Here is a 57,671-nt window from a genome sequence, read left to right on the forward strand (position 1 = left end):
GAGAACTCCCATCCTTTGTTAAACATTCTTCCAATATTGGTAGTGATCTGATTACCCGGAATACCTTTTGAAGGCGATTGAGGAGCTGCCTGAATTAACTGATCGATATCGTTATAAAAGTAGTCGGCATCAAACTCGATACGACCATTTAAGAACGCCATGTTAATACCAATATCCGTTTTTGTACTTGTTTCCCATCTTAAATCTGCGTTACCCGCCTGGCTGTATCCAAGACTTGGAACAGCACCATAAAGACCGGTACCATACAATGACAATGCAGGGAAATCACCAATATTGATATTGCCAACCACACCATAACTGCCTCTTAATTTAAACTGAGACATGATATCAGCTAGCTTTGAATTCTGGAAGAAATTCTCCTGAGATATATCCCATCCAACAGATGCACCTCCAAAGTTACCCCACTTCTGTCCGGCAGCTAAACCCGAATAACCATCCCGTCTGAAACTACCGGCAAGGAAATACTTCTTTTTAAAATCATAGTTCGCACTTCCAAAAACCGACCTGAATGCATTTATCCCACGTCCATTACCTGCAGGTATGATCGTGCCAAACCCTCCCTGATATACTTCAATGAACGGATCTGAAACATTCTGCCTTGTAGCACCCCAGGATGAGCCAATTGAGCTTTGCTCTTCATAACCTCCGAGGGCAGATACATTATGTGAAGAGGCTATTGTTGTATTGTAACTAAGTGTATTAACCCAGTTCCATCTGTTATTTCTTGAATAGGTATTTGTTGCACTACCATTTGGCGAAAAACCATCACCCTGGTACTTGTTCGCAAAAGCAATGTTTTCTGTAAGCAAATTATCCATACCATAACTGGTTTTCAGAACCATTCCCTTTATAAGATCAACTGAGGCATAAACATTTCCTATTAGCCTGTTATTCTCAGAAGTGAATTTATCTTCTTTTAGCAGTACTTCGGCATTCGGATAATTAGAAGCTACCGCCGAATTGTTGGCACCAAAACCAATTGCTCCGCCATTCATATGATAGGTTCCATCCGGATTATAAGCAGGTACGTTAGGAGGCAATACAATTGCCAAACGGCCTAAACCTACAGTAGAGAAAGCCTGACCTGGTAATGAGCCGGTATTTGGCGCTTTATTGTAAGTATTAGTAAATGAGAAATTAGAACCAACTTTGATCCTGTTTGTCAATTTATGATCCAGGTTAACCCTTCCTATTTTACGCTGAAAATCATTGTTTCTGATAAACCCTTCCTGATCACTGAAACCAACAGAAACATAGTGTGATGTTTTATCAGTTGCACCTGAAAAATTCAATGCATGATTTTGTGAAACTCCGGTACGATATGCTACTTTATACCAATCTGTGTTTACTGTACTGCCATCTGCCAGTGTTTGCAAAAAGAATCTGGCAGGTGTACCTATATTAGCCAGGGCCTCGTTTTTCATGGTTACATAACCCTGAGCATCCAGCAATTCAGGCAAATTACTGGCTTCATTAAAGCCTGCCCAGGCTTCATAATTTACTTTAGTCGAACCTTGTTTACCTTTTTTTGTAGTGATAACCACTACTCCGTTTGATGCTCTCGAACCATAGATAGCTGATGCGGCAGCATCTTTTAAAATATCTATTGACTCAATGTCGGAAGGGTTGATATCACCTAAAGCATTTCCCGCAGCATTTGTACCGGATGCATCCCCGGTGTAAACAGGAATACCATCAACTACGATCAAAGGATAAGAACTCAAAGAAATTGAATTAAACCCTCGAATGCGGAATACCGGAGGATTGTTCAGAACCCCATTGGGCATCACAATATTTACACCTGCAGCCTTGCCAGCAAGGGCCTGCTCAAAACTTTGAACCGGCTGATTTTTAAGTTTGTCGCCGCTTACACTCACAACTGAGCCGGTTACATCCTTTCTGGATTGTGTACCGTAACCCATAACAACAACTTCGCCCAGTTGCTGCTGGTCAGAAGTTAATGTAACATTAATTGTTTTCGAAGAACCAATGTTTATAGTTTGCCTGACATAACCCACAAACGCAAATTCGAGCTGAGTTCTGCCTTCGGGAACATTAATAGAATACGTGCCATTGGCAGAAGTTTGTGTACCAAGGTTAGAACCTTTTACTATAACACTAACTCCAGGCAATGGTAAACCATCCGTTTTGTCAGTTACTGTTCCTGTCACAGTACGTTCCTGTGCTACAGCCTGAAAAGCTATAAATAGCAGCAGGAACAAACTTTGTAGAAGTTTTTTCATACTTAATTGATTTTGAAATGTTTAAAAAGAGGGTTGAATTATTTGGTTACTTTAATATCAAAGTTGGGCAACATAAATGTTACGACAAAATATATTTATTATTATTTTAACATAAACCATATAACTAACTGAAGATCAGTATTTTAATTTATACTGCGGCATAGCAGATAAAAATATTATGCATGCATTGTGAAATGTTGCATCTGACCCTTAAAAAGGAAGAGAGGAGGTAAAAATAATTTCTCTGATTCTTTATGAAAACACCAATCTGTCTGTCTCTGGATTCAAGACCATTTTCTGATTTTCGACCTTAAGCAGGGCTTTGAATGAAAATTCAACTTCCATCTACTTTTGAGAGGTTCCCTGTGACCATCCGGCGTATTTACGAATATGCAGCTATGCCCCTGTCATAATGCTGAAGTCCATCCGCCTTTCCTTCTTCCTCAGTCTCTCCCTTTTACAGGATCTTTCATATCTGGCTGAAATAGCAGGATCCAATACTTTGCATACCTCCTGAGCAAATACAAGTACAATAAAGAATATTACAAGCAGGCAGGTATAAAACTAATTTCAAAAATTTCGCTTTCATATCCATTTTATTACAATGTGCCGAAAATTTGTTTCTTAAAATAAGATGAAAACAAAAGAGACCGCATTGATTAAGTATCAGATACGGTCTCTTTTAATAGAAACTTAAAAAATAAAGTATTATTTATCCCACCAGATTCTGGTAGTCAGATTATCTGCACCCTGACGAGTTACCGCCTCTGCGTAACTCTTTCCATTAATAGAACCTTCGTTGGTAGGGTAACCCTGCCTGCGCGGAATGGTTGGCTGGTTACCATTTGGAGCTGCTGCCAGTACCGGGAATCCGGTCCTCCTCCAATCGGCCCATGATTCATATCCATTCAGATAAAGATGAACCCATTTTTGGGTCATAATCTGCTCCAAACCTTTGGCTGTATCATAAGCAACAGCTGTCTGTGCCATATAAGCAGCATAGGTACCCGCATTATAAACACCGTAGGTTTCCATTGAAGCCTTAATAGCATTTGCATAATGGGTAGCTGCTAACACTTCTCCACCTGCAATCCAGCCTTGTTTAGCTGCTTCTGCCTGGGTAAATAATACCTGAGCATAGGAATAAATTAATGCAGGGGATCCGGCACCGCGGAATTTATCACCTATTCGACTGTATGCACCCGGAATATTAACGGCTGTGTTCGATCCATAAGGCAAGCCTATAACCTTACCGGCCAATACTTCACCATAAACAGGTAAACGCGGATCATTCTTGGGCTCCATATAGTCTGTCATCACCTTACTGATAGCATAATCATTACGTAAACTTGTGGTATAGTTATCAAACCATGGGTTAAAATTGTTGGGATCACCGGACAGGAATTTATAGAACATGTTTTCGGAATTGTTGCTAATTACACCACTTGCGATGGCATCAGCCATTTCAGCTTTACCTTTTGCATTATCTACCTTCATTAAACGCAACGACATGAAAAGTCGCGTTGTATTAGCAAATTTTTTCCATGCAGCCATATCCCCTTCAAATAACTGGTCACCCCTTACTCCTGTCTCAGCAGTTTTAATCTGGGCTGCAGCCTCCTTAAGTTCTTTAAAAAGATCAGTATAAATACTTTGTTGAGTATCATACTTCGGACTAAAATTACCATCACCTTTTAAAGCTTCTGAATAAGGAATATCTCCAAACCGATCTGTTAACCACCAATAATAATAAGCTTTCAAAATTCTTGCAACTGCGATCTGATTGTCTTTTGATCCATTCACACCGACTTCTGCCAATGGGCTTCCTGAGTTGGCATTATTAATGATGCTCTTCAGGTTATACAAAGGTCCGGTATAATGTGGAGCCCATTCAAAATTGCGGACAGAGTACAACGAAGCACCAGGGTACGGGCCTTCAGAAATGTGCTGTATGTACATATTTGCCGAATGGCGACTTCCTGCAGTTCCGGGAAAAGCAGTTCCAGGCAATGACTGCAAAGCATTAGTCAGCAGTGCTTTATTCGGAACAGTACTTACGGCCGTCGGGTTAATATTGGTATCTCCGAAGTCGCTTGGATCACATGCTGTTAACAGCATGACGGATCCTATGATTAAACTAAATATTTTTTTCATTTTCTTTTTCTACTAAATTAAAATCCAACTCTCAAATTCAAACCAATCGACCTGGTTGAAGCCAACTGGCCACCTTCCTTACCGAAGCCTTCCAGCTCTGATGGATCCAATCCGAATTCTTTTGCAGGGGCTGAGATCAACCATGCATTATTCACAATTGCCCCTAAAGTAACCCTGCTAACAGGAATATTCCCCAGGTATTTTTTGGGTATAGTATATCCTAAACGAACTTCACGAAGTTTCATATAAGAAGCACTTAAAAGATAGTTTCTGGTATCACGCTGATTGTTCGTATAGAAATGTCTCCTTGCTGCAATATAGGTATCAAGTGGTGCACCTGCTGAGGTTACACCAGTGATGTGAACACCGCCACCTAAAGAAGGAAATGTACGAACATTATTTCCTTTATCATTTAATCCAACAGTAGCTTCTGTTAAACCTGTTCCGTCGCCATACATTTTAGTCAGTGAATAAAACTGACCACCTTTCTGGAAATCTAAAGAGAATGAAAGATCTACTCCTTTGTACTTTAAACTGTTGTAAAAACCACCTGTAAAATCAGGCATCATTGAACCCAGGTTATTATTGATCGTATAATCAACAGTACCTGCAGAACTTGTATAAACAGTCTTTCCATTAGCATCCAGCTTATGCATCCGGCCAACCATTTGTCCCCATGGTTTGCCAACCTGGTTTTCTATGCGGAAGTCGTTACGCTGAGTATCATATAAGTAAGTGTTCAGACCTTCAGCAAGTTCTTTAACAATAGATTTAGCTTTTGCAAAATTCAAAGCCGCAGTCCAGGTAAAATTGTTCTTGGTAACAGGTGTTCCGCTAATACTTAATTCCCAACCTTTACGCTGGATATTACCTGCATTGATTTGGGCTGTTGTAAATCCGGATGCAGGAGCTACGTTTAGTCCGAGGATCTGATTAGTATTATTATCTAGATAATAAGTCAGATCAAAACCTATTCTGTCTTTTAAGAAACGCATCTCTGTACCTAATTCAAATGATTTGGTTAAAGATGGCAATACCTTTCCTGTCCTGAATTGGTCACCAATTGAAGCAGATGGGTTACTGCCATAAATTGAACCGTTATTAATCGCAACATCAACCTGGTATGGATCTAAATCAGAACCAACCTGGGCAAAACCCCCTCTTATTTTACCGAATGATAAAACATTTGAAATTCCGCCTTTCAGCAGTTCACTGAAAACTATGCTTGTTGATACAGATGGGTACAGGTATGAATTATTTGCAGCCGGTAATGCAGAAGACCAGTCGTTTCTTAAGGTAGCATCTAAATAGAAAAATGCTTTATAACCAAATGAAGCCTTACCATAAATACTTCTTACTTCTTTTGCAGAATATCTAGTAATAGTATTGGGACGTGTAACTGATGCTGCAATATCAAAATAGTTAGGGAATGTTAATCCACCGGTAGTTTGATTATCCAGACGATCATTTTTATTGGTACGAATATTTCCCCCAACAAATCCATCAACTGTGATGTTGCCAAATCCTTTTCTGAAATTCAGATTAGTTTCATAGTTCATTTCATTATTAACCAACTGATAGGTTGAATAGCCCGGCTGCTGCAAACCGCCTGAAGCAATTCTAAAATTGCCCTTGCCATTGTCATAATCCATACGAACAAAAGAGGTGACATTGAAAATATCATTGATCTTATATTTGAAACCCATGTTACCAACAATCCTGTTTCCGATATCAGTTCCATAATTCTCTTTTACAATAAAATATGGGCTGTCCCAATATTGAGGCTGCAGATATAATGTTGGATCACCTGTTGAGTTAGGATCACCTATATTCCAGGAATTCAGTGTACCATCTGCATTCCTGTAATTTTTCAGGCGCTTCATATCCAATTGCCTTTGAAACCACTGGTTGAAATTCTGTGTAACGTTCAAGCCATCTAAGGTATAACCTTCTTTAGGCTGTCCTTTGGTATTACGGGTGGTATAGTTAATATCTGTAGAAATGGTTAGTCTCTTACTGATATCCATAGAAGTATTCAATGCCAACTGATGCTGGTCGCGTTTAGCTCCCGGAATGGTTAAGGCTCTGCTTAAATTATTATAGGACAGTCGATATACCATGGCATCAGAACCACCTGAAAAAGCGACACTGCTGTTATAGGTTTTGCCGGTATCATAGAAATCTGTTATATTATTTGGCTGAGGAGTCATAGGAGACAGTTTTCCAAAGTCTGCGCCCGGATACCAGGAATAATATGGACGATAATCCTGGCCGTTCATAAGCGGCCCCCAGCTTTCATCAGCTCCATAATCTATAATCCGCTGATTATTGAAAGCCGACCAACTGGTTGGATGAACTCCCGGCTTATATTTAAATAAATAAAATCCCTCATTATCATATGTTGAACCCGGAGAAACCGAATTGGATGAATAACCACCGGCATATGAATTTTGATATTTAGGCATTATATACAGATTTTCAAGAGAAGAACTAAGGTTCACATCTACACTGGGTTTACCTGTACGGCTACCTTTTTTAGATGTGATTACAATCACACCTGCACCGGCTCTGTTTCCATATAGTGCAGTTGCAGCAGGTCCTTTCAGAACAGAAATAGATTCCACATTATCCATGATCACATTTTCCTGAAGAGTTGGAGTTCCATCAACTACATATAGCGGATTGGCAACACCAAGACCACTGATACCACGTATAATAACGTTGGCATTATCAAATGTGGAACTTGGTGAGCCCTGAAGCTGCACACCCGCAACCTTACCGGCCAAAGATGAACTGATGTCCATCGATTTTGCAACAGTCAGGCTTTCCCCTTTTACTTCCTGAACAGAATATCCTAATGATTTCTTTTCACGGCTTTCTCCAAGGGCAGTTACTATTACCTCAGAAATAAGGGTCGCATCTGTCGCTAAGCTCACATTCAAAACATTGGATGATGGAATTGTACCTTCAGCAGTTTTGAAACCGATATAGGTAAATATCAGAGTTGCAGCATTCGATGGAACTCTTAAACTGAATTTTCCATCGGCACCGGTTGAAGTACCTGCAGTACCTCCTTTTACTTTAATGCTTACCCCCGGCAGAGGCAGGCCATCTTCTTTAGCTGTTACTGTCCCAGTAACAGTACGTTCTTGTGCCATCGCCTGAAAGGCAATAAATAGCATCAATAACAAAACTTGTAATTGTTTTTTCATTCGGGTTTAATAATTGACTTGTGAAAGATTTGGTTAATTATAGTCTTAGTCAAATATTGTTAACAATTCTGTTACACGGAAATATTTTGTCATGTTTTTGTAAAATTTATACGCAATTATCTGTTATTCAGCATTTTAATATTTATAATAAATTTTAAAATAATCAGAAAAAACTACTAAAAACCAAACCTTCCAGCCACATCTGGATTTATTCAATAATTGATACACTATAAAAATTATAGTGATAATACCTCAAAAGCATGGCCGATAAGTTTTCAAATACAGAAAAATAGTCCAAGCCATTTTCATTAAAGATTCTTAGAATTGTAACAATTACATATACATTGGCGATGCACCAACTACTATGTATTGCATATTACTAAACAAAACACATATCTTTGTTATATGATAGTAGAGAATACCCAAACCCAGATGAGGAAAGGAATACTTGAATACTGTATTCTTTCAATTATTTCCCGAGGGGAGATTTATGCCTCAGACATCATTAATGAGCTTACAAAGGCAAAACTGCTGGTAGTGGAAGGAACGCTGTACCCATTATTGACAAGACTTAAAAATAATGGTCTCCTGTCATACAACTGGAAGGAATCCACGTCAGGACCACCCAGAAAATATTACGTTCTCTCTCCCGCCGGACTTGAAGTTCTTAGAAGACTCGACAGCACATGGGAGGAACTTTCTTATGCAGTTAAAGTGTCTCTGGAAGACAGAGTAATTGAAAAGACAAGTCAGAAACAGGAATAAATAATAAGCCAGGAAAAATGAATAAAACCATCATAATAAACATTAACGGCATTGTCTTTCACATTGAGGAGGATGCCTACGAGGTTCTTAGAACCTATATGACTGAGGTCAAAAGACATTTTGCTTATTCACCAGACAGTGATGAAATTGTAACGGACATCGAGAACAGGCTTGCTGAGATGTTCAGTGAAAGGCTTAATGCAGATAACAGACAAGTAATTATTACTGCCGATGTAGAATCAATAACCGAAAGAATGGGTAATGTCAGTGATTTTGATATCGACGATGATGATCAACCTGTCAGGCTTACCGACCCCATTTATAAGGCGGAGAAGAAACTTTTCAGGGATACTGATGACCGGATAATCAGCGGAGCATGTGCTGGTATTGCACATTATTTGGGTATCGAGCCCCGCTGGATAAGGTTATTGGCGATCATATCACTATTCCTTGGTATCGGCATACCCGTTTACCTGATATTATGGCTGGTAATTCCGAAAGCTGTAACAAGGGCAGATAAAATGGCCATGAAAGGAGAGCCGATAAATATTCAATCCTTCAAAAAGAATTTTGATGAAGAACTTGCGGGTCTGAAACACGGACTAAAGAATGCACATCATGAGGCAAAACCCGCCATTAACCAGCTGGCCAGATTTATTGGGAATGCAGGTATGCTTGTTATTAAAATTATTGGTGGAATTATTGTTTTCTCAGGAATTATTGCATTGATTGTCCTTAGCATCGGACTAATCACATTTCTGGGATACTGGAACAGCAACCAGCTGAATGCGTTCCCCTTCAATATGGTGAATCCGGGTTATAAATCGATTTTCACAATCAGTGCTTTCATCCTGATCTTTATTCCGCTTGCCGCTCTGGTGGTATTTGCAGTGCGGGTAATCTTTACAAGATTCGCTGTTTCAAAAACTGTATACTTTGGAATGCTGATTCTCTGGCTCACCGCGCTGGTTGTGGGAGTATATCATGTATCAAAGGTTGGAGCTGAATTTAATGAAGAAGCAAAATTCAGCATCACAGCTGTTTTAAAACCATCATCAGAATATTATCTTAAGCTGAATCCGGTTCGATTTCTGACAAAGGAGGATAGTCTTGAGTATAATATTAATCCAAGTGATTTTAAAGGAAGAATTATCATTAACAGCAGAAGGGGGGATTTTAACCTTCCAAGAAACGTGAGTTTAAAGATTCTTAAAGCTGATGTTTCCAAACCGGTATTAATACAGGAATTCAGCGCCAAAGGCCCTGATTTTGAAACTGCACTTGCAAATGCCAGAGGAGCCAGATACCGCTTTATTCAAACTGATTCCCTATTACTGCTTGATGGAAATACACATGTTAAAAGAGGTGAACTTTGGCGCGATCAGCGTGTTCAACTCACACTGAAACTTCCTGAAAACACCACGCTGCATATAGAAGGTACCTTAAACCGTTATCTGGAAGATTATAGTCTCTGGGAATGCCAGCCGCAGAACGCAAAAAATGATTTCCTTTCAGAGTGGATTATGACAGCAGAAGGATTAAAATGCAAGAATGACAGTCTGTTTAACAGAAACAAAGATTAACTGATTCTGCACAATAAAAAAAGCCCTGACACATCAATCAGGGCTTTTTTTATTGCCCTACCATAAATACCGCATTACTGAAGAAAAGCTTCCCGTTTTCCCAGAAACTTCTGAACAGCGGATTATCCGATAAATAAACTACCGATCCGTTTCCCATTTCCTGAACACCAAAGATGAGTCCGTCAGCTAATTTTTTCTTTACCTGTGCTCCCACAAAGCCGGTAACATAATTATCCTTTTTGATAACACCAACATTCCACCCTTTACTGAGATACTGATATATTTTATCATCCAACTTTAGTGTATAGTAAAAATCAGGGAATCCGAAACCAAGAGGGTGGGTATTATCAAGATTTACCTTATAAATAGCACCGGGAATATTTGTTCGAACACTTTCCCTCTCTCTGTTTTCATACGCTCTGATATCCTCATAAGGATTCCCGGCTTTATCCTCTTTCTTAACTTCCTCTTTAATTTTAATATCAAATCCCTTGATTTCAGAAAGCCTGGATACAGCACCTTCCATAGCAATCAATTTACCCCCTGCGCGTACCCATTGCTGCATTCTATCATTTCCGATATCATTATAATTACCATCTGGTAAAATCATTATATCAAACTCATCCCAATTGATCCGCATAAGATCCTGCGCCCTGATTACAGTAAGCGGATAATTGATCTGCTGCTCAAAAAAATGCCAGATCTCACCAAAAGCCAGAGATGAAACAGATTCACCTCCAACAAGTAATATTTTAGGCTTCTTAATATACCTGATCTTATCTGAACCCAGATCTGCTCCCTTATCAACAAATGCTGATGGTATTGCCTGAAGTGTTATTCCTGATTTTTTGGCCAGTTCATTCACTTTCTTCTCAAAATCAGCTCCCAGATGGGCATTCCCACTCCTCGCTATAATAAGAGAACCGGCGTTAAACCGTTTCCCCCCGGTTTCAAACGGTATTTCAGAATATCTGACCCTGATATTACTGTTCAGCAAATCTGCCAGAAATCTGACATCGGAAAGCGAATTCCAGTTAGCAATAAAAGCAACGGGGTTTATTATGTTTGAATTCACCGGAACCTGTTCTGATATACCTTTAAATTCAGGCTTTAAAGCATCTTTGGAAGCGTAAGCCTGCAATCCAAAAGCATAGGGAAGCGACCATGCCGTAATATCATAGGTTGCTGAGTCTGAAACAAATGTGTTCGGCTCAAAAAGCACTTTCAACAGCACTGATTTAGATTGATAGGCACTGATTACCATGTCATTCCGCTCAACTTTAAAATTCTCGTTTCGGCCGGTATAATAATTCAGACCCTGACCTCCCTTTGCTGATCCATATCCAAAATCAATTCCGTTCCGGCGCAGAAGTACAGCCAGCGTCTTTAGCTTCTCTGTATTTTCTCCTCTGATTATGTAGGATTTATATTCTCCCGAAGGACTGGATCGGCTATTTAAAAAATAGGATTTAAACTCAAAGAGAGCCTTTTCTGAATGATTTGAAGCCGCTTCAACAGTTGAAAGACCCGTTGTAAAATGATGCTCTATTCTGTCTTTCAGCGTTAAAGTATCGCCCTCGGCATTGATTACTGCAAGCCCGGCTCTCCCTGAGCCTCCCTGCTCGTAAGTCATCCCAACTGAGCCATTGTACACCGGATAAGTGTCGCCATAAGAAGGATATAACAAATCAAAACGTTCTCTTGTGAAGTACATCCACCCGTTCTGATCAAAATACTTTGCATTGTTCTTTCCGATAATTGTTTGAAAATCCCGCTGCCATTTACTGATATCCTGATGATATGGCTCAGCAGCAGGAGCAAAATAATAAGGCGCATCAATGCCCTGCTCATGAAAATCGACATGAACCTGAGGCAGCCATTTATTAAAGACTGCAAGCCTCTGCTGCGATTCAACCTGACTTTGCCATGCCCAGTCTCTGTTCAGATCAAAATAATAATGGTTTGCTCTGCCCCCCGGCCATGGCTCTACATGCTCGCGTGAAAAAGGATGCGGATCAGGATTAAGATTTTTTACAGAATTGTAAAAATTAACATAACGCTCCCTTCCATCCGGATTTAAACAGGGGTCAATAATCACCATAGTATTTTTAAGCCATGTTTTACTGCGCTGCTCCAGGGGATTAAGCAAAGCATAAGCTGTATGCATGGATGCCTCGGTAGAAACAGATTCATTACCGTGAACATTATAACTTAACCAGACTAATACGGGCTGCGATGCAGGGATATCGGCATTTTTATGACCAGATACGCCATCCATTATCCCGGCAAGAGCAAGATTATTTTTTCGGATATCTTCCAGCCTGCCAATATTTTGATCAGAAGCTATAAAAACAAGAAAAAGTGGTCTGCCTTCATAAGATTTACCATACTCCTGAATAAGTATGTTTTTTGATGCAGAAGCAAGATATTTATAGTATTCAAGCACCCGGTAATGCGGAGTAAACTGCTCTCCTGCCCTGTATCCCAGAAACTCTTCAGGCGACTGAATTTTTTGTGCCAGCAGATTCGATATGCTGAAAATAAAAAATAAGAAAAGCAGCTTTAGTATTTTCATGTAGAATAAATTATGCTGATTAGTCTGCAGCAAATAACTGTTAGTTTATTACTAATCTACATATCAAATGTCCTAATTACCAAATTACTCTATGGTAAGACACAAAAGTCTTAATATTGTATCAATTCAAAAGCGATGAATATTGAACAACTTTATACGATTTATCTCAGGAATCCGGAAATCTGTACAGATACCAGAAAAATAAGCCCCGCCTGTCTGTTCTTTGCTCTCAAAGGAGATAATTTTGACGGCAATAAATTTGCTATGCAGGCCATTGAACAGGGTGCAGCATTTGCCATTGTCGATAATCCGGAATTTGCTGAAGATAACCGTTTTATACTGGTTAATGATGTACTTCAGACTTTACAGGATCTGGCACGTTTTCACAGAAAAAAACTGAATATTCCTGTTATTGGAATCACAGGTACAAACGGTAAAACCACCACCAAAGAATTGATCAGGTCTGTACTTTCAGAGCAATTCAACACCTTTGCCACTGAAGGAAATCTTAATAATCATATCGGTGTTCCGATCAGCATTCTTTCAATTAAGAACGATTGCGAAATAGCCATTATAGAAATGGGAGCCAATCATCAGAAAGAGATTGAATTTCTCTGCAGCATTTCTTTACCAACCCATGGACTCATTACCAATGTTGGCAAAGCTCATCTGGAAGGGTTTGGTGGGGTTGAAGGGGTAAGAAAAGGAAAAGGTGAATTATATGAATTTCTGGCTGCTTCAGGCGGACAGGTATTTATCAATGCAAACAATCAAACCCTCCTGGAAATGGCTCGTGAAAGGGGATTGAAAAATATGATAACTTATGGAGAGGCAAAAGAAAACTATATCTCTGCCAGACTGAAAGAAGCCAATCCATTTTTAATTGTTGAATGGAATAAAAACGGAGAAGAAAGCCGCTTAGCTGTATCAAATTTACCAGGAACTTATAATCTGGATAATATTTGTGCAGCTATTTGTACAGGCAGTTTTTTCGGAATAAATCCAATCAGGGTAAATGCAGGAATTAATGCCTATAAACCTCTAAACAATCGCTCCCAGATTGTAAAAACAGCATCAAATACCATTATTTGCGACTATTATAATGCCAATCCAAGCAGTATGATTGTCGCACTTGACAATCTTGAATCCACAAAAGCTGATAACAAAGTATTGGTTCTTGGTGATATGTTCGAACTGGGTGAAGAAGCCGGAAAGGAACATCAGCTGATCCTTGAAAAAGCAATGAAAATAAATGCCTCACGCAGAATTCTGATCGGAAAAGAATTCTTCAAATCAGATGGGGTTTCAGGTGCAGAATTTTATAAGAACACTACAGATGCATCTGATTCAATGAAACAAAATCCCATTAGAAATGCAACTATACTTTTAAAGGGATCTCGCGGGATGAAGCTTGAAAGTCTGTTAGATTTACTTTAATCCATTATCAGATCTAATAATTAAGGGTTATTTTGCTCCTGAAATATGATAAAACATATAGGCCCGGAGGAACAATATTGTACAGATTGCATTATTCAGTCGCCGGATATTTAAAAAATAACGGATGAGAAAATTTATATCTCTGACATTCTTATTTCTAATTTCATACAGTGTCCTTGCATCCGATATCTATATCCTGGAAGACAAAACCCTCAGGTTAAACCCCACACAGGTTCAGCAATTATTCAATGATGGTAAATTCAGGATTCTCCCAGAAAATCATTTCAATCCGGGATTTACAAAATCAGCTTTCTGGCTTGCAATCAAAGCAGATACCAATAACCTCAACCAGAAACTCCTTATTGGAAATGCCCATATTAACCTGCTCCATTTTTTTATTTCAAATAGTTCGGGCTCTGTTCTCAAGTATACCACAGGTGATTACTTTCCTTTTAAGCAAAGACCGGCTAATCATCATCTCTTCGTTTTTCCTCTGGATGGAAAAACAGGAGACACCTACCTTCTGAGGGTTGATAAACATGGTGAATCACTTCAGTTATATGCTGAAGTTCTTCCTGATGAGCTTTTCCACCGGAAAGCCATGAATGAAAACCTTATTACCGGATTATTGTGGGGAATAATTGCCCTGGTACTTGTTTTTGGATGTTTCCTTTTTATCACGGTCAGAGAAAAACTATATCTCTATTATGTTCTTTACATATTAACCGGAAGTTTATGGATCATTGCAGATAAAGGCTATGGTTACCAATACCTCTGGCCTGATCTTCCCTACTTTGCAAGCCGGGCCAGACCGGTTTTCAACACACTGGCAACCATCATGCTTTTACAATTTATGCAGGTGTTTATCGGACAGACTAAAGAAAGTCGCTTTTACAAACCAATATGGGTGGTAAAAGCTGTATCCCTGATTTTATCAATTATATTCTTCTTACTCCCGGGTAATCTGCAGCCAAAATTTTTTATACTTCTGGAAATGCTGATTATTATAGGCCTCAGCACTCATATACTAATTGCATTGAGCCTGGCAGAAAAAATCCGTCAGAAAAACCCCCAGGCCTGGTATTATTTATTTTCAATATTTGCTTTGATTATCTTTTCGGTTGCTGAAATATTAGTTCATAGCGGAGGCAACGGATCTGTGCTTAAGTATTTATCAAATTACGGAATACAAACAGGTCTGATCATTGAAGTTATCATTCTGAATTTCGGACTTGCAAACAGATTTAATAATTACAAAAAGGAAAAGGAAATACTATTACTGGAGGTAAATAGAAAACAAAAAGAGTTAACTGAGCGTATAATAGAAACTCAGGAGCTGGAAAGAAAAAAAATTGCTGATCAGCTTCATGATGATATCGGTTCGATGCTTTCACTTGCCAGCTTGCAGGTGTCGTCGGTAATAGACAATATCAATAATGAATTATCTGTTTTTAAATTAAAAAAGGCCGGAGAAGTTCTGGATTCTGTATCTCAGACGGTGAGGAATATCAGCCATACGCTTACGCCTTTAGCTATAGAAAAATATGGTTTTAAGAATTCAATAACCGATCTGATCAAAGGAATTAATTCAACGGATAAAATAAAAGTTGAATATATAATTATTGGGTTCGATGCTATTGAAAAATCATTTTCGCCGATGCAAAATGACCTTTACAGAATAATAAAAGAATTACTCAATAACATAATAAAACACTCCGGAGCCAGTCATTGCCTTTTACAGCTGGTTGAGGATGAAGATAGAATTTCAATAATAGTGGAAGATAATGGAATTGGAATGCCTGAGGAAGCAGGGATAAAAAATGGCATAGGACTGGCAAACATCACTGCTAAAATTAACTATTTTCAGGGCTTTATTGAGATCTCCAAAAAGAAAGAGGGTGGTCTTATGATCATCATAGAAATACCTGTAAAAACTAAATAAAAATGCCGAAGCTGATTATTGCCGATGATCATCAATTATTGATTGAGGGTTTAATTTCAATACTATCTGAGCTTAATGATCTGGAAATCCTTGATCCGGTAAACAATGGTATTCAGTTAATCAACAGTTTGACCTTAACTCCGGCAAACATTGTTTTACTCGACCTGAACATGCCAAAGCTTGACGGCATTAAAACCCTTGCTGTATTAAGAAGGGATTTCCCGAATCTGAAAGTTGTTATCTTAACAAATTATGATCAGCCGCAGCTGATTGAAGAGATTAAAAAACTTGGAGCTCATGGTTACCTGTTAAAAAACAGCCCATCCTACATTTTAAAAGATGCAATTGCCAAAGTACTGAAGGGAGAGCTTTATTTCGATGACAGTGTTCTATCTGAAAAAGATAACAGCCCATATTTTATCGATGATTTTATGAAAAAATACCAGCTTACCAAGCGTGAGGTGGAAATCATAAAAATGATCGCTAAAGAACTTACGAGTAAAGAAATTGGTGAAAGCCTGTTTATAAGTGAGTTTACTGTGAGCACTCACAGGAGAAATATCATGAAAAAACTGAACTCGAAAAATGTTGCAGGCCTCCTTAAATTTGCCCGTCAGCATGGTCTCGCAGATGCCTGAACTATTCAGTCTTTCCTTTCAGGGTTTTCCTGTAACGCTGCAATAAAAACAGAAGCGGAGCACAAATCATTGAAAAAATGTAGAGCGGATGATCCGGCTTCAGTAATATCACAGAAGAGAGGCAAAAAACAATCAAAAATATCGTCAGCCAGATAAAATAGATACTGAGTAGAAATCGCTTAAACACAGTCATTATTTAATGGCTTTTTCGACACGAATTCCGGCATCTGTTACATGATTCAGAGGATTATCACGCATATTTTGTTCCAGTTCGATCATGTACTTACCCTTTACCGGGAATTTGTAGTTCTCTTTAATCATCAGCTGATAACTGTACATATTCCCCGAACCACTTCCCAGCCATTCGCCATCAGGTAAGGCCAGCTTAAACTCCTTACGTTCAGTAGTTTTTTTCCCATTCGGTTCAGTAATATGAATCAGCAGGAAAATATTTGAGTACTTATAGTCTGAGGTATGCCGAAGGTTCAGATAAATATTATACGGAATTCCGGCTTCCTCAATATTCAATGGTACACGCACTTTCTCTGTATAACTCCAGTTACGCTTATCGAGTTCAAAGTTAGAATCAACAAGCGTCACAGAATCTCCGCAGGAAGTAAGAATACCTGCCAGAAATACTATTAACAAAAGGGGCCTTTTTAAAAGTTCCATTTAAACTATTCTGCCGATGGCTTTTCGCGGTTGTTGTTATTACGGTTGTTTTTCTTTCGTCTGTTATTATTGCGGTTAGCCCCGGCCGGTTTTTCAGAACGCTCAACAGCAGGGGCTCCCGGGTTTACGGCAGGCTTATTTACCGGTGCAGGTTTGGGTCTGTTTTCAGCATTTATCTGAGTATTTCCACCTGCAGCTGCCTGAGGCCGGGCATTACCCTGTCCCTTTGGTTTATTACGGTTCTTACGATTATTCTTCTTATTCCTTCCCCCTTTATTATCCAGGCGTGTTAAACTATCCTGGCCTACAACATTCTCATAATCAAATACCTTAGGCGCCACCACCTTATCTGTTTCAGCAACTTCCTCTTTAAGATATTCAGGCTTGATACCCTCTTTATTAAGCTTTTGAACCTCTTTTACACGTGCAATATCCACGGCAATCCAGTTCTCATCATTCGGATAGCTGAACCACATTAATTTCTTGAAAATATCTGTTTTCTGATGCCTTACAGTTCCGGTTGCAGTTTCTAAACGCTCTACATTATCCGGAATGTCCTTCAATGCATCCATATAGGTATCGAGCTCGTAATTCAGGCAGCATTTTAGTTTACCGCATTGTCCGGCAAGCTTCAGTGTATTCAATGAAAGATTCTGATATCTTGCGGCTGAAGTTGAAACCGTTTTGAAGTCTGTAAGCCAGGTTGAGCAGCAAAGTTCGCGCCCACAGGAACCAATTCCGCCTAAACGACTGGCTTCCTGACGCATACCAATCTGACGCATTTCGATGCGGATACGGAACGTTTCGGCCATTTTTTTGATCAGCTCCCTGAAATCAACGCGCCCTTCTGCAGTATAATAAAAGGTAGCCTTCGTTCTGTCGCCCTGATAATCCACATCACTCAGCTTCATAGCCAGCCCCAGTTCTTTGGCAAGAACCCTGGCTTTGTGCATTGTCTCAAATTCAAGCTCTTTGGCAAGCTTCCATTTATCAACATCTGCTGGTGTAGCTTTACGATAGATCTTCTTAACAACATCATCGGTTCGTACGTGTCTTTTATTAAGCTGCATACGAACAAGCTCTCCGGTTAGGGAAACATGACCAATGTCATAGCCTCCGGTAGTGGTTTCAACCGCAACAAGCTCTCCGGCCTCGAGGTAAAGGTTTTCTGTATTGAGAAAGAATTCCTTTCTGGAACCCTTGAATTTTATTTCAATGATATTAAACGGCTTATAATTGGATGGCATATCCATATGCGACAGCCAATCATACACATCTAACTTGCTGCAGCCATTGGTAAGGCAAGAACCATTACTTTTGCAGCCGGCAGGCGCACATCCGCCTGTTGAACAACTTCCACAACCCATATCTAATTCAGTATATATTGAGTCCCCGCAGGGAGCGTATTAAACTTTAAAATTTTCACGAATTGTAAAGATACATCTAAAAATAAAATTTTAGGGTTCGCATTACGCTCAATATGATAATGCGCCTTTTCCAATTCATTTACTATGGCCTCGGCTTTGGCCAGATCCATGTACCGGCTGAAGTTTTTGACAAAATCGAGTTCAGCCGACTGCAAATGTACCAGCGACTCCATTCCTGAAAGTACCATAATGCATTCGCGGATAAGGTGAATCCCGTATCTGAGCAGGTTTTTCTGGTTTTCACGACCTAACTTTGAAGCTTCATCCACAAAAGTTACGATTTGCGCTCCTTTATCAGCAAAAGTCATTCTCATCCATGATGAAAAATGATGAAAATTATCGCTTTGTTCTTCTTTAAGAAAATTAAGTGCCGTTTGCAGGTTACCTTCACTAAGATAGGCAATTCTGGAAGCCTGAGTTTCAGGAAGATCTTTGGTATTCATCAGATAATCAATAATATCCTGATTAGTCAGTGCCGGTATTTTAATCAGCTGAGTTCTTGACAAGATCGTATTCAATATCTGATCCTGATGGTTTGCAACAAGCAAAATCAGTGTCTTTTCAGCCGGCTCTTCAAGAGTTTTGAGCAATCTGTTCCCTTCATTTTTTAAATATTCAGGAAGCCAGATAATCATCGTTTTATACTCAGACTCAAATGCTTTTAACGATAATCTATGCAAAATATTCAGGCATTCGGCCTTATTGATATTAGGCTGTTTATTCTGGGCATCCAGGCGCGAACGCCATTCTTCCATATCAAAATAAGGATTGCTGATCACCAGATCACGCCACTCTTCAAGATCCGGCATAGAATCTTCTTTCTCGCCACCTCTGAAAAAAGGATATGAAAAATGAAGATCGGGATGAATCAGTTTATTGTATTTTCTGCAGGAGGCACACACACCACAGCTATCTGTTGTTTGGCGGTCAGTGCAGGAGATAAATTGAGCATAAGCAAGGGCAAGGGCAAAATTTCCGGAGCCTTCCGGACCAAGAAATAATTGTGCATGACTTACCCTGTTCTCAAAAACCGATTGTATCAATTGTTCTTTGATGGCTCTCTGACCTATAATCTCACGAAACAGCATGGTGCAAAATAAGAAAAAAGATGCTTACCCGGAATGTGTAATTATGGAGATGCCCGGAATATCCCGGATGTTCAGCTGATATAAAGCCGGCTATTGTTATTAAGGTTTAAAAAAACCTAATTTTGGGATAACCAATTATATATCCCTTGAAATCTCTTATTACGTCACCATTAAATCTTTCCAAAAAGGAAATGCAGGACTTTGGGTATAAAGTCGTAGATGCAATTGTAGAACATTTTGATAATCAGGACCGAAAGCTTCCGGTATCGAATATTGCCAACCGAAAGGAAATCGATAGCTTGTTCTCAGAAGAAGCCCCCGAAAACCCAATGCCGGCAAATGAAGTTCTGAAATTTGTGCTGGACAATGTCATGCCACACAGTAATATCATGAGTCATCCCAAAACCTATGCTTTCGTTCCGGGGCCCAGCAACTATATCAGCGTGATGTCTGATGCACTGGCAACCGGTTTCAATATTTTTGCCGGGGGCTGGATAGGATCTTCTGCAGCGGCAGGAATTGAGATCAGTACCCTGAACTGGCTGCTGAAACTTTTTGGTTTCCCTGTAAAAAAGGGAGGCGGAATATTTACCAGTGGTGGCTCTATGGCAAATCTAACTGCCCTGGCTACAGCAAGAAAAGTAAAATGTGGTGAGGATTTTTCCAGATCAGTGATCTATCTGTCAGATCAGGCACATTCATCAAATATCAAAGCAATCAATATTCTTGGTTTCAGAAAAGAACAGGTAAGAATTATTCCTACCGATATGGAATTTAAGCTCTCCATCAATAAACTCAAGAATGCCATCGCCAAAGACAAACTGGAAGGACTGCAGCCCTTTTGTCTGATTGCATCATCAGGCACAACCAATACAGGAACGGTAGATCCTCTGGAAGACCTGGCTGCGATCTGCAAAAAAGAAAATATCTGGCTGCATGTTGACGGTGCGTTCGGCGCTGCTGTAATCTTATCCAAACAGGGTAAGAAACTTCTTAAAGGCATTGAAAAAGCAGATTCAATAACAGTTGACCCTCATAAATGGTTATTCCAGCCTTACGAGATCGGCTGTTTGCTGGTACAAAATCATAAATGGTTAAGCGGAACATTTACCGAAAAACCGGTTTACCTGAGAGATATTGAGGGTAATGAATCAGAGATCAATTTTTATGACCACGGAATTGAGCTGACCAGACATTTCAGAGCTTTGAAGTTTTACATGTCTGTAAAGACCTTTGGGCTTCAGGCTTTCAGAAAAGCAATTGATTACAACCTTGAGCTTGCCGAACAGGTTGAAGCCGAACTCAGAAAAAGTAAAAAATGGGAGGTTATCTCGCCGGCCACATTAGCCATCATAAACTTTAGGTATAATCCGGTAAACGAAAGTTTTACTGAAAACCAGCTGGATCAGATCAACCAGAAAATATCTGCCAGAATGATGGATTCGAGGGAAGCACTTTTAGTTACTACAATACTTCAGGGTCAGGTAGTGCTGAGAATGTGTTTGATAAATCCACGAACTACCCTTGAGGATGTAAAAAGCACTCTGAACCTGTGTGAGAAATTCGCAGCAGAGTAAATTGCTATGTTGAATTAAGCTTAATCATATATTTGCTGAATTAACCGAACGAAACATGCGTATTCTTGCTTTTGATTACGGAACGAAACGCATAGGCATTGCGGTAACCGACCCCCTGCAAATTATTGCAACCGGACTGGATACAATTCATCCCAAAGACATTATTGATTATCTGAAAAAATATCTTTTAAAAGAGCAGGTTGAACTTTTTGTGGTAGGCGAACCGAAACAAATGGATGGAACTGAGTCTCAGTCTGCTCCGCATATTAAGGGTTTCATCACCACATTAAAAAAGAACTTCCCTGAAATTCCGGTAGAGAGAATTGATGAGCGCTTTACTTCAAAAATGGCATCAGCGGTTGTAGCTCAAAGCGGTTTAAAAAAATCTGACCGCCGGGATAAAGCAAGACTGGATACAATCTCTGCCACAATCATTCTTCAGACCTATCTCGAAAAGAAAAGCCTGGGCTTGTAGTTAATTGAGGATAATACAGAGAAAAATAATCCAAAAACTCTAAATACCTATCTTTGTTCCATGGACCTACTAAGCCAAGAACTGACAAACTACCTTGAAAATTCCTGTGAACCGGAAAACGATCTGCTAAAGCATATCAACCGGGAAACTCACCTGAAGGTTTCTATGCCCCGCATGCTTTCAGGTCATTATCAGGGCAGGGTCCTGAGCATGATCAGTAAAATGATCGGTCCGGAAAGAATACTCGAGATCGGAACATTTACCGGTTATGCAACACTTTGTCTGGCTGAAGGCCTGAGAGAAAATGGCCTGATTTATACTATCGACATTAATGAAGAGCTGGAGGATATGGTCAGGACCTCATTCAGGAAATCAGGAATTGAAGATAAGATCATATACAGCATAGGTGATGCCGGGAAAATCATCCCCGGATTGGCCGAAACCTTCGACCTTGTTTTTATAGATGCCGACAAAAAAAACAATGAGACTTATTACAATATGATCATTGATCAGGTAAGGCCGGGCGGAATTATCCTCGTAGATAATGTATTATGGAGCGGAAAAGTGCTTGATGATCAGAAAACCGATCAAAAAACATCATTTATTAATACATTCAATCAGTTTGTAAGTGCTGACCAAAGAGTTGAAAAACTAATCCTTCCTGTCAGGGATGGCTTATTTTTAATCAGAAAGAAATAATTTTAATGAAAAGGAAACCTTGTCCAGTGAAATATATTCTCCTTTTTGTCACTTTGAGCATTTTTACAAGCTCATGCAGCCTGTTAAAAAAGGAGCGTTCAGCACCGCTTACCCAGACAGCTCCAAAGTCTCCGGTATCCAAACCTGCTGAAGGAGTAAAAACTGAGAGTGGAACATTGGGCAGTAGTCCGGCAGAAAATTACATTAACCGTTTCAAGAATATTGCCATCAGTGAAATGAACAGCGCCGGGATTCCGGCAAGTATTACACTGGCTCAGGGTATACTTGAATCAGGAAGCGGCAACAGTCGCCTGGCTCTGGAAGCCAATAATCATTTCGGAATAAAATGTACCCCTGACTGGAAAGGTGAGTCGATCAAACATGACGATGATCAGAAAGATGACTGTTTCAGAGTTTACAAATCGCCCGAAGAATCGTTCAGAGACCATTCAGAATTTTTAAAACGCAAACGTTATGCTGCGTTATTTGAACTTGATAAAAATGATTACAAAGGATGGGCAGCAGGGCTTAAAGAGGCGGGATATGCAACCAATCCGCGTTATGCCGAATTACTGATCAATCTGATAGAGCGATATGGCCTTAACCATTTTGACCGGAAAGAAAACGAAAGAGAAAAAATCAAACGGGAGGATAAGGTTCTGACCGAAATAGCAGCTAACATTCCTCAGGAACAAAAACAGGAGATTGTAAAAAATCCGGTAGCTATGAAAATCTATGAAGCCAGATCAGGCGATACTCTGAGTTCGGTATCCAGACAATTCTCAATCAGTATAGATGATCTGAAAAAGATAAACGGACTTGCAAGCACGAATCTTATGCCCGGACAACTACTGATCGTTTCGAAATAAGTTAAAATTGTTAAAATTTATTTTTCTTCTGCGCGAAACGCTTAGTTTTAAGAATTGAAAAAGATCATTTACATATTTCTCTTTTTAAGCGTTCAGCTGGTCGGACTAATGGCTCAGGATCGTCCGATACAAGGAATTGTTTTCGACAAGGATTCCAAACAACGGCTTACCAGAGTTTATATATTTAATACCCGAACGGGCGATGGGTTCTATAACACAACCAAGGGCGAGTTCAAAACAAATGCCCGGGAAGGAGACATTCTGCTTGCAGCCCTGCAGGGTTACGGGGTTGATACCATAAGCATAAATAAAGAAAATACCATACTCTTTTACCTTCGCAGAAACAGCATACAATTACAGGAAGTTATTGTAAAAGATACCCTCAAAACCCCGAATCAGCAGCTTCAGGCTACGAAGCAGGAATACAACACGGCTTACTCAAAGGGTTCTACAGGTAATGTACTGACAACCGGAGGCAGCAACGGAGGAGGTGGTGCCGGATTAAGTATCAATGCACTTTACAGTTTACTAAGTAAAGAAGGCAGGAATGCACGATTACTGCAAAAAATCATTGAACGCGACTACAGAGATGCAATGATTGAATACCGGTTTACAAAAACGCTGATCAACAGAGTTACCGGATTAAACGGAGAAAAACTAACAGACTTCAAGCAGCAATATAAACCCGGATATTATTTTATTATTGAAGCAAATGATTATGAGCTGATTGAATACATTCAAAGATCATACAGAAGTTATCTTGAAAATCCTGATGCATACCGCCTGCAACCTTTGAAAGAAAATTAATATCTCAAAACATATACTCAATAATTCCGTATGCCGTTTTATAGCCGGTAGAAAAGCTAAAAAACATATCAAAAAAGAGTTCATTTTTGTTTTTATTTGTTGAATGATAAATCGGTTTCTGACAGTTATTTTCATTTTGCTTGGATGCGCGTATCCATCTTTTTCACAAAACACTGTAAGTCAGTCTGATAGCATTATTCTCCAGAATCTTAAACAATTCCCCCGCAAAAACACACTGCCTGTCAGAAGACCCGTATTATTTCCTGAAATCGTAAAATTAAGCGATGCTTCTTCACTTGATCTGAAGGTTAACTACTGGAGAAGTCTCACCGCTTTTGGTCTTAATGTGAATCAGGCCTCATTCAGTGATAACTGGGGTGCAGGCGGGGTAAACTCTCTTGCTCTTGGCGGACAAATCTCTTACAAAACTGATTACACCAAAGAAGACAAAAACTTTGTATCCGAATTGATTCTGCAATACGGAAAACTTAAGAATAGAAATCAAATGGCCAGAAAAACAGCTGACCGTATATTCTGGGATAATAAAGTTGCGTTAAAATTATCTCAAAGCTGGTATTTCTTCGGTTCTGTAAACTTTGAATCACAGTTTGATATGGGTTATTCCTTTTCCAAGGATGCCCAGGGCAATGAAAAAAGAACTCTTTTATCGAGATTCATGGCACCGGGATACTTAACAGAATCGTTCGGATTTGAGTATAAACCTGTAAAATACTTCTTCCTGCGTATCGGTACCGGAACAGCACGTCAGACATTTGTACTGGACAAAGAACTCTACAAAACGAATCCTAAAAATTTCGGGGTAACACACGGAAATACATTCAGAAATGAGCTGGCATTTCAGGTGGTAAGCTCTTTTGATAAGGAGATCGCAAAAAACCTGACTCTAAAAAGCCGCTATTCTATGTTTGCGAATTATGAAAAATTATCAAGTATTGATAACAGGCTTGATGTGACCCTTAGCGCCAGTGTGAATAAAATGGTCAATGTTTCTTTGTCGGGTATTATTCTTTATGATGATGATACAGCAAATAAAATACAGGCCAGCCAGGCAATGGCCTTTGGTCTGATCTATAAATTGGCAAAATAAACTAAGACTTATCTTCTTTTTAACTGCAGATAATCAACATAATACAAGATCTTAAGCGATAGATTATTGTTCTGAGGCTGACTCATGATATGATCAAAATTTTGCAAATAACCCATCCTGTTATCGGATTCCATATCTTCTGAAAGATTCTTATAAGCAAGACTCAGCTCACTTCCCGGAGCAAAGCGCCACGAATAAACCAGATCTATATTGAATACATTATAATTGGTGTGGGTGCCTTTAAATTCAGCACCATCATGGCTTTGTAGTTCCCCGTCGTCCCTGAGAAAGTAAAAAGCCAGATTATTACGGTTAGACCAGTAATGCCTTCCTCTAGCCATGATAGCCATATTGCTGTTAAAAGTATAAGTAGCATCAAACATGCTCTCTATCGTATTTCTGTCAAACCGGGAAAAGATAATCTCCTTAGCCTTACTTATACCCAGCCATGCTGAGTAATCGTACTGTGGCTGAGTGTTGAAATCTACACCCAGCGAAAGCCTGTTCTTTACCCTGAAATTCTGATAAAATCCGGCAACATATCCAACTCCGTGAAACTGTTCCCTGAGTCGTGCAGAAAAAAACACGCCGGCATTATATTTTCTGATCGGGTTTGATCGAAGTCTGAAATTAGCATAAGTGCTGGCAGGGGTATTATACTCTTTACCTGCAACCCTCGGCTCATAAAAATCCTTACCCATAAACTGCCTGTAAAAATCAAGATTGAGGGTCCAGAAATTTTTAAACTCAAAGAATCCTCCCAAGGATGCCCTTGACGACTGATAGGCTCGCGGTTTAAACCTCTGAGTTTGGAAAATTCCCATATAGGTATTAAAACGATTAAATACCATGCCGGGAGTATAGCTGTTAAAGCCTAAATTGAGGGAATTGTTAATGAAGTTGTTATTATTGAAATACCCAAGATCGGTAGGGTCAAACTTATTGTCTGTCAGCTCAAACCCGTAACCCCAGGTAAAATTACCGCTTTTCTTACCGGCATCAAGCTCATAATTAAACCCGGTATTGCTTGAACTACCTGGAGTTTCTGCACCCACATAGCTAATTTTTCCTGCTCCTGAGATATAATACCTGTTATTCCGGTCGTTCAGGTTTGTTAAAAATGAACTTACATTTGCATCATATGCTGAACCCTGACGTAATACATTGGTATTCAAAAAAGTAACTGAACTGTTATTTTTAAGCGACTGATCAAGCACCAGGATATTATAATTGGTAAGCGGATGAGTTTCGATAAGCCGTTCTTCCCCCAGACTGTTTTGAACTCTGGAAAAACCTCTTTTGGTAACCGCATTAAAGAAGCCTAAACCCAAACCATTTTGAGAGCGTCCGGAAATTTTGGTAGCATTGAGCAATTTACTTTGAGACGGATGCTCTTTTACTGTTTCGCCGGGCAGTAGCCGCGAGTTAATGTTTGCAATATATGCCGGATTAGAACCGATCCTTCTGGAATAAAACAGATTCCCTTTATTGAATAATTCAGTTCCTTCAGTAAAAAACTGCCTGTTCTCATTAAATCTAACTTCAAATGGACTAAGGTTAAGCACCCGATTATCAGAACGGATCTGGCCAAAATCAGGAACAAGTGTCATATCCAGCGTGAAACTCTGATTTATGCCATATTTGATATCCATTCCCCCGTTAAAACTACTGCTTGTATTTTGCAGCTCGGGCTGGTTATGAGGATAATGATTAACTGTGGAAGAAAGATATGGCGAGAAAGATAATCTGACCGGTGATTTTATCCCTTTTATTCCCTGTAACTCACCTGACTGATTAATAAATCCGCTGACCTTAGGATCAATGGCATTCCAGCTGCTTTGACGGTTGCTCATATGACGACGACGTGTCATATTTAAACCCCATTCCTGAATGTCATTTGAACTGAACCTCAGAGCAGAATAAGGAATCTTCAATTCAGCAGTCCAGCCCAGACTATCAATTTTTACCTGACTATCCCATACTGCATTCCAGTTATTATCTTCACTTCCCGAATTAGAATATTTGGCATCAAACTGGGTACCGGTTGAGCTTACATAAAAACCAAAAGCATTGATGCGATCAAGGTAAGTATCGAAAACGATCCCGATAAAGTCAGAATTTGCCAGATTATCTCTTGGCATAACTTCCCGGAAAATGCTGTCTGGCTCATCATACATCCTTGCACCGATGTAAATAGCCGTATTATCATAAACTATTCTTACCTCTGTTCTTTTATCTTCAGTCTCGACACGACCGGGTACCGGCTTAAATTCAGTAAATCTGCTGGCAGGCATGGTCTCTTTCCAGGCCCTGTCATCTAATTCACCATCAATTTTGGGAGAGTGTTCTGTTCTTATTGCACTGAATGTCTTACTCTCCTGTGCCTCAGAGAAACAGACAAATACCAGAAAAAAACTAAAAAAGATTAAACTAAACTTCATTCAAAAATTTCAACGATGCAAAGGAATTAAAATGTCAGGAACTTTAAGATTAAGCAATGGGAATGTTACTCATTCTTAACATTTTTTTTGCTTTGAGCCGCATCTTAGCTGATGTAAACAATTATTTTAGTCCTATGGCCGAGAAATCATACCTTTGCACAAGCTAAAAGCTGATTTATAACATGTTTGAAAATTTACAGGATAAACTCGACAGAGCGTTTAAGGTTCTAAAGGGACAGGGAAGCATAACTGAAATAAACGTGGCTGAAACCATGAAGGAGATACGTAAAGCCCTTCTGGACGCCGATGTTAACTACAAAACAGCTAAAGCCTTTACTGATGATGTAAAGGAAAAAGCACTTGGACAGAATGTACTGACAGCAATTTCACCCGGACAATTGCTGACCAAGCTCATGAATGATGAGCTGGCTGCCTTGATGGGCGGAACAGTTGAGGAGCTGAACATATCGGCTAATCCAACAATAATTCTTATCGCCGGACTGAACGGTGCGGGTAAAACTACCTTCTCGGGAAAGCTTGCAAACTATCTTGTTACTAAAAAGAATAAAAAGCCATTACTGGTAGCAGGCGACGTTTATCGTCCTGCAGCGATTGACCAGCTTGAGGTACTTGGCGCACAGGTGGGAGTTCCTGTTTATACAGACCGCGAATCAAAAGACCCGGTTGGAATTGCAAAAGCGGCTATCGCCGAAGCTAAAAAGAACGGTCAGAATGTAGTGATCATTGATACCGCCGGACGTCTGGCAATTGATGAGGGACTGATGAAGGAGATCGCCGAGGTTAAAGCAAGTACCAATCCACATGAAATCCTTTTTGTGGTGGATTCCATGACCGGACAGGATGCGGTCAATACGGCCAAAGCATTCAACGATCGTCTGGATTTTACCGGGGTGGTATTAACCAAATTAGATGGTGATACCCGTGGTGGTGCGGCACTTTCAATCAAATCGGTTGTAAACAAACCCATCAAATTCATCGGTACCGGCGAGAAAATGGAGGCGCTGGATGTTTTCTATCCCGACAGGATGGCCAGCCGTATTCTCGGAATGGGTGATGTGGTTTCATTGGTTGAACGCGCGCAGATGCAGTTCGACGAGAAAGAAGCAGCAGAACTTCAGAAAAAAATCCGTAAGAATAAATTTGATTTCAACGACTTCCTGAGTCAGATTCAGCAAATCAAGAAGATGGGTAATATGAAGGATCTGATGGGCATGATACCGGGTGTAGGAAAAGCCATCAAGGATGTTGAGATTGATGACAATGCCTTCACTCCAATTGAATCTATCATCCGCTCAATGACTCCTTTCGAGCGTGAAAATCCGGATGCAATTAATCAGAGCAGAAGAACCCGCATCGCAAAGGGTTCTGGTACCAATATTACTGAGGTAAATAAGCTGATCAAACAGTTCGAGGATATGCGTAAAGTAATGAAGCAGTTCTCAAACCCTGCCGCAGCTGCCAAAATGATGAAGGGCATGCCTAAAATGCCGTTTGGGAAGTAAAATATTAAGGTTGGCGTTGCCATCAACCTCAGGGAACATTAAAAAGGCTTTTTCCCCGGGGGTAGGAAGCCTTTTTTCATTCATTCTCTCCGGCTGGTGTTTTTCCATACCGGTATAATTAGAGAAAATTATACCGTTCATTCATTCCTTTGCACCTTTTACTCAGGCAATCACATCATCATTGTTTTGGTTATTATCTTTTGTGAGAAGTTAAGCATCAGACATACGGAAAATAAAGCTGTTATGATTTGGACATTAAATCTTTCCCCCAATTAAAATAGAGGAAAGGCCCGTTCATATAGGGCAATTAACTGTTGGTACAAGAATTTAAAATCGTGCATTTTTTTCACTCCATTTGAGTAATAATATCTGAAAACCAATAATCATCTAAACCTTAAAATCATGAAAAAAATCAAAAAACAGTTACTGACTGCGTTTGTATTGGGCATTGTGATGGCGATCCTCTTCGTCGGAGGATGTAAAAAAGAAATTTCATCATCGGGGGCTGTCCCTAAACCCGATATCACTATGAGTACAGAAGGGGCTCCAGGCAAAATTGAAGCGCTTCGCGTAAGTCCGAGCGGTGATCTTATTCTTACTATGAAAAGCCCATCCGTAAAACGGATATTTCCAGACCTCCAGGCGAAAGAAAAGATAAACGCCGAAGTACGGGAATCTAAAAAGAAGAAAAAAGCCGAAGGCATGACGACATCTAACGTGTCCTTCACGGCAACCGACCAAGGCACATATTACACCTGTTATGGAGAAGTTCCTTCGACTGGACTCCCACATGATTGGTATTTGATCGATTGGTATACAAACGTCTATACTTATATTGGTACAACCGGCGATAATACCATTAATTTCAATGTTCAAAAACCGTCTCTTTACGGGCAATACCGTCTGTGGGCTGAGGGTCCAGGGGGTGCGAGTTTTACTGGCTATCAATATCTAGGGGATCCTTACAGTGGTGTAACGATTAACAGCGGAATTTTATCGCTTACAGATGTGGCAGCTTATGATGCTTTGAAAACTAGACTCAAAACAGCTTATGATAATCACCAAACTCATTTGGACTCATATAGTTCCATGTCTAGTGATAATGCCGAAGCACAAGCAATTTCCGATGGATTCGATGAATTCTTGCCATTCAAAAGGTTCGAAGCCCACTTTGGGTTAAGCTCGCTTCGGGCAAAAATCCGTGGTGAGGTAGAATATTGGCAAACTCAAAGCAATGAATTTGGGACTGGTTACCCGGAAGACAATTACATCCCATATTCTTACGAACAGCAAACGTTGATGACCATTGCAGGACAGATTGAAGTATTAGGTGTAGGAGAAGGACCACTGACTCTTCCAACAGTTGCAGGAGGGAAAACTCCAGGCAGCCCAGGCCCCAACACCTGTATGAGTGAAGCAGACATGGCTGAAGGTAGACCTGTGAGCTCTGTGAGAAAGCTAAAAATGTACGTTTATATTGATCCAGTAACAACCAAGGGGAATACTTCAACAGTATTTGCAGGGAGAACCAGAACAATGAAAAGGCAAGCAGGTTTCCTTTGGAAGGACAAATTAGAAAAACAGCAAGTTAAAGTGTCGGGTACCTATTATAATGGATGTACCTATGAAAATACCTTTGATTCGGGATATACAAATCCTTCAAATAATTTTAGGTATAAGCAATATGTAGAATATCCGGTAGGAGCAGGCAGGACGACTAAATCAGGTGAAATTACGACATCCGCACTCCTTAGTGAACACGCGGGTAGCACGCCATACACTTTAACTTACACCCATTAATTGAGTATACTTGTGTGCGAAAAACATGCCTAATTTTATTAAATACTTTCTAGCAGTGACATTAACTACCATTATGGTGGTTAATGTCACTTTTTTATATGGCCAAGGCACATCCTTCGGCGTTCGTTTTACACCATCTCTGGTCCCAACCGTAGCTGTGGAAAACTCATCCCCTTCCAATGTTTTTGGTTGGAGCCATTTTAATCTTAATGCTGGCGTCTATGCATTAAAATATTTTAAATCTAGTCGCTGGGGTATAAAAGCTGGATTAGATTTTGGTGCTATACCAAACCTCGTTGGGTTCGACGCGCCGAGGAATGCTTTTGGAAAAGGGGGTAATACTGATGAACAGATCAACACATGGTTGCGAACAAGTAAAGATTCTTATAAGGCTTTGACTGTGACGGCGGCATTCAAAGTTCCGATTAAAGGACGATATTTTGAATTCAATGTGGGCCCGAGCGTAAGATTCTATGACTATTATCGTAAAAATGGTTATAGCGAAGTTGGACTCACATTTAACCGCGCCGTACCGTACGACGAGAATGATCCTACGGCGGGCCCACCTGATGTACGTGTAAGGATAACAGATCTTGATCTCCCTTATTTGAGTTTCCCGGTCTCCATTGATTATGTGGTGCGCGTTGGAAGGCGAAGCCAAGTGAAGTTCGGGCTAATGCACAATATATCCAGCCCCCTTCACGGGGAACTTGAAGTACAAATGTATGACAAACTCTACCCAGGATCTTTTCGACCAAGGACCGGTTTTTGGGGCATTAATATACAATATGAACGCCTTTCAAAAAAAGCATCCACTCATTTCGAGAAGCGATTACGCGCCCAAAAAGATGACAAAAGCTTTAGAAAATCTTTTTTTGCCGAATCATATACTAAACCGGGTTTTCTGGCTGCGACCTTCGATATGCGTTTGAAAAAAGACAGAAACGATGGTGTTGGCTTTACATTCGGCGCCGGACTAGGCAATGGCTACTTATCCGAGGTCCCGACCAATAATACTTCACCCTATAAGCAAATGTTAGCCCTGCCTGTAGGTATAAATTATATTATTGGACAAAAAATGCATGGACTCGAGGTTGGTACTGGCCTAACTCCGCAAATTCCCCTGGAAAATGTTCGGGATGGACTTCGTAATAGTGGAACTGTGTACACCGGTCGTATTGGGTACCGTTTTCAACCTGTTAGAGAGGGATTTGTTGGAAGAATTGCATGGGCACCCCTCCTTGAGCATATTCCAATTCAGTCGAATCATGAGCTGACGCTTGGGAATGTTGCGATATCGGTAGGCTACAGTTTTAAATAGACTCAACATATCTATTCCAGCGATTCAAGAGCTATACCGGATATATGGCTTGGCTGAGAATGCTCCAATTTTTGCTAATCTGAGCCAGTAATGTTGCATAGGTTCCACACAATAGTGTTGCAGAAACAGAAACATGATATGAAGTTGTATAGTCGGGTGAAATACTAACATTTTCAAACTTTAGATTAGAAACCTCAAGGCTGAAGCCATCCTCGGGAAGTGGAAAAGTTGACAAGAGAGTCGGTCTATAAATGACCTTAAATGTATTTTGTGTGGTGACAGAGTTACTATCACGACTTGCTTTGGCTTTTCCCCGTTCAGGCAAAATACCGTTCCCTCATTCCATTCCGCCTTTAACTAAATACTTAATTCCAATCTATCAGGTGCTTCCATAACTTGTATAACCATGCCTGCAAAAACCTATGGAAGTGCTGTTTTCGGCATTGAAGCCATTACCATAACTGTTGAGGTTAATATTACCGGCGGATTAAAATATTTCGTAGTCGGGCTGCCTGATAATGCCGTTAAAGAAAGTATGATGCGTGTTGAAAGTGCAATCAACAACTCGGGCTATAGGATGAAGCGGCAACGGTCGGAACATCTTTAGTGGTGAGCAAATCTTCTACATATTATCCTTTCAGCACCCGATTATCAGCCAGATTAAAAATCATGGTTGTACAGCACTTTGTTGTACAATACTTTATCGTAAATAAAGTTTTTTCAATTTAGGATACAAAGCTATAATATCTATATGAACCTCGGTATATTCTATACGAAACTGGATTTTGCCCTTTATTAATACGATTTCTTGATGGTATAGTAATTTGAATTGCACAGTTAGCAACTTACCTTCGAGCAAGAATAACCCTATGAAATATAAAATTATACCTCTGCTACTTCTTATTTTGGTATGTTTTACTCAGTGCGACAAGGATAAAGTAATCACTCCTGATCTTCTTCGAACTGAAGTTAGGGCGGTGCAATTACCTCTATTAAAAGGTCTAATGGCCTGGCATCAAACCACTGTAGAAAAGTACAAAAAAGAGCTGATCCCCAGTACCTCAGCCACTGGTAAGAAAGCGCGAACCTTGGAACCACAATGGGAAAAAGCCAGGATCTAAAAATTGAATAATGGTGCCACGGCAGCTATTGTTCCTTCGGGAGAATATGTGCTGAAAAACTCCAAACTTTCAATGTTACGAGAGTTTGTATTCCTTTTAAATCCAGTGGGCACAAAAGTCAAAAATGGTAAAATCATCGAGATAATTGGTGAGACAAGTTATATTAAGGAAAACAAAGATAAACTAACGCATCTCTACAACTCAGATTTCATTCGAGGGTTCAGCGGAACCATTATGACATATGATGTCAACTATCGGTTTTGTGGAGTAAAGCATTTAAAGAAGGCGTTGTTAATGGAATGGCAAAGCTTTCAGTCCAGAATGGGCTAAATGCAAACACGAAGTCATTTGGCAGAAACGCAACTGTCTTTGATTATGAAAAAGGGGAAGGAAAAACTCCAATACCTACTGTCAGCCAATGTTATGTAATTGTGCTTATTTCCACTTATACAGACGGTAGTACGGAAATAGAAGTACTTGGAACCTATTGTAGTCCAGAAGAAGAGAGTGGTGGTGGAAGCACTCCACCAGGTGGTGGTGGTGGCACAACCATGCCTGGCGATTCCTTTGGAGGATTCCCTAGCTCACCTTACGATGGTCAAGTTTATATTTATAATTATCCGAGCGGTGCTGTTGGTGTTTTCACCTATAATACCGAATTTAATGCTTGGATGCTGCCAGGTATTCAGGCTATTCTCGATTTGGGAGTTGATATGCAATTTTCTACACCACCAAACTTTGACGGTGCAGCACTTTCAACCCTTATTTTGCCTGCCTTGGCTGAACCCACATTTATTGGTGAGGCACTTTTTGCTGGGATAGTTACTGTTAAAATTACTGTGTTTGCATATGAGTATGCCCAATATCTAACTCATACTTACAATATACCAAATCCTGCTGAGCGCGAAGCATGCATCGAGAAGTGGTACCGTTGTTTAAATACATCAACACCAAATTGGCAATGTACCGATTGTTTACATGCATGCAGGTCTGCAGGTGAATGGTGGGATACGGTAAATTGTCCATTATAAAAAAAAGACTATGTTAAATTTAGAAGTTAAATTGAATGGAAGAAATGTTGCGATTGCCGGCATGGAATCGTTGCAGGGAGTAATGAGTGTTATTGTAATGACCAATAAAAAACTAGGTCAGGATGAAGAAGTTACGATCGATGTATCGGGTTTAAATACAGAGACACAGTCCAGGCTTGAATGGTTCAGTAGCCATTTACAGTTAGGTGATGAAATCGCTATTAAGATCCTTGAGGGCGACAGACTTACTTATGAGGCAAACGTAATTACATTAAAAGATATGGAAAAACGTAATCTGGAACATAAGATTATGATGTATAATAAGTTAAAAGAAGAACTAAAAGATGTCTTATAGTGGAATCTAATCATTTGGGTAACTGATCGCGAGCTACTAATAAATCAACTGTCACCAACAAGGGTAAGTGCCTTTACTAAACAAATCCATAAATTCTAAACTCCAAACCGGTTTACCATTCTCTAAATCTTTCATACCGCACACTAAATTATAATCCGCTAAAAACCTGCAGGCTTTTATAATTGCCTATGCCTGCAAAAACCTATGGAAGTGCCGTTTTCGGCATTGAAGCCATTACCATAACTGTCGAGGTTAATATTACCGGCGGATTGAAATATTTCGTAGTCGGGCTGCCGGATAATGCCGTAAAAGAAAGTATGTTACGGGTTGAAAGTGCAATCAACAACTCGGGGTACAAGATGAAAAGGCAAAAAGTAGTTGTCAATCTGGCTCCTGCAGATATCCGTAAAGAAGGCTCAGCTTATGATCTTCCTATTGCCATCGGGATCCTTGCCGCTTCGGGGCAACTTTTCAGTACCAGGCTCGATCAATATCTTATTCTGGGAGAACTTTCCCTGGATGGTGGTATACAAGCAGTAAAAGGTGTTCTTCCTGTGGCAATACAGGGTAAAAGAGATGGCTTCAAAGGTATCATTTTGCCCAATGAGAATGCCAGAGAAGCAGCAATTGTAGATGATTTTGAGGTTTATGGGGTTGGTAATATTAAGGAAGTGATCGGCTTCTTTGCCAATACATTAGAACTTCAAAGAACCATTGTCAATACTCAGGCGGAATTCAGTTATAATATCAATAATTACGAAAGTGATTTCTCGGATGTCAGAGGGCAGGAAAATATCAAACGGGCATTGGAAATCGCTGCAGCAGGTGGTCATAATGTAATCCTGATTGGCCCGCCGGGAGCCGGAAAGACCATGCTCGCCAAACGTCTGCCAACAATTCTTCCGCCATTAGATCTTTATGAAGCTCTTGACACCACCAAAATTCATTCTGTAGCCGGAAAACTCTCTGCATCTGATTCTCTGATGACCGTCAGGCCATTCCGTTCTCCTCATCATACCATCAGCGATGTGGCTCTGGTTGGCGGAGGTACCAATCCCCAGCCCGGAGAAATTTCACTTGCCCATAATGGAGTACTTTTTCTGGATGAGCTGCCTGAATTCAAACGAACCGTTCTGGAAGTAATGAGACAACCTTTGGAAGAGCGCAGGGTAACCATTTCGAGAGCCAAATCAACGGTCAATTATCCGGCAAGTTTTATGCTGGTAGCTTCGATGAACCCCTGCCCCTGCGGTTTCTATAATCATCCCGAAAAGGAATGTATCTGCGCCCCGGGAGTGGTACAGAAATATCTCAGTAAAATATCCGGTCCGCTGCTTGACCGTATTGACCTGCATGTGGAAGTGACGCCGGTAAACTTCAATGAACTTTCTTCAGAGCGGCTCAGCGAAAAAAGCGAAGCCATTCGTGAACGGGTAACGGAAGCCAGAAATATACAGATCAGCCGCTTCTCTGATAGTCCCGAAGTATTCTGTAACGCACAAATGAGTCCGAACGCCGTAAGAAAAATTTGCAGAATCAACGATACCGGGCAAGCATTACTCAAACAGGCTATGGAAAAACTCGGATTATCTGCCAGGGCATACGACCGCATCCTGAAAGTTTCCAGAACCATTGCAGATCTGGCCGGAAGTGAGGATATACAGCTGGAACACCTTGCTGAAGCGATACATTTCCGCAGCCTGGACAGGGAAGGATGGGCAGGGTGATTATAAATCAGGGTATCAAATAGATATATGGCAGCTCCATCTTTAACAAAAGAAATATGATATGACTAAATCCAACGTCCTGTCCATTCCGGATGAAATATTGATGAGTAAGATCTATGTTATTCGTGAACAGAAAGTAATGTTAGACAAAGATCTTGCAGAATTGTATGGAGTTAAGGCTATACGTTTAAGGGAACAGGTAAAACGTAACAAGGAAAGATTCCCCGAAAATTTCATGATACAATTATCTGAGGAAGAGGTAGAAGTAACGATATCGCAAAATGCGATACCATCTAAACAAGCCTACACTACTCCTAAAGTCCATTGACCTACCAGTACCTTATTCACAATTTAAATCACCATGAAAACGAAGGAACTTTATCACACTCAATTCTTTACAGCTACCATCATCAAATGGAAACACTTGCTCGCAAAAGATGAATTCAGAAATATTATTGTCGAAAGTTTATGCTTTTGTTATCATGCCTAACCTATCACTAACGGGACATCCTTCTGCAAGAGTCGTAAGTGCATACTTGGGCCAACAACAACAATAAAGTGCTTTTAACGAAATTAATATAGGAAAGGAGCTTGAGGGAGCCCCTTTCTTTTCTACTTTTTCACGTAAAGAAATTTATTTTGCAGGGAAACCGCTCCATAAATTACCAACGATACTATGATACTGACAATGATTATTTCTTTTATGTCGCCGCTAAATATAGCGATACCCAAAAACACTCCGGCACCTAAACAACCAAGCACGATACGTGCTTTTATGCCTAAAGAAGATGTCATTCCCTTCTTCAATGCAGGAATGCGCATTATTAAATAAATCACTAGTATAATTAATATGGGCAAAATGCCTTTCAATAAATCCATAACTTTATTTCAATATACAAAAAATTTCTAATTATTTATGTTGTTTGCTCTGTGCAGTACTCCACCACACATAATCCCATACAAAGAGCGAAAGCTGGAGGAAGTTCAATAGTCATTACACACAAACCCCCACAGGCAAAAAACTTAAGGTTCCAACAATCGGGGGCAGCCTCTGAAACCGTTGCGCCAATATATGCTTTCTTTTTATTTATGTTTTTCTTTATAGTGATTATGTATTTACACAAAAACTCGAATACATTCACAACAATCCCCTTCAGGAAAAATGGAAGTTAGCGACAAATCCTGAGGACTATAAATTCTCCTCAGCGAATTTTTATTTAAATGGAATCGATGAATTTAATCTTCTTAGTCATTTTGATGAAATTTAGAATTGACTTGTTGGTGTTTTCACCAACAAGGGCTAGAGTATAGAACTCGTATTTTACATTAGTTACAGGGGCAACACCAACAAGAGCATGGAAGGTTAAATGAATAAGCATTTAATTTTTTTATCCGGCAGAGTATCTATAATTTAAAAATTATATTTGAAGTATCTACTTTTACATGGTAACATGGACTAGTAAAATTCCTAATCAGAAGATTATTAATAAAACCAATAGCATAAAATGTCAGAAAAAAAGATATTGATAACAGGAGCAAGCAGGGGTTTGGGCCTGGCAATATCTAACTTATTATCAAAGGAATACACATTGATATTACATGCGACACGTGAGGAAAGTTTTACCAATGTTGATCCAAAACATCATTTACTTTGCGCTGACCTTAGTGATCCGGGACAACTCAATGAATTTTGTAAACGTTTGAAAAAAGAGCACGGAGATACTCTTTACGGGGTAGTCAACAACGCCGGCATCACATTTGACAAACCCCTTATTTATCAGCCTGAAAATGAAATTGACCGCTTGCTGCAAGTAAATCTGAAAGCTCCAATCATGATCTGTAAGGCTGTTATGAAACAATTTCTTTTGAATAAAAGCGGTGTAATTATCAATGTAAGCTCATGCGTAGGTGAAACCGGCAATGCTTTTCAGGCGGTTTATTCGGCAACTAAAGCGGGTTTGGCAGCCTTGTCAAAATCTCTGGCCCGCGAAGTTTCAGCATTGAACGAAGAACACTCCATAAGGATCTTAAGTATCGCCCCCGGTTTTATTGAAACAGATATGACAGATAAAATACCTGAAAACTATAGACAGGATTATTTAAAAGCCATTCCCGCAAACCGTTTTGGCAAGGTGAATGAAGTTGCTGAAGTGGTTGCTTTTCTGTTATCAGACAAGGCATCATATATTAACGGAACTAATATTAATATAAATGGTGGGATATTATGATAAGGGCAAACTTGTAGAAAGCCTGTGTTCAATACATCCGAGAGAAATACTTATTGCCTACGGTCCTAAAAAGCTGCTTGTTGATAAATATCACTGGCACTCGCCCAAAACAGGCGTTGTAGCGAGTTATACTCCTACAGATTATGATGTCGAGGATCATTTTGGCATTTTCAGGGGGGTGGACCAGATCGAATCCTTTGTGCAGGCTACTGCTGCTTCTTTATCCATGTTTTTGATCTGTCAGAAACATAATTGTGCTCCCGAGGATTTGAGGGACAAATCTGTCCCAAGCTTCATCAGTGTAGGCAACGTGAACTTTATGTCAGCTCTTGAGAAGGGCGATACTTATGTTATGCTGGGGAAAATAACATTTTATAAATTCAGACAAATGGTTTGCGAAGGAAGAATCTACAGATGTCCTCCCGGATTAGACCTTGACGAATATTTTAAAGATTTTAACGAAGAGCGTTTACTCAAATATGATCTCTCACCTGATTTCAAACTTATATCTGATCTCTATGATATAACAGGGCGGGAAATTGATATTGAATATTTTAGAGCAATAAACAAAAAGTAAATTATAAATGGAAAGACAAGAAATTATTGACGGTTTGATCGAAGTACTTAAAACCGTTAGAATGATAGAGCCTGAAAAATTAGTAGGTGTAACAGAAGAAACAGATTTTTTAGCCAATCTAAATATACCATCGTCTCAAATGATCGCTATCGTAGCAAAGGTCGAGCAAAAGTTTGACATTGAATTTGAGGACGATGATATTGATGGTTTAGGCTCAACAGTAAAAGACGTTGTCGATCTCATTTTAAAAGTAAAAGCACGTGATTAAAATACCTGGCAGAAAGGTGGCAGTTGTTGGTATGGGAGGAGCTTTCCCCACCTGCAGGAATCTTTCTGAATTTAGCAGCAAGTTATTTGCTAACAAAAGTCTGATCCGCACATTCGATGATGCCATGGCTTATGAGAAGCAGGTCAGATCGACAGTTGCGGGTTTTATCACGGAGCCGGAAATGGATCTGGAGGTAATTTGGGACCCTATGGAAGGTCTCTATCCGGAAACCTATGTGGATAAATTAAACCGGATCCCGGATGCGAATTTGGCTACTGCAGATGTAGGCAGCATCTGGTCAATGCTGGCAACACAGGATGCCATAAAAATGGCGGGCTGGTCAACAGATCTGGTTCAGTCAGAGCAAACCGGTGTGGTGATAGGATCGGGCGGTTCAGCTAATGTGATACTAAGAAACGGATGGCACAATTTTTATGTTTTTGGCAGAAAAACACGGCATTCCGGTGGTCATACAGTCGACCGGACCATGACCTATCGTGAAGCAGCCAATGTATCGGTCCTGATAAAAAGCAAAGGGGTCTGCGAAACCATTAGTTCTGCATGCGCAACCGGATTGGGTAATATTGGACACGCTTACAGGTTAATCAAATACGGGCTTCAGGACCGCGCAATAGCCGGCGGAGTAGAAAGTACATCTCTTGAAACCTTTATCGGTTTTGATGGAATGATGGTTTTAAGTCGGGGTTTTAGCCCTGAAGAAAGCTCACGCCCATTTGATATGAACAGAAACGGCTTTGTTTGCTCATTTGGTGCAGGCATTGTAGCCCTTGAAGAGTATGAACAGGCAGTTGCCCGCGGTGCCGATATTTTAGGGGTAATTGACGAGTATTTTAATAATTCAGACGGTGATGGTGATATGTTCTATCCATCATTTGAAGGACAACAGAGGTTATGGAAAGGAGTACTTGCAGGATCTGACGAAAGACCAGATGTTGTTAAAGTGCATGGTACATCTACACCCTCAGGTGATGCTGTTGAACTGTTAAGTGTGGTTGATGCTTTGGGTGAAGAAGGCTATCATGTATCAGCCCCAAAATCACAATTTGGACATATGTTGGGAGGTGCTGGTTCGGTAGAATTCATAACTGCATTACTGATGCTTAAAGAACAAAAGGTATTGCCTTGTTTAAATTCTCAAAACCTCAACCCGGAACTGGAAACGTTCCAGAAAAGTCCGGAATGGACCGGTCCGATGAAGCCTCTGGCTGCTTACCGGCACTTACTTCCGCAGGAAAGTTTTTCAAAACCAATTAATAGCATTGTTTGCCTTAATTACGGCTTTGGTGGTACCAACAGTGCTTTAAAATTGTCAAAATATGATAAATAATTCGGGTAAGGTTGCGGTAATTTTTGGGGTCAGGAATGAAGAATCCATCGCTTATAATATTGCAGTAAAACTACATCAGTCGGGCTGCAAAATTGCCTTAAGCTATGTTGAAGATACGCGTGATGAAGTGATATACCTGCTTGAAAAACTGGGCCTTGATACCCAACTTGCCATGCAGGTTGACGTAAGGGATGAAACTCAGATCAGCAGCTTTTTAAATGCTGTATACAAAACCCATGGCCCTATCGACTACATTTTACATGGAGTTGCTTATGCGAATACCAGGGTACTTTGTTCAAACTTCATTGGCAGTACAGAACCCATACCGGCTTACATCGATATTCCTTTCGAGGATCTGATGGATTCATTTAATATCAGTGCCTATTCTCTCTTAAGAATAGCCCGGGTGGCTGAAAATCTGTTACAAACAAACGCATCCATACTAACCCTAACCTATAACGCGGCTAACAGAGTTATTCCGCAATATGGAGGAATGGCTATCAATAAGGCAGCTCTTGAAAATATCATGCTCTACCTGGCAAGCTATTTTCGTAACAAACAGGTACGTGTAAATGCCATTTCTGCCGGACTGGTTATGACCACATCCTCCGGCGGCATCAATGGTGTGCGCAAAATGCGTAAATTAGGCAAGTATATGGCACCATTAGGGAATATTGATGCAGGTGATGTTGGCGATGCTGCACTGTATTATTTCTCTGATCTTTCAAAAAAGGTAAGCGGCAACATTCATTTTGTTGATGGCGGATTTAACATTATGGCAGTACCTGTTATAGATGCAGAGTGAACTGGAAATATCTGTAAACCAAATAATCGCACAGCGATCATTTGCTGTGGGTAATGATTTGGTGCACATAGAAAACTTCAGACTTTCACTCAGCGACCTTTTCAAAAACAAGGTTTACACCCCTTCCGAGATAGCTTACTGCGAAAGCTTCGATGATTCTTTGCAGCGCTATGCCTCAACCTGGGCAGCTAAAGAGGCCGTTTATAAAGCAATTAAACAGCTCGATACCTCGACTCTGGGATGGAAAAAAATAGAAATTAACAGAGCCCAAAAAGCAGGAATGCCGACTGTGGTATTACCCGCTCATTTCAAAAATTTCGAGGTGAGCCTTACCATATCACATGATGGTGAATATACCTGGGCACTGGCATTAATTAATGCAATAGTTTAATCAATTGACCTCACATTTTTATAAAACCGACTTTGTTGACCTCCATTATTATAAATATGGAACAGGTGAGGAGCACATGCTTTGTTTTCATGGTTTTGGTATGCATGGTAAACAGTTCATTACCTTAGAGCCGAACTTGGGAAACAAATATACATTCTGGGGCTTCGATCTTTTCTTTCATAAAGCAACCAGACTGAAAGATCAGACTTTGGATACCATCAAAACCGGATTAACAAAAAAGGTGCTTGCAGATCTGATTATGGAATTTTGTACAGCCCATAACATTCAGCGTTTTTCGGTAATAGGCTATTCTATGGGTACTCATTATGCTACAACTATCGTTGAAGAGCTCCCGGAAATGATTAATGAATATATCGTAGCAGCACCATCGTCCATTAAACCGGGAAATATTCTCAGGTTTTTTAGCAGGAGTAAATTCGGGAATAAGATCATCGAGAGAGTATCTTTAAGTGAGAGTGCAATGGTTAACATGTTAACCCTGTTCAGAAAGGCTCGAATCATAGATGCAGAGGGCTATAGAATTCTGCTAAAAGAAATTGAAACCCATGAACTAAGATTTAATCTCTATGCCAATTTAACCTATCTGCGATTTTTAATAACAGATGAAGCAAAACTTATAGATACATTAAACCGTTATCCTATCAGGAGTGTCTTTATCTTCGGAAAACGTGATAATGCTTATCCAATTAAGATTGGTAAACCATTCCTGGCCAAAATTAAAAATGCAGAAATATTTAATTTGGATGAGGGACACGAATTGATCAATAAACGTTTTGCCAAAGTTTTAGGAGATTTGTTAGTATGATCATCAAATCAAAACCCTTACCACTGTTCTGGTTAAAAGCAGGAGGTTACTTACTGACAAAATTTTTCAGGATATTTCACTTTAATAAACTGATTATCAAGCCTGTTGAGATAAAATCAAATCATTCCTATATTTTATCCTGCAATCATTTCAGCTTTGGTGATGGCTTTTTAGGTTTTTATCTGGCCTATCAGGTACTGATTAAACAGGGTAAAATGAAAAAACTCTATATCATGTCCCTGAAAAAGCAAATGGAAATGAACTGGTGGCTCAGGTATCTTGGTTCCTTTTCGGTTGAGCCTGGAAAATTATCAGTAAAAGAAAGTTTAGCTTATGCAGCTGAAATATTGAGTGAACCCGGTAATTTATTGCTCTTTTATCCGCAGGGAAATCTGGAAAGCTGTCATATCAGGACTATACAATTTCAGGACGGCTTAGCAGAAATAGTACCACAGATAAAGGGCAAATGCCAATTGTTATGGAGCAGCAATATTGGTGAGTATTTTGAAAGCTTAAGGCCTTCAGTTTATTTTAATATGCTCGATTGCGGCACCTCTGAGGATTTCGATTTTGAGCGCTTACAGCAACAGGTAAACAGGCATCACAAAGAATCACTCAAACAGAACATAAGATTTACGAAGGAGGAAGATTAAAAGGCTGTTATTAAAACCCAAATTGTTCCGGAACTGCAAATCTATTCAAGCCATTGTTTCGTACCTTTAGGAAAAGCAATAAAATGAAACGCTATCTGAGTATCATACCCGTACTATCACTTATTTTGGTTTTATTTTCATGCGATGCAATATCCCAGAAAAAGACAGACGTCAGAAAAGTGAAACTCACAGCGCCCCAGGGTAAGGCGATCGCTGCTTTTGCAGAAGGCTGCTTTTGGTGTTCTGAGCATATCTTTGAGGCTGTGGTGGGTGTGGATTCAGCGGTATCGGGATATGCGGGCGGTACGGTCCCTAACCCAACTTACGAGCTGGTCAATACCGAAACTACCGGTCACGCTGAAACTGTATTAGTTTATTATAACCCTAAAGTAATTTCCTACGCTGAGCTATGTAAGGTATTTTTTGCCTCCCACGATCCCACAACACCCAACCAGCAGGGTCCCGACAGAGGTTCATCCTACCGCTCTATCCTCTTTTATACCGGTAATGCAGAAAAGGCAATTGCCCAGCAGGCTGTAAAAGATGCTACAGCCTCAGGCAGATTTAAAAAACCAATCGTAACTGAACTAAAACCCCTCACCGGGTTCTACCGTGCTGAAGGTTACCATCAGGATTATATAGAACATAACCTGAATCAGGGATATGTAAGAGCCGTTTCTATCCCAAGGTTTGAGTTGTTTAAGAAGACTTACAAGGGAAAGCTGAAGTAATGTGTTAAAGATGGAGTTTAGCTTTTGGGGCTAAAAGGCGAAAACAGAAAGTTAAAAGCTAAAGAAAATTCTGTTCTTCAAACTCAAATTCCAATTGACAAATAGACAAATCAAACAATTGACAAATTGAGTTGCTCATTGAATTATCTACCTTTGCAGAATGGATTATCAGGTACATCAATTGCAGAACGGAATACGCGTACTGCATAAACCCAGCCCTTCCAATATTTCACATGCCTGCATCATCATTAATGCAGGATCACGTGATGAAGAGCAGGCTAAAGACGGACTTGCCCATTTCATTGAACATCTGCTGTTCAAGGAAACCAAAAAAAGAAATACCAGTCAGATTCTGAACAGACTTGAGCTTGTAGGTGCCGACCTGAATGCCTACACCACCAAAGAATATACCTGCGTTCATGCTTCCTTCCTGAAACCACATCTGGAACGGTCGCTGGACTTATTTGAGGATATCGTATTCCACTCCGTATTTCCTGAACAAGAGATGAAAAAAGAAAAGGAGGTTATCCTTGATGAAATTTCATCCTATCAGGATCAGCCTGATGAAGCTATCAATGACGATTTTGAAGACCTGCTTTTTGAAGGACATCCACTGGGCCGTAATATTCTGGGAACTGCACAGTCTGTACAAAGTTTTAGGAAAAGCGACATTCAGCATTTCATGAAAGCCAATTACCGCACTGATGAAATTGTCATAGGCATATTCGGAGACTACGATTTCAAAACTGTCATCCGCATCAGCGAAAAGCTTTTCGGGCACATCCCTTCCAATCTTCCGGCAAGAACCCGTCATCAACCAGGCCATTATACTGTACTGAGTAAACGCTTTGCCAAACCAATCAATCAGTCGCACTGCGTAATTGGTACCCGTTCCTTTTCCATACATCATAAACATAAAACAGGATTCTTACTGTTAAACAACCTCCTGGGCGGAACAGGCATGAGTTCGCGTTTGAACATGGAGATCCGTGAGAAATATGGCATCGCTTATACGATTGAGTCAAACTACACTCCAATGAGCGATACCGGTATATTCTCGATATACTTCGGAACAGATACTGAAAAGACTGAGAAAGCTTTAAAGCTGGTTCACAAAGAATTGAAAAAACTGAGAGATCAGAAATTAGGCCCGCTGCAGCTTAAACAGGCAAAAAATAAATTCATCGGACAGATTGCATTGGGCGAAGAAAACAGAATGGGGCTTATTATTTCGATGAGCAAAAGTCTGCTGGATTACGGCCGTGTAGATTCTCTGGACGAGATTTTTGCAAAAATCAATGCAGTAACTGATACACAGATGCTCGAAATTGCGAATGAAATGTTTGACCCCAAAACTTTAAGTTCACTGGTATTCTACCCTGCTGAATAATAATTAAGCTTAAACTCAGCCGAAGCACGATTCCAATAAACGTTCATATCATACATGAGGTACTGAAGGACAATTCAATCCCAAGTGCCAGCAAAATCAAAAAAACAGAGTTAGATTCAATCAAAAAGCAATACCGAGCATTGGGCTTTGGGATCATATGTGGGATGCTTTCATTTGGCAATATCCCCCAAAGACAGCGATCACTGTTTTTTGATGTGCGGTTGGTTTGTGGCCAAAGGCACCTAGGGATTGAAAAAGGCTTTTGGTTACTTTTAGCCTATAAAAGTGACGAGCCCTCCCGGCGATAGAGGGATGAAAGATTAAGAGGGTGGACTTGCCTTTAAAACATGAAATAATGTTCCTGTTTTAAAGACCTAATTGAAGATTTCATGCTGCTTTTGAAATTAACCAGACAGTAGTGACTTTTATCCGAACATTTCCTGATTAATAAAAATTAATCCTATCTTTTTATCCCCGATCAGAATCATCCTGTAATATTGGATAATCGGTGAATTTGTGTTCTGTTTTTAATATTAAGCCATATTCATGCAAGCAATCTTAGGTGTTATCTTTCATTTAATCGGCGGGGCAGCTTCCGGCAGTTTTTATCTCCCCTTTAAAAAAGTTAAAGGCTGGTCCTGGGAAAGTTACTGGATCATTGGCGGCTTATTCTCCTGGCTGATTGTTCCGCCCCTGGCAGCTTATCTTACCATACCTGCATTTACCGAAATCATCGGAAACACCGGTAGCTCCATATTGAGAATCACCTTCATAATGGGATTGCTTTGGGGAATCGGCGGACTCACCTACGGACTTGGGGTTCGTTATCTGGGCATGTCGCTGGGAAACTCAGTTGTTCTGGGCTTCTGCTCTGCTTTCGGATCATTATTGCCTCCTGTATTTTACGATCTATACCCTCAGGATGGTAAAACAAGTTTCACTTATATGCTCAACAGTGAGGGCGGAAGGATTGTTCTGCTGGGAGTACTGGTGTGTCTGACAGGTATTTTTCTGTGTGGAAGAGCCGGTATGATGAAGGAGAATGAGCTGAGTGATGAGGTTAAAAAAGAGAGTGTACAGGAGTTCAATCTGGTCAAGGGGCTTATCGTAGCCATCATTTCCGGTATTTTAAGTGCCTGCTTTAATTTTGGTATTGAAGCCGGAAAACCTATGGCAGATGCTGCAAATAGCTTATGGAAAAGTGCTAATCCCTCAGAAACTACAGAATTTCTGTATCAGAATAATGTGACCTATGTCGTACTTTTATGGGGAGGTTTAACCACCAACCTGATCTGGTGCCTGATCCTGAATGCACGCAATAAAACTTTCGGCGATTATACCAACAGTAAAACACCCCTCTTAAAAAACTATATTTTCTCAGCAATAGCCGGTACCACCTGGTTTCTTCAGTTCTTTTTCTATGGCATGGGCGAAAGCAAACTTGGCAATGGTGCAAGTTCATGGATCCTTCACATGGCATTCATCATTCTGATTGCCAATATGTGGGGACTATTGCTCAAAGAATGGACAGCAGTCAGCAAAAAAACATTTTTAACCTTTGTTTTAGGAATAATTACAATTATCGTGTCAGTACTATTGGTAGGATACGGTAATTCCATTTAATATATCAATATGTCATCATTAAAATTTAAACACGTAAGCTATCTCTGGGATGAAGCCGAAGCTGAAAAGCTTAAACACGACGAAGTTGGCCTACTGATCTACAGATCAAACATTCTGGGTGCCGACCTCAGGCTGACTAACTATGGAGGAGGTAATACTTCATGTAAAGCCTTGGCTGCTGATCCGCTGAGCGGAAAAGAAACTGAAGTGATGTGGATCAAGGGATCGGGAGGGGATATCGGGACATTAAAAAGAAGCGGACTTGCAGCACTTTACACAGATCGTCTGCATCAGCTGAAAAATATTTACCGGGGAATAGAGCATGAAGATGAAATGGTTGAGCTCTTCAATCACTGCATTTATGATCTGGATTCAAAAGCACCATCCATTGACACTCCACTGCATGGATTACTGCCTTTCAAGCATATAGACCACCTGCATCCGGATGCAGCCATTGCTATTGCAGCGGCAAAAGACGGAAAAAAGATTACTGCAGAACTTTTTAATAACAGTATTGGATGGGTTGACTGGCAAAGACCCGGCTTTGATCTGGGATTAAAGCTTGAAGAATGTCTGAAAAATAACCCGGGCATCAGGGGTATTATGCTGGGCTCACATGGATTATTTACCTGGGGAGATACTGCCTATGAATGTTATGTAAATACGCTCGAAGTAGTCGAGAAATGTGCAGAATACATTGAAGAAAATGTCAAAAAGAATGGTGTTGTTTTCGGCGGCGCCAGAATCCAGAGTCCTGATGAAAATACAAGAAGATCACAGGCCGCAAAAATTGCTCCTGTTCTGAGAGGTCTTTGTTCATCCGAAAGATCCATGATCGGACATTTTACAGATGATGAACGGGTACTGGACTTTATCAACTCCAATGATCTGGACAGGCTTGCCCCGTTGGGAACAAGCTGCCCCGATCATTTTTTACGCACAAAGATCAGTCCTCTGCTCTTAAACCTTGCCCCCGATGCTAATCTGGATGATAAAGATGAACTGAAGGCCCTGCTCGAGCCACTTTTTGAAGAGTACAGAAAAATGTATGCTGCATATTATGAAAGCTGCAAACATCCCAACTCTCCGGCAATGCGCGACCCTAATCCGGTAATCATACTTTATCCGGGTGTGGGTATGTTCTCTTTCTCCAAAGACAAACAAACAGCCCGGGTTGCCGCCGAGTTCTATACCAATGCCATTAATGTCATGCGCGGTGCTGAAGCCATATCCGAATACACTTCATTACCCAGACAGGAAGCCTTTAATATCGAATATTGGTTACTTGAAGAAGCAAAACTTCAGCGTATGCCTAAAGCAAAGCCGCTTTCCGGGAAAATAGCCCTGGTAACAGGAAGTGCCGGAGGCATTGGAAAGGCAATAGCCAGAAAATTTGCCCTGGAAGGTGCTGTGGTTGTGCTGAATGACCTGGATCAGAGCCGTCTGGCTGATGCAGGTAATCAGTTCCTGAAAGAATTTGGCAAAGATTCATATACAACAGTTCAGTTGAATGTTACTTTGGATGAAGATATTAAAAATGCCTTCAAACAGGCCTCTCTTGCTTTTGGAGGTGTTGATATCATTGTAAATTGTGCCGGACTTTCGATCTCTAAACCCATCGAGGAACATACTGATAAAGACTGGGATCTGCTCTACGATGTGCTGGTAAAAGGCCAGTTCAAGGTTACACAGGAAGCAGTGAATATATTAAGGAAACAAAACAGGGGTGGTGACATTCTGAATATCGTAAGTAAAAATGCATTGGTTTCCGGTCCGAATAATGCCGGTTACGGTTCTGCAAAAGCCGCTCAATTGCATCTGAGCCGCCTGAATGCTGCAGAACTGGGTGCGGATAAGATCCGCGTCAATGTGGTTAATCCCGATGCGGTAATTGCCGACAGTAAAATATGGGAAGGCGCATGGGCTGAGGGCAGGGCAAAAGCCTACGGAATTACAGTAGCTGAACTTCCTGCATTTTATGCCAAACGTACTCTCCTGAATGAAACTATTCTGCCCGAAGATATTGCCAATGCATGTTTCGCTTTTGTTGGCGGATTGCTGAACAAATCAACCGGAAACGTCCTGAATGTGGATGGTGGTGTGGCTATGGCATTTGTCAGATAATTCAATTGAAATAAATATGAAACCATCATGATTTAGCCAAAACCCGCAGGGGTATGATTATTAAATCATGATCGCCCTGCCTACCGCAGGCAGGCCTGCCTACCGGCAGGTAGGTTAATCACCATTAAAAAACAATAAATAGACAGATGAAACTTGAAGAAAGTAAAATAATTGAACATAATCAGGATCTGATCAATCTGCATCAGGCAAAACTGAGTTTTGCAAAAACGATTATTCCAGATCATGAAACGATCATATCCAAGCTTATTGATTTTCAGATTGCCATTCCAAGCTGGGCATTAGGCAATGGCGGAACACGCTTTGGACGTTTCCCGGGTGGCGGAGAACCCCGGAATCTGGAAGAAAAGATAGAAGATGCAGGACTGATCCATCAGCTCAACCGGTCAGGGAATGCCATTTCATTGCATATTCCATGGGATATTCCGAAAGATTATCAGGCAATCAAAAGCCATGCAGAAGCCCATGGCCTGCGTTTCGATGCCATGAATTCCAATACCTTTCAGGATCAGAAAGATCAGAAAGAAAGCTATAAATACGGCTCGCTCCAGCATGTTAATCCGGCTGTCAGAAAACAAGCCATTGACCATAATATCGAGGTAATCAGACATGGTATCAAACTGGGTTCAAAATCACTGACGGTATGGCTTGCCGATGGTTCCTGCTTCCCCGGACAACTGAATTTCAGACAGGCCTTTCAGAATACCCTGGAAAGCTTAAAGGAAATTTATGCTGCCTTACCGGATGACTGGAAGATGTTTGTAGAATACAAAGCCTATGAACCCAATTTCTATTCAACTACCGTTGGCGATTGGGGTCAGTCGCTTTTATATGCCAGCAAATTAGGGCCGAAAGCTTATACACTGGTTGATCTGGGCCATCATCTGCCCAATGCAAATATTGAACAGATCGTTTCCCTGTTGTTAATGGAGGGCAAACTTGGCGGATTTCATTTCAACGATTCCAAATACGGCGATGATGACCTCACTGCAGGCAGCATCAAACCCTATCAGCTCTTCCTGATCTTCAATGAACTGATCGATGGCATGGATGAAAGAAAGATGAATCACGCTACCGGCCTGGCATGGATGATTGATGCTTCTCACAATATCAAGGATCCCTTGGAGGACCTCCTTCAATCGGTGGAAGCAATTATGATCGCCTATGCACAGGCACTGACTGTTGACCGTAAAACATTAAAAGAGGCTCAGCAGAATAATGATGTGGTGAGGGCACAGGAAATTCTGCAAAACAGTTTCCGTACAGATATACGCCCCTTAGTTGCCGAAGCACGTTTAAGAGCCGGCGGAGCATTGGATCCGATCGCTTTATTCCGCAAACTGAATGTTCGTGAAGAGCTGATCAGAGAAAGAGGTCGCGAAACGATCGCATCAGGTTTATAGTAATCAGATGAAAACACCGGTTACTGCGGTATTTGACATTGGTAAAACCAACAAAAAACTCCTGCTGTTTGATGAACAGTACCGGGTAGTATTTGAACATACCGAAAACCTTCCGGAAACTGTTGATCAGGATGGATTTCCGTGTGAAGATCTGGAAAGACTTCAGGATTTTATGTTTAAATCGCTTGAGCAGGTTCTTGGTAATCCCAATTGGGAGATCAGAACGCTAAATTTTTCTTCTTATGGGGCAAGTCTGGTTTATCTCGACGAAAATGGGCAGTCCTTAACTCCCCTCTATAATTACCTGAAACCCTATCCCGAAAAACTTTCAGAACAGTTTTATTCGGTTTACGGAGGCAGGGAAGCATTCGCAGCAAAGACTGCATCGCCCGTTCTGGGTAGTTTAAATTCAGGTATGCAGCTTTACCGGATAAAATATGAAAGACCGGAACTTCTGGAGAAGATCAAAACCGTGCTGCATCTTCCTCAATACCTCAGTTATCTCATTACCGGAAAACTTTATTCAGACATTACCAGCATCGGATGCCATACCAATTTATGGGATTTCGAAAAAAACGAGTACCATGAATGGCTTGTAAAAGAAAATCTCCAGGACAAACTGGCTCCCTTAGTTCCCTCCAACAGCATTTTCAAGGCAGAATTTAAGGGTCATCAGTTCGATGCAGGCATTGGTTTACACGATAGTTCAGCAGCTCTGATACCCTATCTGCTCAGCTTTAAAGAACCTTTTATTCTGATCTCGACCGGCACCTGGTGCATCAGTCTGAACCCCTTCAATTCGAGTCAGCTGACAAGTGATGAGCTGAATTCAGATTGTCTTTGTTATCTGCAATACAATGCTAAACCCGTGAAGGCATCAAGACTCTTTGCCGGGCATTACCATGAGCAGCAGCTAAAGAGGATAACGGAATATTACGGAACATCGGCATCGAAATATCAGGAAACGGCTTTCGATGAAAGCTATTTGAGTATGCTTAACGAAGAACAACGTTTTTCAGAAACAGATTTGAATACCTGTTCCTCCGACAGAGAGGCCTATCACCGTTTGATGATGGATATCATCAATCAGCAAAAACAATCAACGGAGCTGATTATCAGAGGCTCAGCAATAAAAAGAATCTTTGTGGATGGTGGCTTCAGCAAAAATCCGGTTTATATGAATCTGCTGTCCCATGTATTTCCTGAAATGGAAGTATTTGCTGCCTCTATGGCACAGGCAACAGCTCTTGGATCTGCCCTGGTCATTTCTTCCCTTCCGGTCCCGAATGATCTGATCGAACTCAAATTTTATTCAGCCAAATAAAAACAACACATTTCAAATGGACAAGATTGTATCTTTTAAAATGAAACTGAAGCCGGGTTTTAAAGAAGAGTATAAACGCAGGCATGACCAGATCTGGCCTGAACTGGCAGCCTTGCTCAAAGAATCCGGAATCAGTAATTATTCCATATTTCTGGATGAAGAAACCGGTATTCTGTTTGCTGTACAAACCCTCTCAGGCAATAACAGTTCCCAGGATCTGAGTAAAAATGAAATCGTGAAAAAATGGTGGGCTTACATGGCTGATATTATGGATACAAATAAAGACAATTCGCCGGTAAGCAGGCCTTTGGAGATGGTGTTTCATCTGGATTAAGGTTTTTGAAGTGTAATTATCAAACATCCTGAAGCCTGATAATTTGTTAGCAGGGGGAATTTGGCTATTTTTGCATTATGAAATTACCAATCATAGCCTACGGAGACACCGTATTACGTAAAAAAGGAGAAACAATTACCTCTGAATATCCTGAGCTGAAAACACTGATCGATAATATGTTCGAAACAATGTATGGGGCCCACGGTGTCGGATTGGCAGCTCCTCAGATTGGTTTGGCCATACGTCTGTTTGTAATTGATGCTACCTCTTTTGCTGAAGACGAACCGGTATTAAAAGATTTCAAAAAAGTATTTATCAATGCTCAGATACTTGAAGAAGGCGGCAATAAATGGTCGTTTAATGAAGGATGTCTGAGTATTCCCGATATCCGTGAAGATATCGACAGGCATGAAAGCCTGAAAATTTCTTATTATGATGAAAAGTTCAATCATCATGAAGAAAGCTTCAAGGGACTGGCGGCCCGCATCATCCAGCATGAATACGACCATATCGAAGGCAAACTCTTCGTCGATAAACTAAGTCCGCTGCGCAAAGCCATGCTTCAGAATAAACTCAGTTCCATTTCAAAGGGAATGGTGAAAGTGGATTATAAAATGAAGTTCCCTGCGCTGAAAAAAGGAAGAAGGTAGTATTGAGTACAGAGTATTGAGTACAAAGTATTTAGACCAAAACCATTCCGGAATCAGAGTTTCACGATTGACGATAAATTTCCTTCATTCTCAACTCAATCCTCCTTCTTTTAACTTTCGGCCAAAAAGATAAATTTCGTTTTGAGTAACATTAAGACTTACAACCTATAACTTATTACTTACAACTTATTGCTCCCTGCTTCTGTCACCCTGCATAATCTGCTGAATCAAAGCACCCCAGGCAAATGGATTCAATAATGGATTAGCTAAACGCTGATTGGTATTCCGGTTAACCAGTCTGTTATGGTTAGCCTGGAAATTATAACCCTGCATCTCTGCACCATCTCTCGGCAGGCTGGCAATCATTGCAGCCAGACTTTCGCGTGAAATATTCTTTTTGGCAATTTCCAGATCATCATCCGCAAACTTCATTGTCATAAATTCCTTTTTGAACTCATCGGTGCTTGCCCATGGGAATACCCTCACAGCAGGCAGATTGATGATTTCCTGCTGAAGTTTAATCAGAACGGTATACTTATTATCCGGAAGGTTTATTGGAATAATGATTCCTTCCCTTTTATATCCGACAGCGGTGAAAGCAAGTGTATCGCCCTCATGAGCAACAAAAGAAAAATAACCCTTGTAGTTCGCAGAATAATACTGGTCTTTACCTGTCTGGTTTGTAATAGTTACATAGGGTACAACCGTATTGCTGTCGCGGTTCATAACAATCCCTGAAAACTGCACAAGTTTCCTTTCTCCTGTCTGGGAAAACCCCGAAAGAGCGCTAAACAGAAAAATAAGGAATAACCAGTTTCTCATGGTGCAAATTTAGTAAAATCGTAATCGGGCAATGTTAAATTGTGTTAAAAGCATTGCCGGAACGAAACATTTATTACTGAAGCCGCTCAGGAAGAACAGCAGCAGGATCATCCATATCTGTCAGGTTTATTGCCTCAACACCCTCCACTTCCGGAACTGCGCGCTTGATAGCCTGCTCAATCCCTGCTTTCAGAGTCATAATACTCATCGGACATGAGCCGCATGAACCTAATAAACGCAGTTTCACAATGTTCTCAGGAGTGATTTCCTCAATTGACACATTTCCTCCGTCAGCTTCAAGATAAGGCCGGATAGTGTCTAATGCATTTTCAACTCTTTGCAACAAATCCATGGTATATTCTTTTTATAAAGATATGAATTTTTTAAAATGTTATTTGCCCGCATTCAATATTGCCACCTGCTGTGCCACACGCTCTGCAATCTGTAAAAATGCCAATCCCATCACATTATCCTCATCCAATACTACCGGTTTCCCTCCGTCTCCTGCATCGCTGATGCTTTTAACCAAAGGTATTTCGCCAAGGAATGGGGCATTAAACTGCTGAGCAAGCGCCTTTCCTCCATCTTTCCCAAAAATATAGTACTTGTTGTCCGGTAATTCAGCAGGAGTAAAATAGGACATATTTTCTACCACACCAATCAGCGGAATATTGATACCCTCCATCAGGAACATCCCCACACCTTTTCTGGCATCGGCCAGAGCCACATTCTGAGGAGTAGTTACAATTACAGCCCCCGTTATCGGGAAGCCCTGCGCCACGGTAATATGAATATCGCCGGTTCCGGGAGGAAGATCAACTACCATATAATCCAGCTCACCCCAGTCGGCATCATTAAACAATTGCTTCACCGCAGTAGAAACCATCGGTCCGCGCCATGGCACCGGCTGATTAGGATCCGTAAAAAAGCCGATAGACAACAGTTTTATACCGTATTTTTCAATAGGCTCAATTCTTGTTTTGCCCTCAGCATTTTGCGAAGCCTTCGGACGTGCATCCTCAACACCAAACATCAATGGAATAGAAGGCCCGTATATATCTGCATCGATCAATCCAACACTGGCACCTTTTTTTGCCAGACCGAGAGCCAGATTTACCGCAACGGTAGATTTGCCCACACCACCCTTACCTGAAGCAACCAGAATAATATTTTTAATGCCCTGCAAAGCCTTATCCGGCCGGCTGGTAACTCTTGAGATCATATTAATCGAAAGTTCAGCATCTTTACTTACGAAATGGAGAATCGCATTTCGGCAGGCATTGTGGAGCATCTCCTTCATCGGACATGCAGGTGTAGTTAAAACCACCGAAAAACTTATTTTATTGCCGTCGATCTTAAGATCTTCGATCATGTTTAAAGTAACCAGATCTTTTTTCAGATCCGGATCCTCAACATGACGCAATGCACTGTAAACCTGTTCCTGTGTTATCATTTTTGAATATATGGAGACAATATTTTATACTAACTTTATCGCAAATCTACTAAAAGCGAAAGGCTTCTCATTAGACATTTAAGCTTTTTACAGTGACCTGACCTGTAATTTTTACACTGCCCGAAAGATTAGCAATTTAAATGGCTTATCTTTCTGCTAATTGGATTAATACCCCATGCATATACCTGATAAATATTATAAAATAGCTAAAATAAGCCTCATAAGTCTGCTTTCACTTACACTGATAGCCGGCGGAATTGCCTATGCCAAAAGAGAGGCACTGCTCAGAGCTGCAATCAAAAAGGCGATCAGCAAAGCCGACAGAGAATACGATCTGGAACTAAAAATTGAGAGCGCAAAGTTTGTGGGATTGAGCAGTGTGCAATTTAAAAACATCAGTCTGGTACCCCGCGGCAAAGACAGCCTTGCCAAAATAGATAAGTTCAGGGTAGGCGTTAAACTTTTTCCAATCCTGTTCGGCGACATTAAACTTTCGGAGATTAATCTGGATAAGGGAAAGATTAATCTGATTAAAAAGGACTCTGTCAGTAATTTTGATTTCCTGTTCCGAAAAAAGAAAACTGAAAATCCGGATGAAAAATCAGAGCTGAATCTTGGAAAATTTGCCAATAGCCTGATCAATCAGATGCTTTATAAAATACCTGACGACATGGATATCCGCGATTTCAGGATCAGTTTTCAGGATGACAGCAATAGCGTGGACCTCTACACCAGCTCCGCAACTATAGATGGTGGTGATGTAAACTCAACGATCATTGTTAACGGGAAAGAATCTGTATGGCATGTGGAAGGAAACGTTGATCCCGGGGATAAGGAGCTGAATCTGATGTTATTTGCCGATAACAAAAAGGTGGAGCTGCCGTATCTGGAGAAGAAATTCGGACTTAAACTGAACTTTGATACCGTTTTCACTGAAATGCGTGGTGCCAGGCTTAGCGGAAGTCAGCTGGAAGTTAACGGCTCATGGAAGGTTAAAAATTTGTTAGTCAACCACAAACGAATTGCCGGAAATGATATCATCGTTCCCGATGCTTCGATTGATGCCGACATGGTTATTGGCAAAAATTTTGTATCCATCGATAGTACTTCAACCATACATATCAAAAACATCGACCTACATCCGTTTATTAAATATACCCTGTCTCCATTTAAAATTTATGAGCTGAAACTCCATACAGATCAATTGGATGCCCAAAAGCTTGCAGGATCCTTTCCACAGGGTTTGTTTGAATCTCTTGAAGGGATACAGGTTTCAGGAAAATTGCAGTATGACCTGAACTTTTATCTCGATTCACAAAGTCCGGATAGTGTTATTTTTAGTTCGAATCTTAAAAACAATGGTTTTAAGGTATTAAAATGGGGTAAAACTAATCTGCAAAAAATTAACAGCTCATTTGTATACACTCCGTATGAATACGGTAAACCTATGCGCGATATAATCATCGGACCTGAAAATCCGGATTTTACACCTATTGATCAGATTTCGCCCTATTTAAAAGGAGCATTGCTTACCGCAGAAGATCCTTCATTCTACAGCCATAAGGGATTTGTTGAAGAATCGATCAGAAAATCTATTGCTACCAATTTCAAGGAAAAGGCTTTTAAACGGGGTGGAAGTACCATATCCATGCAGCTCGTAAAAAACGTTTATCTGAACCGGCAGAAAACACTGGCCAGGAAAGTTGAGGAGATCCTTATTGTATGGATCATGGAAAACGGGCGTCTGTCGACTAAAGAACGCATGTTTGAAACCTATCTGAACCTGATTGAATGGGGAAGGAATGTGTATGGGATAGGTGAGGCATCCAGATATTATTTCGGCAAGCATCCCTCAGAACTTAGTCTGGGAGAAAGTATTTTCCTGACCAGCATTGTACCAAGACCCAAATCAGGACTCTATCGCTTTGAAGGAGATGGCAGTCTGAGGGAAGGATTATCTTCCTATTTTAACTTTATCGGGGGAATCATGGCACGCCGCGGACTGACCCCTCCCGACAGTAATTATTTTGGATTTTATGGCGTAAGGCTCAGAGAAAGTTTAAGATCAGGCTTGCCGGTGGTAGATTCGCTT

At 40.5% G+C, this 57,671-nt stretch carries 51 protein-coding genes and 1 pseudogene (2 of these 52 cut by a window edge); 38 read left to right on the forward strand and 14 right to left on the reverse strand.

What is annotated here, in order from left to right; all coding sequences use genetic code 11:
- The 3 genes from P2W72_RS06195 to P2W72_RS06205 all read right to left on the reverse strand — a co-directional run.
- On the reverse strand, nt 1-2,264 hold the 5' portion of the coding sequence (locus P2W72_RS06195) for a TonB-dependent receptor (RefSeq protein ID WP_276360116.1). 871 nt of this gene lie to the left of the window's left edge; the window shows 2,264 of its 3,135 coding nt (coding positions 1-2,264); its start codon is at nt 2,262-2,264; its stop codon lies beyond the left edge, outside the window.
- A 708-nt stretch (nt 2,265-2,972) separates the two neighbouring features.
- Nucleotides 2,973-4,418: a SusD/RagB family nutrient-binding outer membrane lipoprotein gene (locus tag P2W72_RS06200; RefSeq protein ID WP_276360117.1), complete on the reverse strand. Its 1,446-nt coding sequence runs from the start codon at nt 4,416-4,418 to the stop codon at nt 2,973-2,975.
- A gap of 17 nt (nt 4,419-4,435) precedes the next feature.
- Complete coding sequence (locus P2W72_RS06205) at nt 4,436-7,630, reverse strand: SusC/RagA family TonB-linked outer membrane protein (protein WP_276360118.1); 3,195 nt, start codon at nt 7,628-7,630, stop codon at nt 4,436-4,438.
- A gap of 405 nt (nt 7,631-8,035) precedes the next feature.
- Here P2W72_RS06205 and P2W72_RS06210 point away from each other — a divergent pair, with 405 nt between their 5' ends.
- Both P2W72_RS06210 and P2W72_RS06215 read left to right on the forward strand, forming a co-directional pair.
- The gene (locus P2W72_RS06210; RefSeq protein ID WP_276360119.1) at nt 8,036-8,395 is read left to right on the forward strand and encodes a PadR family transcriptional regulator; all 360 of its coding nucleotides are present in this window, start codon (nt 8,036-8,038) and stop codon (nt 8,393-8,395) included.
- 17 nt (nt 8,396-8,412) lie between these two features.
- Nucleotides 8,413-9,978, forward strand: coding sequence for a PspC domain-containing protein (locus tag P2W72_RS06215; protein ID WP_276360120.1), 1,566 nt, complete (start codon nt 8,413-8,415; stop codon nt 9,976-9,978).
- A gap of 49 nt (nt 9,979-10,027) precedes the next feature.
- On the opposite strand, the gene P2W72_RS06220 is transcribed toward P2W72_RS06215, so the two are convergent.
- Nucleotides 10,028-12,553, reverse strand: a complete 2,526-nt coding sequence (locus tag P2W72_RS06220; RefSeq protein WP_276360121.1) for a M14 family metallopeptidase — start codon at nt 12,551-12,553, stop codon at nt 10,028-10,030.
- A gap of 135 nt (nt 12,554-12,688) precedes the next feature.
- Between P2W72_RS06220 and murF the strand changes: the two genes are divergently transcribed.
- From murF to P2W72_RS06235, 3 genes are all read left to right on the forward strand, one after another.
- Nucleotides 12,689-13,990 (forward strand): UDP-N-acetylmuramoyl-tripeptide--D-alanyl-D-alanine ligase, encoded by a 1,302-nt coding sequence (gene murF / locus P2W72_RS06225; RefSeq protein ID WP_276360122.1) that lies wholly within the window; start codon nt 12,689-12,691, stop codon nt 13,988-13,990.
- 124 nt (nt 13,991-14,114) lie between these two features.
- A complete protein-coding gene (locus P2W72_RS06230; protein ID WP_276360123.1) occupies nt 14,115-15,932 on the forward strand; it encodes a 7TM diverse intracellular signaling domain-containing protein in 1,818 nt (605 codons plus the stop codon).
- A 2-nt stretch (nt 15,933-15,934) separates the two neighbouring features.
- Nucleotides 15,935-16,570, forward strand: a complete 636-nt coding sequence (locus tag P2W72_RS06235) for a response regulator transcription factor (protein ID WP_276360124.1) — start codon at nt 15,935-15,937, stop codon at nt 16,568-16,570.
- Between the two features lie 192 nt (nt 16,571-16,762).
- Here the strand turns inward: P2W72_RS06235 and P2W72_RS06240 are convergent, their stop codons facing one another.
- The 3 genes from P2W72_RS06240 to P2W72_RS06250 are packed head-to-tail and all read right to left on the reverse strand — an operon-like array spanning nt 16,763 to nt 19,757.
- The gene (locus P2W72_RS06240; protein ID WP_276360125.1) at nt 16,763-17,218 is read right to left on the reverse strand and encodes a gliding motility lipoprotein GldH; all 456 of its coding nucleotides are present in this window, start codon (nt 17,216-17,218) and stop codon (nt 16,763-16,765) included.
- A gap of 29 nt (nt 17,219-17,247) precedes the next feature.
- Complete coding sequence (ricT, locus tag P2W72_RS06245; RefSeq protein WP_276360126.1) at nt 17,248-18,609, reverse strand: regulatory iron-sulfur-containing complex subunit RicT; 1,362 nt, start codon at nt 18,607-18,609, stop codon at nt 17,248-17,250.
- Between the two features lie 2 nt (nt 18,610-18,611).
- On the reverse strand, nt 18,612-19,757 hold the full coding sequence (locus P2W72_RS06250; protein WP_276360127.1) for a hypothetical protein: 1,146 nt from the start codon (nt 19,755-19,757) through the stop codon (nt 18,612-18,614).
- Between the two features lie 146 nt (nt 19,758-19,903).
- Here P2W72_RS06250 and P2W72_RS06255 point away from each other — a divergent pair, with 146 nt between their 5' ends.
- The 6 genes from P2W72_RS06255 (at nt 19,904) to P2W72_RS06280 (ending at nt 25,292) form a co-directional block, all read left to right on the forward strand.
- Nucleotides 19,904-21,334, forward strand: coding sequence for an aspartate aminotransferase family protein (locus tag P2W72_RS06255; RefSeq protein ID WP_276360128.1), 1,431 nt, complete (start codon nt 19,904-19,906; stop codon nt 21,332-21,334).
- Between the two features lie 55 nt (nt 21,335-21,389).
- Nucleotides 21,390-21,809, forward strand: a complete 420-nt coding sequence (gene ruvX, locus P2W72_RS06260; protein WP_276360129.1) for a Holliday junction resolvase RuvX — start codon at nt 21,390-21,392, stop codon at nt 21,807-21,809.
- 60 nt (nt 21,810-21,869) lie between these two features.
- Complete coding sequence (locus P2W72_RS06265) at nt 21,870-22,508, forward strand: O-methyltransferase (RefSeq protein WP_276360130.1); 639 nt, start codon at nt 21,870-21,872, stop codon at nt 22,506-22,508.
- A gap of 26 nt (nt 22,509-22,534) precedes the next feature.
- Entirely contained in the window at nt 22,535-23,377 is an 843-nt protein-coding gene (locus P2W72_RS06270) for a glucosaminidase domain-containing protein (RefSeq protein ID WP_276360131.1), read from the forward strand.
- A 54-nt stretch (nt 23,378-23,431) separates the two neighbouring features.
- Nucleotides 23,432-24,184: a hypothetical protein gene (locus P2W72_RS06275; RefSeq protein WP_276360132.1), complete on the forward strand. Its 753-nt coding sequence runs from the start codon at nt 23,432-23,434 to the stop codon at nt 24,182-24,184.
- A 103-nt stretch (nt 24,185-24,287) separates the two neighbouring features.
- Nucleotides 24,288-25,292 carry a DUF3078 domain-containing protein gene (locus P2W72_RS06280; protein WP_276360133.1) on the forward strand — a complete coding sequence of 335 codons (1,005 nt, stop codon included), beginning with the start codon at nt 24,288-24,290 and terminating at the stop codon, nt 25,290-25,292.
- 8 nt (nt 25,293-25,300) lie between these two features.
- Here the strand turns inward: P2W72_RS06280 and P2W72_RS06285 are convergent, their stop codons facing one another.
- Complete coding sequence (locus tag P2W72_RS06285; protein WP_276360134.1) at nt 25,301-27,733, reverse strand: DUF5916 domain-containing protein; 2,433 nt, start codon at nt 27,731-27,733, stop codon at nt 25,301-25,303.
- 182 nt (nt 27,734-27,915) lie between these two features.
- Between P2W72_RS06285 and ffh the strand changes: the two genes are divergently transcribed.
- The 3 genes from ffh to P2W72_RS06300 all read left to right on the forward strand — a co-directional run bounded on the left by ffh (nt 27,916) and on the right by P2W72_RS06300 (nt 32,377).
- Nucleotides 27,916-29,256: a signal recognition particle protein gene (gene ffh / locus P2W72_RS06290; protein WP_276360135.1), complete on the forward strand. Its 1,341-nt coding sequence runs from the start codon at nt 27,916-27,918 to the stop codon at nt 29,254-29,256.
- 402 nt (nt 29,257-29,658) lie between these two features.
- Nucleotides 29,659-31,056, forward strand: a complete 1,398-nt coding sequence (locus P2W72_RS06295; protein ID WP_276360136.1) for a hypothetical protein — start codon at nt 29,659-29,661, stop codon at nt 31,054-31,056.
- Between the two features lie 25 nt (nt 31,057-31,081).
- A complete protein-coding gene (locus P2W72_RS06300) occupies nt 31,082-32,377 on the forward strand; it encodes a hypothetical protein (protein ID WP_276360137.1) in 1,296 nt (431 codons plus the stop codon).
- Between the two features lie 31 nt (nt 32,378-32,408).
- Here P2W72_RS06300 and P2W72_RS06305 read toward each other — a convergent pair whose 3' ends face one another.
- Complete coding sequence (locus P2W72_RS06305) at nt 32,409-32,612, reverse strand: hypothetical protein (protein WP_276360138.1); 204 nt, start codon at nt 32,610-32,612, stop codon at nt 32,409-32,411.
- Nucleotides 32,613-32,783: 171 nt separating this feature from the next.
- Here P2W72_RS06305 and P2W72_RS06310 point away from each other — a divergent pair.
- From P2W72_RS06310 to P2W72_RS06340, 7 genes and pseudogenes are all read left to right on the forward strand, one after another.
- A pseudogene (locus P2W72_RS06310) lies at nt 32,784-32,966 on the forward strand (magnesium chelatase domain-containing protein); the annotation flags it as partial.
- Between the two features lie 280 nt (nt 32,967-33,246).
- Nucleotides 33,247-33,498: a hypothetical protein gene (locus P2W72_RS06315; RefSeq protein ID WP_276360139.1), complete on the forward strand. Its 252-nt coding sequence runs from the start codon at nt 33,247-33,249 to the stop codon at nt 33,496-33,498.
- A 3-nt stretch (nt 33,499-33,501) separates the two neighbouring features.
- Nucleotides 33,502-33,828 (forward strand): hypothetical protein, encoded by a 327-nt coding sequence (locus P2W72_RS06320; RefSeq protein WP_276360140.1) that lies wholly within the window; start codon nt 33,502-33,504, stop codon nt 33,826-33,828.
- On the forward strand, nt 33,798-34,529 hold the full coding sequence (locus P2W72_RS06325) for a hypothetical protein (protein ID WP_276360141.1): 732 nt from the start codon (nt 33,798-33,800) through the stop codon (nt 34,527-34,529). The genes P2W72_RS06320 and P2W72_RS06325 overlap by 31 nt, the downstream gene beginning before the upstream one ends.
- A 10-nt stretch (nt 34,530-34,539) precedes the next feature.
- Nucleotides 34,540-34,884, forward strand: a complete 345-nt coding sequence (locus P2W72_RS06330) for a hypothetical protein (RefSeq protein ID WP_276360143.1) — start codon at nt 34,540-34,542, stop codon at nt 34,882-34,884.
- Nucleotides 34,885-35,072: 188 nt separating this feature from the next.
- Nucleotides 35,073-36,611 carry a YifB family Mg chelatase-like AAA ATPase gene (locus P2W72_RS06335; protein ID WP_276360144.1) on the forward strand — a complete coding sequence of 513 codons (1,539 nt, stop codon included), beginning with the start codon at nt 35,073-35,075 and terminating at the stop codon, nt 36,609-36,611.
- Nucleotides 36,612-36,672: 61 nt separating this feature from the next.
- Nucleotides 36,673-36,939 (forward strand): ORF6N domain-containing protein, encoded by a 267-nt coding sequence (locus tag P2W72_RS06340; protein WP_276360145.1) that lies wholly within the window; start codon nt 36,673-36,675, stop codon nt 36,937-36,939.
- A 284-nt stretch (nt 36,940-37,223) separates the two neighbouring features.
- Here P2W72_RS06340 and P2W72_RS06345 read toward each other — a convergent pair whose 3' ends face one another.
- Both P2W72_RS06345 and P2W72_RS06350 read right to left on the reverse strand, forming a co-directional pair.
- Nucleotides 37,224-37,448, reverse strand: coding sequence for a hypothetical protein (locus P2W72_RS06345; protein WP_276360146.1), 225 nt, complete (start codon nt 37,446-37,448; stop codon nt 37,224-37,226).
- Between the two features lie 380 nt (nt 37,449-37,828).
- The gene (locus tag P2W72_RS06350; RefSeq protein ID WP_276360147.1) at nt 37,829-37,990 is read right to left on the reverse strand and encodes a hypothetical protein; all 162 of its coding nucleotides are present in this window, start codon (nt 37,988-37,990) and stop codon (nt 37,829-37,831) included.
- 126 nt (nt 37,991-38,116) lie between these two features.
- On the opposite strand from P2W72_RS06350, the gene P2W72_RS06355 reads away from it, so the two are divergent.
- The 16 genes from P2W72_RS06355 (at nt 38,117) to def (ending at nt 53,304) form a co-directional block, all read left to right on the forward strand.
- The gene (locus tag P2W72_RS06355) at nt 38,117-38,839 is read left to right on the forward strand and encodes an SDR family oxidoreductase (RefSeq protein ID WP_276360148.1); all 723 of its coding nucleotides are present in this window, start codon (nt 38,117-38,119) and stop codon (nt 38,837-38,839) included.
- Nucleotides 38,823-39,416, forward strand: coding sequence for a hypothetical protein (locus tag P2W72_RS06360; protein ID WP_276360149.1), 594 nt, complete (start codon nt 38,823-38,825; stop codon nt 39,414-39,416). The genes P2W72_RS06355 and P2W72_RS06360 overlap by 17 nt, the downstream gene beginning before the upstream one ends.
- Nucleotides 39,417-39,423: 7 nt before the next feature.
- Nucleotides 39,424-39,684 (forward strand): phosphopantetheine-binding protein, encoded by a 261-nt coding sequence (locus P2W72_RS06365; protein WP_276360150.1) that lies wholly within the window; start codon nt 39,424-39,426, stop codon nt 39,682-39,684.
- The gene (locus P2W72_RS06370) at nt 39,677-41,032 is read left to right on the forward strand and encodes a beta-ketoacyl-[acyl-carrier-protein] synthase family protein (protein ID WP_276360151.1); all 1,356 of its coding nucleotides are present in this window, start codon (nt 39,677-39,679) and stop codon (nt 41,030-41,032) included. The genes P2W72_RS06365 and P2W72_RS06370 overlap by 8 nt, the downstream gene beginning before the upstream one ends.
- Nucleotides 41,022-41,837: an SDR family oxidoreductase gene (locus P2W72_RS06375; RefSeq protein ID WP_276360152.1), complete on the forward strand. Its 816-nt coding sequence runs from the start codon at nt 41,022-41,024 to the stop codon at nt 41,835-41,837. The genes P2W72_RS06370 and P2W72_RS06375 overlap by 11 nt, the downstream gene beginning before the upstream one ends.
- Nucleotides 41,827-42,228: a holo-ACP synthase gene (locus P2W72_RS06380; protein ID WP_276360153.1), complete on the forward strand. Its 402-nt coding sequence runs from the start codon at nt 41,827-41,829 to the stop codon at nt 42,226-42,228. The genes P2W72_RS06375 and P2W72_RS06380 overlap by 11 nt, the downstream gene beginning before the upstream one ends.
- 4 nt (nt 42,229-42,232) lie before the next feature.
- Nucleotides 42,233-43,054 carry an alpha/beta hydrolase gene (locus tag P2W72_RS06385; protein ID WP_276360154.1) on the forward strand — a complete coding sequence of 274 codons (822 nt, stop codon included), beginning with the start codon at nt 42,233-42,235 and terminating at the stop codon, nt 43,052-43,054.
- Nucleotides 43,051-43,707 carry a 1-acyl-sn-glycerol-3-phosphate acyltransferase gene (locus tag P2W72_RS06390; protein ID WP_276360155.1) on the forward strand — a complete coding sequence of 219 codons (657 nt, stop codon included), beginning with the start codon at nt 43,051-43,053 and terminating at the stop codon, nt 43,705-43,707. The genes P2W72_RS06385 and P2W72_RS06390 overlap by 4 nt, the downstream gene beginning before the upstream one ends.
- A gap of 83 nt (nt 43,708-43,790) precedes the next feature.
- Nucleotides 43,791-44,438 (forward strand): peptide-methionine (S)-S-oxide reductase MsrA, encoded by a 648-nt coding sequence (gene msrA / locus P2W72_RS06395; protein ID WP_276360156.1) that lies wholly within the window; start codon nt 43,791-43,793, stop codon nt 44,436-44,438.
- A gap of 160 nt (nt 44,439-44,598) precedes the next feature.
- The gene (locus P2W72_RS06400) at nt 44,599-45,828 is read left to right on the forward strand and encodes a pitrilysin family protein (protein ID WP_276360157.1); all 1,230 of its coding nucleotides are present in this window, start codon (nt 44,599-44,601) and stop codon (nt 45,826-45,828) included.
- Nucleotides 45,829-46,374: 546 nt separating this feature from the next.
- Nucleotides 46,375-47,451 (forward strand): L-rhamnose/proton symporter RhaT, encoded by a 1,077-nt coding sequence (gene rhaT / locus P2W72_RS06405; protein WP_276360158.1) that lies wholly within the window; start codon nt 46,375-46,377, stop codon nt 47,449-47,451.
- 9 nt (nt 47,452-47,460) lie between these two features.
- Nucleotides 47,461-49,575 carry a bifunctional aldolase/short-chain dehydrogenase gene (locus P2W72_RS06410; protein ID WP_276360159.1) on the forward strand — a complete coding sequence of 705 codons (2,115 nt, stop codon included), beginning with the start codon at nt 47,461-47,463 and terminating at the stop codon, nt 49,573-49,575.
- Nucleotides 49,576-49,721: 146 nt separating this feature from the next.
- Nucleotides 49,722-50,996: a sugar isomerase gene (locus tag P2W72_RS06415; RefSeq protein WP_276360160.1), complete on the forward strand. Its 1,275-nt coding sequence runs from the start codon at nt 49,722-49,724 to the stop codon at nt 50,994-50,996.
- Between the two features lie 7 nt (nt 50,997-51,003).
- The gene (locus tag P2W72_RS06420) at nt 51,004-52,320 is read left to right on the forward strand and encodes an FGGY family carbohydrate kinase (RefSeq protein WP_276360161.1); all 1,317 of its coding nucleotides are present in this window, start codon (nt 51,004-51,006) and stop codon (nt 52,318-52,320) included.
- A 16-nt stretch (nt 52,321-52,336) separates the two neighbouring features.
- Nucleotides 52,337-52,654 (forward strand): L-rhamnose mutarotase, encoded by a 318-nt coding sequence (rhaM, locus tag P2W72_RS06425; RefSeq protein ID WP_276360162.1) that lies wholly within the window; start codon nt 52,337-52,339, stop codon nt 52,652-52,654.
- 77 nt (nt 52,655-52,731) lie between these two features.
- Complete coding sequence (gene def, locus P2W72_RS06430; protein ID WP_276360163.1) at nt 52,732-53,304, forward strand: peptide deformylase; 573 nt, start codon at nt 52,732-52,734, stop codon at nt 53,302-53,304.
- Nucleotides 53,305-53,490: 186 nt separating this feature from the next.
- Here the strand turns inward: def and P2W72_RS06435 are convergent, their stop codons facing one another.
- The 3 genes from P2W72_RS06435 to P2W72_RS06445 all read right to left on the reverse strand — a co-directional run bounded on the left by P2W72_RS06435 (nt 53,491) and on the right by P2W72_RS06445 (nt 55,579).
- Nucleotides 53,491-54,126 carry a hypothetical protein gene (locus tag P2W72_RS06435; RefSeq protein ID WP_276360164.1) on the reverse strand — a complete coding sequence of 212 codons (636 nt, stop codon included), beginning with the start codon at nt 54,124-54,126 and terminating at the stop codon, nt 53,491-53,493.
- A 73-nt stretch (nt 54,127-54,199) separates the two neighbouring features.
- Complete coding sequence (locus P2W72_RS06440) at nt 54,200-54,478, reverse strand: NifU family protein (protein ID WP_276360165.1); 279 nt, start codon at nt 54,476-54,478, stop codon at nt 54,200-54,202.
- Nucleotides 54,479-54,517: 39 nt separating this feature from the next.
- Complete coding sequence (locus P2W72_RS06445; protein ID WP_276360166.1) at nt 54,518-55,579, reverse strand: Mrp/NBP35 family ATP-binding protein; 1,062 nt, start codon at nt 55,577-55,579, stop codon at nt 54,518-54,520.
- 175 nt (nt 55,580-55,754) lie between these two features.
- Between P2W72_RS06445 and P2W72_RS06450 the strand changes: the two genes are divergently transcribed.
- A protein-coding gene (locus tag P2W72_RS06450) for a transglycosylase domain-containing protein (protein ID WP_276360167.1) crosses the window boundary here: on the forward strand, nt 55,755-57,671 show its 5' portion. Its footprint extends 201 nt past the window's final position; only the first 1,917 of its 2,118 coding nucleotides appear in the window; it begins with the start codon at nt 55,755-55,757; its stop codon lies beyond the right edge, outside the window.

This window comes from Daejeonella sp. H1SJ63 (genome assembly GCF_029360775.1).
Lineage (GTDB): Bacteria > Bacteroidota > Bacteroidia > Sphingobacteriales > Sphingobacteriaceae > Daejeonella.

Coding starts and splice junctions, on each gene's coding strand:
- P2W72_RS06200 (WP_276360117.1), bottom strand. CDS start 4,418: ATGAAAAAAATATTTAGTTTAATCATAGGATCCGTCATGCTGTTAACA.
- P2W72_RS06205 (WP_276360118.1), bottom strand. CDS start 7,630: ATGAAAAAACAATTACAAGTTTTGTTATTGATGCTATTTATTGCCTTT.
- P2W72_RS06210 (WP_276360119.1), top strand. CDS start 8,036: ATGATAGTAGAGAATACCCAAACCCAGATGAGGAAAGGAATACTTGAA.
- P2W72_RS06215 (WP_276360120.1), top strand. CDS start 8,413: ATGAATAAAACCATCATAATAAACATTAACGGCATTGTCTTTCACATT.
- P2W72_RS06220 (WP_276360121.1), bottom strand. CDS start 12,553: ATGAAAATACTAAAGCTGCTTTTCTTATTTTTTATTTTCAGCATATCG.
- murF (WP_276360122.1), top strand. CDS start 12,689: ATGAATATTGAACAACTTTATACGATTTATCTCAGGAATCCGGAAATC.
- P2W72_RS06230 (WP_276360123.1), top strand. CDS start 14,115: ATGAGAAAATTTATATCTCTGACATTCTTATTTCTAATTTCATACAGT.
- P2W72_RS06235 (WP_276360124.1), top strand. CDS start 15,935: ATGCCGAAGCTGATTATTGCCGATGATCATCAATTATTGATTGAGGGT.
- ricT (WP_276360126.1), bottom strand. CDS start 18,609: ATGGGTTGTGGAAGTTGTTCAACAGGCGGATGTGCGCCTGCCGGCTGC.
- P2W72_RS06250 (WP_276360127.1), bottom strand. CDS start 19,757: ATGCTGTTTCGTGAGATTATAGGTCAGAGAGCCATCAAAGAACAATTG.
- ruvX (WP_276360129.1), top strand. CDS start 21,390: ATGCGTATTCTTGCTTTTGATTACGGAACGAAACGCATAGGCATTGCG.
- P2W72_RS06265 (WP_276360130.1), top strand. CDS start 21,870: ATGGACCTACTAAGCCAAGAACTGACAAACTACCTTGAAAATTCCTGT.
- P2W72_RS06280 (WP_276360133.1), top strand. CDS start 24,288: ATGATAAATCGGTTTCTGACAGTTATTTTCATTTTGCTTGGATGCGCG.
- P2W72_RS06285 (WP_276360134.1), bottom strand. CDS start 27,733: ATGAAGTTTAGTTTAATCTTTTTTAGTTTTTTTCTGGTATTTGTCTGT.
- ffh (WP_276360135.1), top strand. CDS start 27,916: ATGTTTGAAAATTTACAGGATAAACTCGACAGAGCGTTTAAGGTTCTA.
- P2W72_RS06295 (WP_276360136.1), top strand. CDS start 29,659: ATGAAAAAAATCAAAAAACAGTTACTGACTGCGTTTGTATTGGGCATT.
- P2W72_RS06300 (WP_276360137.1), top strand. CDS start 31,082: ATGCCTAATTTTATTAAATACTTTCTAGCAGTGACATTAACTACCATT.
- P2W72_RS06315 (WP_276360139.1), top strand. CDS start 33,247: ATGAAATATAAAATTATACCTCTGCTACTTCTTATTTTGGTATGTTTT.
- P2W72_RS06325 (WP_276360141.1), top strand. CDS start 33,798: ATGGCAAAGCTTTCAGTCCAGAATGGGCTAAATGCAAACACGAAGTCA.
- P2W72_RS06330 (WP_276360143.1), top strand. CDS start 34,540: ATGTTAAATTTAGAAGTTAAATTGAATGGAAGAAATGTTGCGATTGCC.
- P2W72_RS06335 (WP_276360144.1), top strand. CDS start 35,073: ATGCCTGCAAAAACCTATGGAAGTGCCGTTTTCGGCATTGAAGCCATT.
- P2W72_RS06340 (WP_276360145.1), top strand. CDS start 36,673: ATGACTAAATCCAACGTCCTGTCCATTCCGGATGAAATATTGATGAGT.
- P2W72_RS06350 (WP_276360147.1), bottom strand. CDS start 37,990: ATGCTTATTCATTTAACCTTCCATGCTCTTGTTGGTGTTGCCCCTGTA.
- P2W72_RS06355 (WP_276360148.1), top strand. CDS start 38,117: ATGTCAGAAAAAAAGATATTGATAACAGGAGCAAGCAGGGGTTTGGGC.
- P2W72_RS06360 (WP_276360149.1), top strand. CDS start 38,823: ATGGTGGGATATTATGATAAGGGCAAACTTGTAGAAAGCCTGTGTTCA.
- P2W72_RS06365 (WP_276360150.1), top strand. CDS start 39,424: ATGGAAAGACAAGAAATTATTGACGGTTTGATCGAAGTACTTAAAACC.
- P2W72_RS06375 (WP_276360152.1), top strand. CDS start 41,022: ATGATAAATAATTCGGGTAAGGTTGCGGTAATTTTTGGGGTCAGGAAT.
- P2W72_RS06380 (WP_276360153.1), top strand. CDS start 41,827: ATGCAGAGTGAACTGGAAATATCTGTAAACCAAATAATCGCACAGCGA.
- P2W72_RS06390 (WP_276360155.1), top strand. CDS start 43,051: ATGATCATCAAATCAAAACCCTTACCACTGTTCTGGTTAAAAGCAGGA.
- msrA (WP_276360156.1), top strand. CDS start 43,791: ATGAAACGCTATCTGAGTATCATACCCGTACTATCACTTATTTTGGTT.
- P2W72_RS06400 (WP_276360157.1), top strand. CDS start 44,599: ATGGATTATCAGGTACATCAATTGCAGAACGGAATACGCGTACTGCAT.
- rhaT (WP_276360158.1), top strand. CDS start 46,375: ATGCAAGCAATCTTAGGTGTTATCTTTCATTTAATCGGCGGGGCAGCT.
- P2W72_RS06410 (WP_276360159.1), top strand. CDS start 47,461: ATGTCATCATTAAAATTTAAACACGTAAGCTATCTCTGGGATGAAGCC.
- P2W72_RS06415 (WP_276360160.1), top strand. CDS start 49,722: ATGAAACTTGAAGAAAGTAAAATAATTGAACATAATCAGGATCTGATC.
- P2W72_RS06420 (WP_276360161.1), top strand. CDS start 51,004: ATGAAAACACCGGTTACTGCGGTATTTGACATTGGTAAAACCAACAAA.
- rhaM (WP_276360162.1), top strand. CDS start 52,337: ATGGACAAGATTGTATCTTTTAAAATGAAACTGAAGCCGGGTTTTAAA.
- def (WP_276360163.1), top strand. CDS start 52,732: ATGAAATTACCAATCATAGCCTACGGAGACACCGTATTACGTAAAAAA.
- P2W72_RS06435 (WP_276360164.1), bottom strand. CDS start 54,126: ATGAGAAACTGGTTATTCCTTATTTTTCTGTTTAGCGCTCTTTCGGGG.
- P2W72_RS06440 (WP_276360165.1), bottom strand. CDS start 54,478: ATGGATTTGTTGCAAAGAGTTGAAAATGCATTAGACACTATCCGGCCT.
- P2W72_RS06445 (WP_276360166.1), bottom strand. CDS start 55,579: ATGATAACACAGGAACAGGTTTACAGTGCATTGCGTCATGTTGAGGAT.